The organism is Streptomyces sp. NPDC057963, assembly GCF_042887155.1.
In the GTDB taxonomy this organism is placed as follows: Bacteria; Actinomycetota; Actinomycetes; order Streptomycetales; family Streptomycetaceae; genus Streptomyces.
Window position 1 is genome coordinate 409,714 of sequence record NZ_JBHVPX010000003.1, and the last position, 43,769, is coordinate 453,482.

General features: G+C 71.6%; 33 protein-coding genes (1 of these 33 running past the window's edge). 18 read left to right on the plus strand and 15 right to left on the minus strand.

What is annotated here, in order from left to right; genetic code table 11:
• Together ACFVT1_RS08855 and ACFVT1_RS08860 are read right to left on the minus strand one after the other, a co-directional pair.
• Positions 1-680: the 5' portion of an amidohydrolase gene (locus ACFVT1_RS08855; RefSeq protein WP_389793681.1), read on the minus strand. The gene continues 517 nt to the left of window position 1, outside the view; 680 of the gene's 1,197 nt are visible here — the first part of the coding sequence; the start codon lies at positions 678-680; the stop codon falls past the left edge of the window.
• Positions 677-2,131 carry an MFS transporter gene (locus ACFVT1_RS08860; RefSeq protein WP_389793682.1) on the minus strand — a complete coding sequence of 485 codons (1,455 nt, stop codon included), beginning with the start codon at positions 2,129-2,131 and terminating at the stop codon, positions 677-679. Before ACFVT1_RS08860 ends, ACFVT1_RS08855 begins: the two co-directional genes overlap by 4 nt.
• Positions 2,132-2,314: 183 nt before the next feature.
• On the opposite strand from ACFVT1_RS08860, the gene ACFVT1_RS08865 reads away from it, so the two are divergent.
• From ACFVT1_RS08865 to ACFVT1_RS08880, 4 genes are all read left to right on the plus strand, one after another.
• Positions 2,315-3,334, plus strand: a complete 1,020-nt coding sequence (locus ACFVT1_RS08865; RefSeq protein ID WP_389793683.1) for an Lrp/AsnC family transcriptional regulator — start codon at positions 2,315-2,317, stop codon at positions 3,332-3,334.
• 525 nt (positions 3,335-3,859) lie between these two features.
• A complete protein-coding gene (locus tag ACFVT1_RS08870; RefSeq protein WP_389793684.1) occupies positions 3,860-6,031 on the plus strand; it encodes a histidine kinase in 2,172 nt (723 codons plus the stop codon).
• Positions 6,028-6,672 carry a response regulator gene (locus ACFVT1_RS08875; RefSeq protein ID WP_389793685.1) on the plus strand — a complete coding sequence of 215 codons (645 nt, stop codon included), beginning with the start codon at positions 6,028-6,030 and terminating at the stop codon, positions 6,670-6,672. The genes ACFVT1_RS08870 and ACFVT1_RS08875 overlap by 4 nt, the downstream gene beginning before the upstream one ends.
• Before the next feature lie 172 nt (positions 6,673-6,844).
• Positions 6,845-8,098 carry an alpha/beta fold hydrolase gene (locus tag ACFVT1_RS08880; protein ID WP_389793686.1) on the plus strand — a complete coding sequence of 418 codons (1,254 nt, stop codon included), beginning with the start codon at positions 6,845-6,847 and terminating at the stop codon, positions 8,096-8,098.
• 463 nt (positions 8,099-8,561) lie between these two features.
• On the opposite strand, the gene ACFVT1_RS08885 is transcribed toward ACFVT1_RS08880, so the two are convergent.
• Positions 8,562-9,998, minus strand: coding sequence for a hypothetical protein (locus ACFVT1_RS08885; protein WP_389793687.1), 1,437 nt, complete (start codon positions 9,996-9,998; stop codon positions 8,562-8,564).
• A 220-nt stretch (positions 9,999-10,218) separates the two neighbouring features.
• Positions 10,219-10,545: a hypothetical protein gene (locus ACFVT1_RS08890; RefSeq protein ID WP_389793688.1), complete on the minus strand. Its 327-nt coding sequence runs from the start codon at positions 10,543-10,545 to the stop codon at positions 10,219-10,221.
• 144 nt (positions 10,546-10,689) lie between these two features.
• Between ACFVT1_RS08890 and ACFVT1_RS08895 the strand changes: the two genes are divergently transcribed.
• Positions 10,690-11,745: an iron-containing redox enzyme family protein gene (locus tag ACFVT1_RS08895; protein ID WP_389793689.1), complete on the plus strand. Its 1,056-nt coding sequence runs from the start codon at positions 10,690-10,692 to the stop codon at positions 11,743-11,745.
• 210 nt (positions 11,746-11,955) lie between these two features.
• On the opposite strand, the gene ACFVT1_RS08900 is transcribed toward ACFVT1_RS08895, so the two are convergent.
• Positions 11,956-12,555, minus strand: coding sequence for a TetR/AcrR family transcriptional regulator (locus ACFVT1_RS08900; RefSeq protein ID WP_389793690.1), 600 nt, complete (start codon positions 12,553-12,555; stop codon positions 11,956-11,958).
• Positions 12,556-12,625: 70 nt separating this feature from the next.
• Here ACFVT1_RS08900 and ACFVT1_RS08905 point away from each other — a divergent pair, with 70 nt between their 5' ends.
• Together ACFVT1_RS08905 and ACFVT1_RS08910 are read left to right on the plus strand one after the other, a co-directional pair.
• On the plus strand, positions 12,626-13,519 hold the full coding sequence (locus ACFVT1_RS08905; protein ID WP_389793691.1) for an NADP-dependent oxidoreductase: 894 nt from the start codon (positions 12,626-12,628) through the stop codon (positions 13,517-13,519).
• 556 nt (positions 13,520-14,075) lie between these two features.
• Complete coding sequence (locus ACFVT1_RS08910; RefSeq protein ID WP_389793692.1) at positions 14,076-14,834, plus strand: SDR family NAD(P)-dependent oxidoreductase; 759 nt, start codon at positions 14,076-14,078, stop codon at positions 14,832-14,834.
• A gap of 321 nt (positions 14,835-15,155) precedes the next feature.
• Here ACFVT1_RS08910 and ACFVT1_RS08915 read toward each other — a convergent pair whose 3' ends face one another.
• Complete coding sequence (locus ACFVT1_RS08915; protein WP_389794086.1) at positions 15,156-15,446, minus strand: hypothetical protein; 291 nt, start codon at positions 15,444-15,446, stop codon at positions 15,156-15,158.
• A 45-nt stretch (positions 15,447-15,491) separates the two neighbouring features.
• Here ACFVT1_RS08915 and ACFVT1_RS08920 point away from each other — a divergent pair, with 45 nt between their 5' ends.
• Positions 15,492-16,091 (plus strand): ArsR/SmtB family transcription factor, encoded by a 600-nt coding sequence (locus ACFVT1_RS08920; protein ID WP_389793693.1) that lies wholly within the window; start codon positions 15,492-15,494, stop codon positions 16,089-16,091.
• Positions 16,088-17,404 carry an MFS transporter gene (locus tag ACFVT1_RS08925; protein ID WP_389793694.1) on the plus strand — a complete coding sequence of 439 codons (1,317 nt, stop codon included), beginning with the start codon at positions 16,088-16,090 and terminating at the stop codon, positions 17,402-17,404. Before ACFVT1_RS08920 ends, ACFVT1_RS08925 begins: the two co-directional genes overlap by 4 nt.
• A 405-nt stretch (positions 17,405-17,809) precedes the next feature.
• Here the strand turns inward: ACFVT1_RS08925 and ACFVT1_RS08930 are convergent, their stop codons facing one another.
• From ACFVT1_RS08930 to ACFVT1_RS08940, 3 genes are all read right to left on the minus strand, one after another.
• Complete coding sequence (locus ACFVT1_RS08930) at positions 17,810-18,232, minus strand: hypothetical protein (protein ID WP_389793695.1); 423 nt, start codon at positions 18,230-18,232, stop codon at positions 17,810-17,812.
• A gap of 687 nt (positions 18,233-18,919) precedes the next feature.
• Positions 18,920-19,147: a CDGSH iron-sulfur domain-containing protein gene (locus ACFVT1_RS08935; RefSeq protein WP_362211201.1), complete on the minus strand. Its 228-nt coding sequence runs from the start codon at positions 19,145-19,147 to the stop codon at positions 18,920-18,922.
• A gap of 75 nt (positions 19,148-19,222) precedes the next feature.
• A complete protein-coding gene (locus tag ACFVT1_RS08940) occupies positions 19,223-20,392 on the minus strand; it encodes a glutamate--cysteine ligase (protein ID WP_389793696.1) in 1,170 nt (389 codons plus the stop codon).
• 1,035 nt (positions 20,393-21,427) lie between these two features.
• Between ACFVT1_RS08940 and ACFVT1_RS08945 the strand changes: the two genes are divergently transcribed.
• From ACFVT1_RS08945 to ACFVT1_RS08960, 4 genes are all read left to right on the plus strand, one after another.
• Positions 21,428-22,390, plus strand: coding sequence for an ornithine carbamoyltransferase (locus ACFVT1_RS08945; protein ID WP_389793697.1), 963 nt, complete (start codon positions 21,428-21,430; stop codon positions 22,388-22,390).
• A gap of 194 nt (positions 22,391-22,584) precedes the next feature.
• Positions 22,585-22,857 (plus strand): hypothetical protein, encoded by a 273-nt coding sequence (locus tag ACFVT1_RS08950; RefSeq protein WP_389793698.1) that lies wholly within the window; start codon positions 22,585-22,587, stop codon positions 22,855-22,857.
• 137 nt (positions 22,858-22,994) lie between these two features.
• The gene (locus tag ACFVT1_RS08955; protein ID WP_389793699.1) at positions 22,995-23,777 is read left to right on the plus strand and encodes an SAM-dependent methyltransferase; all 783 of its coding nucleotides are present in this window, start codon (positions 22,995-22,997) and stop codon (positions 23,775-23,777) included.
• Positions 23,778-23,981: 204 nt separating this feature from the next.
• A complete protein-coding gene (locus ACFVT1_RS08960) occupies positions 23,982-24,836 on the plus strand; it encodes an SDR family oxidoreductase (protein ID WP_389793700.1) in 855 nt (284 codons plus the stop codon).
• A 380-nt stretch (positions 24,837-25,216) separates the two neighbouring features.
• On the opposite strand, the gene ACFVT1_RS08965 is transcribed toward ACFVT1_RS08960, so the two are convergent.
• From ACFVT1_RS08965 to ACFVT1_RS08975, 3 genes are all read right to left on the minus strand, one after another.
• On the minus strand, positions 25,217-25,672 hold the full coding sequence (locus ACFVT1_RS08965; RefSeq protein ID WP_389793701.1) for a hypothetical protein: 456 nt from the start codon (positions 25,670-25,672) through the stop codon (positions 25,217-25,219).
• 275 nt (positions 25,673-25,947) lie between these two features.
• Positions 25,948-27,387: a carboxylesterase/lipase family protein gene (locus tag ACFVT1_RS08970; protein WP_389793702.1), complete on the minus strand. Its 1,440-nt coding sequence runs from the start codon at positions 27,385-27,387 to the stop codon at positions 25,948-25,950.
• Positions 27,388-27,416: 29 nt separating this feature from the next.
• Entirely contained in the window at positions 27,417-28,334 is a 918-nt protein-coding gene (locus ACFVT1_RS08975) for an MBL fold metallo-hydrolase (RefSeq protein ID WP_389793703.1), read from the minus strand.
• A 138-nt stretch (positions 28,335-28,472) separates the two neighbouring features.
• On the opposite strand from ACFVT1_RS08975, the gene ACFVT1_RS08980 reads away from it, so the two are divergent.
• Entirely contained in the window at positions 28,473-29,381 is a 909-nt protein-coding gene (locus ACFVT1_RS08980; protein WP_389793704.1) for a helix-turn-helix domain-containing protein, read from the plus strand.
• A gap of 167 nt (positions 29,382-29,548) precedes the next feature.
• Here the strand turns inward: ACFVT1_RS08980 and ACFVT1_RS08985 are convergent, their stop codons facing one another.
• The 3 genes from ACFVT1_RS08985 to ACFVT1_RS08995 all read right to left on the minus strand — a co-directional run bounded on the left by ACFVT1_RS08985 (position 29,549) and on the right by ACFVT1_RS08995 (position 40,717).
• The gene (locus ACFVT1_RS08985) at positions 29,549-37,711 is read right to left on the minus strand and encodes a type I polyketide synthase (protein ID WP_389793705.1); all 8,163 of its coding nucleotides are present in this window, start codon (positions 37,709-37,711) and stop codon (positions 29,549-29,551) included.
• A 384-nt stretch (positions 37,712-38,095) separates the two neighbouring features.
• Positions 38,096-38,860, minus strand: coding sequence for a GNAT family N-acetyltransferase (locus ACFVT1_RS08990; RefSeq protein WP_389794072.1), 765 nt, complete (start codon positions 38,858-38,860; stop codon positions 38,096-38,098).
• 651 nt (positions 38,861-39,511) lie between these two features.
• The gene (locus ACFVT1_RS08995; protein ID WP_389793706.1) at positions 39,512-40,717 is read right to left on the minus strand and encodes an esterase/lipase family protein; all 1,206 of its coding nucleotides are present in this window, start codon (positions 40,715-40,717) and stop codon (positions 39,512-39,514) included.
• 507 nt (positions 40,718-41,224) lie between these two features.
• Between ACFVT1_RS08995 and ACFVT1_RS09000 the strand changes: the two genes are divergently transcribed.
• The 4 genes from ACFVT1_RS09000 to ACFVT1_RS09015 all read left to right on the plus strand — a co-directional run bounded on the left by ACFVT1_RS09000 (position 41,225) and on the right by ACFVT1_RS09015 (position 43,641).
• Positions 41,225-41,887 carry a transposase gene (locus tag ACFVT1_RS09000; protein WP_389793707.1) on the plus strand — a complete coding sequence of 221 codons (663 nt, stop codon included), beginning with the start codon at positions 41,225-41,227 and terminating at the stop codon, positions 41,885-41,887.
• Between the two features lie 676 nt (positions 41,888-42,563).
• Positions 42,564-42,929: a DUF2089 domain-containing protein gene (locus ACFVT1_RS09005; RefSeq protein WP_389793708.1), complete on the plus strand. Its 366-nt coding sequence runs from the start codon at positions 42,564-42,566 to the stop codon at positions 42,927-42,929.
• A complete protein-coding gene (locus ACFVT1_RS09010) occupies positions 42,926-43,186 on the plus strand; it encodes a hypothetical protein (protein ID WP_389793709.1) in 261 nt (86 codons plus the stop codon). Before ACFVT1_RS09005 ends, ACFVT1_RS09010 begins: the two co-directional genes overlap by 4 nt.
• A gap of 23 nt (positions 43,187-43,209) precedes the next feature.
• Entirely contained in the window at positions 43,210-43,641 is a 432-nt protein-coding gene (locus tag ACFVT1_RS09015) for a hypothetical protein (protein ID WP_389793710.1), read from the plus strand.
• The last annotated feature ends 128 nt before the right edge of the window (positions 43,642-43,769 follow it).

The window sequence follows — 43,769 nt, forward strand, 5'->3', positions numbered from 1 at the left end:
GTGACGATGCCGTGCACCAGAGCGCCGGGCGGCAGTTGCTGGCGCAGCAGCCCGATCGCGGTGTGGGCGAGGGCCATCGCATCGAGGGCGTTGACACCTTCCCATGGGGCGACCGCAGCGTGCGCGGGCGTACCGGTGTACGTGAGATCCCAGGCGCCGATGGCCAGTGAGGAGGCGCCGACGCTGTCGTCCGGGGCGGCGTGCACCATCATCGCCGCGGCGACGTCGTCGAAGACCCCCGCCTTCAGGAGCAGTGCCTTGCCGCCGATGTCCTCCTCGGCCGGGGTGCCGATCAGCTTGACGGTCAGGCCGAGTTCGTCCGCGGCGGCGGCGAGCCCGAGGGCGGCGCCGACCGCCGCCGCGCCGTTGACGTTGTGCCCGCAGGCGTGCCCGATGCCCGGCAGTGCGTCGTACTCGGCGCAGAGCCCGAGCACGAGCTCCCCGGTGCCGTGGGAGGCGACCAGTGCCGTGGGCAGCTCGCCGACTCCCCGCGAGACCTCGAACCCGGCCTCCACGAGGAGTTCCGCGATCTTCGCGGCCGAGCGGTGCTCGTGGAGGGCGGTCTCGGGCTCGTCGTGCAGGCTGTGGCTCAGACCGACGAGCCGGTCGCCCCAGAAACGTACGGTGGAGGCCACCGCGTGCCGCGCCTCGTCGAGGTCGCCGTGTGCGCCGCCGGTCATGCCGGTCCTCCGCTCTCCGTCACGTGCTCGGACGGTCGTACGAGTGGTGTGCCCGCCGCTCGGGGCTCGCGGTAACGGAGGGCGAGGACCGTGCCCGACAGCGCGACGCACGCACACGCGCCCCAGCTCCACAGAAAGCCGGACTCCCCGATGAGCCCGGTGCCGCGCGACGCGTGCGCGGCGAAGAACGCGCCGATCACGGCGGCGCCGATGGCCGCGCCCAGTGACAGGGCCAGTTCGTTGAGGCCGACGGCGAGCGCGGTCTCGTCCTCCACGACGGCCTCGGCGGACAGGGTGCGCGTGATCGACTCGAAGAGCCCGGTCGCGAACCCGACGACGAGCGCGGAGGCCAGGTACTGCGCGAGGGTGTCGTGGAAGAGTGCCATCCCGGCGAAGCCGAGCGCGATGAGGCAGCCTCCGGAGGCAAGCACCGCGCGGTCGCCCACCCGGTGGGTGAGCCGGGGCGTCAGCGTCGACCCCGCGAACCCGGCGATCACCATGGCCAGGGAGATGGTGGCGATCGTCTGCGGTCCCATCCCCATTCCGTAGCCCGTCTCCGTCGGGGAGGCGCCCAGGAAGAGGGCGTTGGCGCCGAGGAAACCGATCGTGCCGAAGGCGGCGCAGAAGGTGTAGCCGCTGATCACCGCGAGTCGCGGATTGCTCAGCATCCGCACACTCACCAGCGGATGCGTGGATCTCCGCTCGACCGCTACCCAGGCCGCGAGCAGGACGGGGACCGCCGCCGCCACGCCGAGCGTCCGGGGTGAGGCCCATCCCCAGGAGCTGCCCTGCGCGAGGACCAGGACCAACGCCACGAGGCCCGCGGTCAGCAGGGCCGCCGCCCCGAAGTGGAAGCGCCCGCCCCGCGGCACGTCGCTGTCGGGCAGCACAGCTCCGGCGGCCACGGCGAGGACCGCGACCGGCACGGCCGTCCACAGCCCCGCCGCCGCGTGGCGCTCGCTGAGCACGCCCGCGACCAGGCCGCCCACCCCGATGGAGATCAGAAGCACGCCGACCAGGAGCGAGATACCGGCGCGGTTCCGCTCGGGCGCCCGGGACCGCAGGATCCCGACGAGCAACGGGAAGAACCCGACCAGTGCACCCTGCAGCACCACCCCGACGGCGAGCGTCACCGCCGTCGGCCACGCGGCCATCAGCAGCGAGCCGCCCGCCACCATCGCCAGTGCCGCACGGAGCAGCCTGCGGTGTCCGTAGAGGTCGCCGAGCCTCGACAGCAGCGGGGTCATCACGGCGAAGGCCAGCTGGGAGAGCAGATAGATGTTGTTCTGGCCGACGCCACCGATGTGCAGCTGCCGCCCCAGCTCGGGCAGCAGCGGCGTCAGATAGCCCTGCACGATGCCGCTGAACAGCACGACGACCGCCATCGCCGGGAGCATGCCGGGGCCTGAACTCTCCGCTCGTAGCCGGAGTTCCGCTGTGCGCGTGGACAAAGCCTCACCTCATCCGGTGGCCGAAGCCCGGTGGCCGGAACCGGAAGTGGTGGCTACTGTGCGGGTCCGGGCGCGAATGACCGCGCAGATCGAAGGATTCGTGCGCTCAGAGCGCGCCGATGCGAGAAACGGTCACGATGCGACCGGGAATCGGTCACGGCATGATCCGAGAGGCAACCCGGCATGGCACAAGAAACGGTCACCGCCAGCGAGCTCGACCTCGCTCTCGTGAACGCCCTGCAGCTGCGCCCCCGCGCGTCCTGGTCCGAGCTGGCTCCTCTCCTCGGCGTCACCGCGAGCACACTGGCGCGCCGCTGGGAGCGGCTTTCCGATGCCGGGCTCGCCTGGGTGTACGCGGTGCCGGGCCGGGAGTTCACGCACAGCCGGTGCACCGCCTTCGTGCTGCTGCGCTGCCGGCCCGGAGCGCGGTCCCGGCTGATCGCCGAGCTCAGCGTGCTCCCGGAGGCCGCCACGATCGAGGTGACCGCGCCCGGCAGCGCCGACCTGCTCCTCGACGTCCTCGCCCCGGACCTCGCCTCGCTCGGTCACTTCGTGACGGAGACGCTGGACCGACTGCCCGGAATCGCCTCGGTCGGGTGTCTTGTCGCCACCTCCCTGTACGTCGAGGGGAGCCGCTGGCGGCTGCGTTCCCTGGATCCCGCCCAGCTCTCCGCGCTCGTCAACTCCGTCTCCGCGGCGGCCGATCAGGTCCGCACCCTCGAACTCGACACCGTCGACCGTGCTCTGCTCGACGAGCTGGTCCACGACGGCCGCCTCGCCCTGGCCGAGCTGGCCGAACGCACCGGCAGCAGCCCCGCCACCGTCCGCCGCAGACTGCGCCGCCTCACGGACGCGGGAGTGCTCGCCTTCCGCTGCGACCTCGCCACCCCGCTGGCCGGCCACCCGGTCCCGGTCACGCTGCTCGCCCACGCACCGGCCCGTGACATGGGCGCCGTACACCGAAACCTGGCCGCCCTCACCGAGTGCCGCCTCGTCGCAGGCGTCACCGGTCCGGCCAATGTCCTGGCCACCCTTTGGGTCCACGACGTCGCCGACATCCAGCGCCGTGAGACCGCGCTCTGCGCCCGCCTTCCCACGCTGACCGTCACCGACCGTATCGTCGGCCTGCGCACCGTCAAGCGTATGGGCCACCTCTTGGGCACCGACGGCCACCGGACCGGCGTACAGCCGATCTCTCCTTAGTAAGGGCTGTCCCGTAATCCTTGGTGGATCAGCGTGCGGCGTCAGATGCGGTGCATCGCAAGGCGGAGGGACGCCCTCCTACTGGATGTATTCGGGCGTTCCGACAACGCGGCGAGGTGCCGTAGCTGTCGTCGCACGCCCGCCAGGGATTACGGGACAGCCTTTAGGGGCGCCTGATCCGCCCGCGGCCGGCGCGGCCAGCACCCGTATACGTCCCACGACGACGGGACGAGCCGTGCGAAGGCCGACGCCTGCCGCCGGACGATGCCCGGCCGACCCGGCATCCCGCGCTGCGCCGGAACCTGCTCCGCCGGGACGACGGACCCGGCAGGCGGTCCGCGGGACCTTCATCGGTTCACCCGTCCGTCCGACGCTCCGACCTGCTTGCTTCTCCCCCTCGATGAACGGATGCACCCTCACCGGATTCCCCTCGCGGAGAAGGACGAGCGACCTCGCTGCCGGTCGGGAGAGCCATGGGCTCGTCACCGCTACCGAGAGGCGGCGTGCAGGAGGTACGTTCCGGCGATGAGCCGGTTCACGGAGGCAGTGGCGGACGGTCCGCCTGCGGGGGCGGTGACGGACCGTCGGTCCGGATGGCGCGAGTTGGCGCTTCCGGTGCTCGTCCTGGCCTCGACGCTGGTGGCCCTGCCCTTCGGCAAGGCCGCGATGGCGGCCGCGGTGGCCGCGCCGGTCGCCGTGCTCATCGCGCTCCACTCATTGGCCGTGCACCGGACCGCCGGGCCCGCACTCGCGGGAGCGCTCACCGTCACCGTGGTCGCCGCCGGTGCCGCCGCTGCGCTCGGCGAGCCGCCGCACTACGTGGCGGGCGTCGCACTGCTGACGGGCGGGGGCGCGGCGGTCGCTTGGGCGACGGGACGCTCCCGCCGACGCACGCGGGCCTACCGGTCCGCCCTGGTCGCGTACCGGGCCGGCGCCTCCGCGGTGCCCCGGTTCGCGGCGCTCGCCGAGCGAGACCGGCTGGCAGCGGAGCTGCACGACGTGGCCGCGCACCGGCTGACCGGGATCGTGGTGTCCGCCGGCGCCGCGCTCCGGCTCCCCGACCGGGAGCGGACCGCCGAGGCGCTCCGGCACGCGATCGACGCGGGTCGGCAGGCCATGCACGAACTGGACCGCCTCACGGGACTGGGCGAGCGCTCCGCAGTGGCCGCCCTCGCCGACATCGACGCGCTGGCCGCCGAACAGGGGGCGGACTACCGGCGCACGGTGGACGCGGCACCCGGGAGCAGCACAGAGGCGGCCTACCGCGTGGTCCGCGAGGCCCTGACCAACGCGGCCCGGTACGCCCACGGGGCGGCGGTGCGCGTACGCGTGGAGGGGGCCGACCAGTGCGGCGGGACCGACAGGTCCGAGAGATCCGAGAAGCCCGTGAGGTCCGACGGACCCGACCGGTCCACCGGAGGGTCCGGGCTGACCGTCACCATCACCGACGACGGCGGTACGGTCGCCGTGTCCGGCCTCGGGACCGGGCACGGCCTCGCGGGACTGCGAACCGTGGTCGACGCGGCGGGCGGAACGCTGTGGTCGGGGCCGGAAGGCTCCGGCTGGACCGTACGGGCACGGCTGCCGTCGGCCGCGTCACCTGTCGCACGCCGGTGGCCCCGCTGGCGCGGACCCACCGCCCTCGACTGGGCGTTGGTGGTCCTCGCGATCGCCCTCTCACTCGGCGCGAGCCTGCTGTCGGCCGACGTACCGGCCTCCTTCCGCGGCTTGCTGCCCGCGGTGCCGACGGTCCTGCTGTCGGGGCTGCACGCCGTGCCACTGGGGTGGCGTTCACGTCTGCCCGGACGCGCACTGGCGGCGGTGCTGCTGGCCCTCGTGCTGTGGCTGGCCTGCGATCCGGCCGACTGGACACAGCCACCGGTCAGCGACATCTTCCTGGTGTACTGGTGGGTCGAGTTGACGCTCGCGTACAGCGCCGGAGCGTATCTGCCCGGCCGTCGCAGCCGGCTCGCGCCCCTCGCGGTGGCCTCCGTGGGCGGTCTCGTGCTCGCCGGCGGCAGCGGCATCACCGGCAACCGGGCGGCGGCCTGGGCGGTACTGACCGGCATGCTGTCCCTCCCCGCGTTCGCCGTCTGGTCGCTCGGGCGGTTCACGGCCCGTCGCCGGGACCGGCTGCGGGCCGCCGGCGCCCGGCGACGGGAACGGCTCGACCGGGACGCCGACGCCGCGGTGCGCGACCAGCGCCGACGGATCGCCGAAGGGCTGCGGCGCACGGCGCAGCGGCACGCGCGGGCTGTGGTCGCCGCCGCCGAGGCCGGCCAGTTGGAGTCTGTACGGGACGAGGCCCGGGCCGGCCTCACGGCGTTGCGGGAACTGCTCACCGGACTGCGGGGCCGGGACAGCGGGGACACCCCGCCGCCCACCGTGGCCGGGATCGCGGCGCTGGCCACCCGGTACGGCACCGCCGTCCGCTACACCGGCTCGCGCCGTCCGGCACCCGCCGTCGTGGAGGTCTCCGCGTACCGGATAGCCGCGGCGCTGATGACCCCGGGGGTGACACTCACCGTGCGCAGCCTCGACAACGGGGTCGAGCTCTCCGGTCCCGCCCCCGCCGACCCGGGCGTGCTGCGGCGGTTGCGCGCGATGGCCGATGCCACCGGCGGTACCCTGTCGACGACCGGCCGCGGTGCGGTACGGGTGTGGCTGCCGGAGGTGTTCCCATCGCGATCAGGGTGACCATCGCGGACGACCAGGCCGTCGTACGTGCCGGGATCGCGGCGATCATCGACGCGGAACCCGACCTCTGCGTCGTCGGGCAGGCAGCGGACGGTGAGGCCGCCGTCGAACTCGCGCTGTCGCTGCGGCCGGACGTCGCGCTGATGGACATCCGGATGCCGGGCGCCGGCGGCCTGGCGGCGACCGCCGCGATCACCGCGCGCAATCCGGGTACCCGTGTCCTCGTGCTCACCACGTTCGACCTCGACGAGTACCTGTTCGCCGCCCTGCGCGCCGGAGCCGCCGGTTTCCTGCTGAAGGACGCCGAACCGGAGCGGGTCATCGACGCGGTACGGGTGGTCGAGGCCGGGGCCGCGCTGCTCGACCCGGCAGTGACCAGAAGGCTGATCGACCGGTTCGCCCAGGCGCCCGACCCGTCCGGCACAACCCGGCTCGGCCGGCTCACCCCACGCGAGACCGAGGTGCTCCGGCAGGTCGCGCGCGGGCTGTCCAACGCGGAGGTCGCGGCGGCGCTGGACATCAGCGCGCCCACGGTGAAGGACCACGTCTCCGTGATCCTCGGCAAACTCGGCGTACGGGACCGGGTCCAGGCGACGATCGCGGCGTACGAGACCGGTCTGATCCGGCCCGGCACACGCTGAACCGCGGGCACGGGCACCCGTGGCCTGTCCGCCGTCCCCGACCCCGTCGTACGCCGTTCCCGACCCCGCCGTGCGGCGGGGTGAGGGCCCCGCCGCACGGCGGTGACCTCCCGCTCCGGGATCGTCCCGCAGCGGGAAGGAACGCGCAGAGCGCGTTCCTAGCCTTGTCCGTATGGCGCACACACTTCCCCGCCGCGTCTTCGGCGGCGCTCTTCTCCTGCTCTCACTGCCCTTGGCGTCCGTCGCCGCGGCGGCCGGATTCCTCATCACGGCGTTCGTCACCACGAGCGTTCCGGTGTTCGCTTTCGCCTGTCTCGCATCCGGAGCCGTCGTCGGCTGGTTGCTCGGTCGCGCCGGGTTCGCCCTGCTCGGCGCGGGACGGCGGGCAGCTGTCCTCTTCGCGGGCGGGCTGACCGTCGCCGTGGCGGTACTCGCCGCCGTCACCGTGTTCCGTCCCCTGCCGACCTCCGCGGCGGCGCCCGCCCCACCGGGCGTCAGATTCTGGAAGCTGCCGACCGGCTCGCGCATCGCATACGTCCACGCCCCCGCCGTCGGCACGGCCAGGCCGACGCCGGTGATCTTCCTGCACGGCGGCCCCGGCACACCCTCCGAGGGCATTCCGACCGGCGGCCGGGAACTCGCGGCGGACGGCTTCGACGTCTACGCCTACGACCAACTCGGATCGGGGCGCTCCACCAGGCTGCGGGACGTCACCGGATACACGGTCGCCCGCCAGGTGGCCGACCTCGACGCGATCCGCCGTACGCTGGGCGCGGACCGGATCGTCATCGTCGGCCAGTCGTGGGGAGGGTCGCTCACGGCCCAGTATCTGGCGGCCCACAGTCGGCACGTGGCCAAGGCGGTGTTCACCTCGCCGGGCGCGCTCTGGGGCCACGAGTACCCCGGCGCCACGGCAGGCGAACCCTGGGGCCGGCTCACGAAGTCCCAGGAGGCCCGGCTCGAAAAGCTGAACAGCGCGCCCCGGATGGCAGCCGCGAGCCTGCTGCTGGATGTCAACCCCGGTGCCGCGCACGCCCTGGTCGGCGACCGCGAGGTCGATCAGTGGATGCACGAGGTCGCCCTGACGGGCAAGGACAGCACCTCGTGCCAGGGCACACCGCCCGCCGCGGCGCACCACAACCCTCAGGGCTTCTACAGCAACCAGCTCCTCCGCAAGGACTTCGAACGGATCCCCGACCCCCGGCCGAACCTGCGTACGGCGCACGTCCCCTCTCTCGTCCTGCGGGGCGAGTGCGACTTCATCAAACCCGCGGTCACCGATGAGTACCGGCGCACCCTCCCGGACTCCCGGCTCGTGACCGTCGAAGGTGCCGGTCACGCCATCTCCCGCGGCCGGCCGCGCCTCTACACCGCACTGCTGCGCGCCTTCCTGCTGGGCAGACCACTGCCCGCGAACGCATCCTGACCAAGCGGGCAACGAGCGACGGCCGGCTACAGGAAACTCCCACGCCCCGCACTGGTCCCGCCGACGGCGGCGACGCCGGATCGTCGCCGCCACTGCCACCACCTCAAACGAACCCGCACACACCAGGAACCAGCCGACACCGCCCTCGTCCCGGCTCACCGCCCGCCGGCCCGGATCGACGACGATGGCGAACTCCCCTTGATCGTCGGCAGGTTGATCCGCCCGAAGGCCGGCCGTCCGCCCTGCGGCGGCGACCCGCTCCGCGTGCGGCTGTGGGCCGGCAGCCCCGGCTGACGGCACCTCGCGCAGCAGAAACCACCGTGAGGGGCGGGACAACGCCGTCACACTGCGGGCGCCGCGCCGACTCGGAGTTCCTGTGGCACGGGAGCGGAACGAACCACCCGGACTCAGCCCTCAACACCCCACGCATGCCATCGAAATGCCCGGATCACAGCCTTCTGCATCACGTGTTGGGCCCGACCGCTTTCATCTCCGTCTTTCCGCCCCGCACCACTTCCATCAGTGTCCCCGCCACCGCGCTCATCCGGCGCTGGCGGAGGTCCAGGACAGGGGCCGGGTTCGAGAGGGCGTGGGAGGCCAGCAGGTTCATCAAGGACCAGATGACGTCGGGGCAGCCGGTCACGGGGAGTTCCTGGCCGTCGGGGGCGATGACCGTGGCCGCGGTGACGCCCGCGAGCAGGTTGGTGCGGGCCCAGTCGATCACGTACGACCTGCCGCTCGGGCTGACACTGAAGACCACCTCCCTGGTGCGGTGCAGAACCGTCAGGTAGTTCATCGGCACCGTCAGCCGCCGGGCGGCGTCGAACGGGGGCATGGCGTCCGCCGGATGGATGCGCAGCACCGTGTCCAGTACCGGGCCGTGGTCCTGAAAGGTGTTCGTGCCACGCATCTCCAGGAACCGGGCACGCACCAGATGACCACCGCGGCGCGACCACCCTCGGCCGACCGAGCCGAACCCTCCTGGCTCACCCGGCAGGTGGTCCACGATCCACCGGGCCTCTTCGCCCTGCTCGGTCACCGGCGCCCGCTCCTCGGGGAGGGCGCGGTCCCGGTCGGCCAACACGGTGTACCGCGCCGCCGTGTGCCCGTCCAGGCGCCGGAGGTCGATCGTGTCGCCGACCATCTCGACGCCTCCGACCTCCCGCGAGATCCGCATCTGCCGCAACTGGCGACCGCACCGCCGGGTCACATCGGTCGTCCGACCGTCGAGGCCGATCACCCGGCAGGTTCTCGTGCCCGCCAGCAGGGCACTGCGCGGCCACTGGGGGGTGACTTTTCCGGGGACCTCCGGATCGCCCGGACTGGCGGGAGCCGCCGGGGCGACCAGGACGACCAGGCGGCCCGCCGTGACCGCCGACAGGCACAGGGACGGCACCCGCCACTCGTCCGTGATCTCGAACCCGGCAGCCCCATCGGCCCCGTCGGCCTCCTCGACGTCGTGCACCCGCAGTCTCATCCTGATCAACGGTGTGAACTCGTCAGGGGCGTAGTTGCCGTAGTAGGCCGTGAACGTCGCCTCGCCATCGGGGTCGTACCGCACGAATGACGCCTCAAGGACGTCCGCCCGTACCAAACGGGCCTCCGCCGGGCCTGTTCCGGACCGCGGCGCACACACCACGAAGGAGTCGTCCCCGTAGGAGACACGCGTGTCCGTGACCCGGTCCCTGCGCGTGACCCGGGGAAATTCCCTCCGTGCGGTCGTGAAGGCCACGACAGGGATGACGGCCGAGTAGACCACTCCGCCGACGAGCGCGAGCCAGGCCCAGTCCTCCCCCTCACGCCAGGCGATGTATCCCAGGAGGAGCGCAAACGGGCCCGGAAAACAGCAGATCGTGGCGAAGACAAGATTGCCGACAAGCACACTGGTATACGTGCGCATGGTTCCTCCTCCGCTCGTTCCCCGTACCCCGCGCACGGATCGCGGCCTGGGAATACCATCCGCTGCCCCATGGTCCCGTCGCCCTCGCCCCAGCACCACCCTTCCGGAAGAACAGGCCCGCTTCCCGGCCCGGCGATGCGTCAGAGGGCGGCCGAACAGCCGGCGGGGAGGAGGGCGGCATCACCCTCCTGCCACCGGGCGGGGCAGGACTGATTCCACGTCAGACCACGCGCCGGTCGGCGAGCGCGGCCACTTCGGTGAAGTACCCCCGGAACAAGGGCTCGTCGCCGGGCGGCACCTGGACCGCGGGCGAACTGGCAAACCTGAAGGCGAGCCGGTCGGTGCCGTACAGTGCGGCGTTCGGATCGCGCACGACACCGAAGAACAACTGGCCGGGTTTGCCCGGCTTCTTGTAGTGCACCAAAGCCCCGAGCCAGCGCAACGGAACCCGGAACGTGTGTTCGGCGGTGCCTAGGTTGAACAGCTCGAACACCCCCCGGTCCACGCGCAGGTGCAAATCCTCGTAGTCGAATGCGAGCGGCTCCATACCGGAGAAGATAGCCCGGCGGCGATGCCCGGCGCTCAGGCCCCGGGTACGCAACGAACGGGCTCGGTAGCGGGAGGTATTGATGGGCAGGGGGCTCCACTCTACCGTCGATGGAGACAGAGACGGCGGAACGTGGAGGCTGAAATGGCTGCTGACGCACGGGATTCGGAGACGTCGGAGCACGGGGTCGCGGCGCTCCCGGAGCCTCGGGGACCGGTCACGGAGACGCTCTTCCAGGCGCTGATGGACGAGCCGGGCCCCTTCCCGATTCCCCCCGTCGTCGGCGGCGGCGACCCGGTGGCCGATGACGATCTCCACCTCGCCCTGTACGTGTGCTACGAGCTGCACTACCGCGGGTTCTCGGGGGTGGACGACCGCTGGGAGTGGCAGCCCTCGTTACTCGACCTACGGGGCCGACTGGAGCAGAAGTTCGAGACTGCGCTACGTGACCGATTCAGCGTTCCGGGAGGGCGGGACGACCTGGATGCCGTGGCCGCTCTGACACGGATCGCCAACCAGCCCGGCCCGCCGTTGTCGCGCTACCTGCGTGAGGACGCCACCCTGGAGGAACTGCGGGACTACCTCGTCCATCGGTCCGCATACCAGCTGAAGGAGGCCGACCCCCACGCCTGGGCCATCCCGCGCATGACAGGGAAGGCCAAGGCCGCTCTTCTGGAGGTCGAGTTCGACGAGTTCGGCAGCGGACGGGCCGAGCGGATTCACGCAGTGCTGTACCGGAACACCATGGACGCGCTGGGCCTGGACAGCCGCTACGGAGCACATCTGAACGCGATTCCCGGGCCGATCCTGGCGACGGTCAACATCGTCTCGATGTTCGGGCTGCACCGTCGGTTGCGGGCAGCCGTCGCGGGCCAACTCGCGATCTCGGAGATGACCTCGGCGCTTGCCAACAAGAACGTCGCAGACGGAATGCGCAGGCTCGGCCTCGGCGATTCGGCCACCGACTTCTTCGACGAGCACGTGATAGCCGACTCCGTGCACGACATGATTGCGCTGCACGACCTGGTGGGGGGTCTGTTGCAGCAGGACCCCGCAGCCTCGGAGGAAGTGCTTTTCGGCGCCACGGCGTGGACCGGCATCGACGCGATGTCCGCCGCATACCTGCTCGGTTGCTGGCAGAACGGCGAGCCGTCGTTGCGGCCGGCCGACCGCGACAACGGGCACCTGCGCGCAGGTTGACGGCGCTTCCTCTCCTCTGCTGATGTCGGCCGGTCAGGCACACGGCCTTGTACTGGTGGGTTCGTCCGTTCATCTGTCGCCAATTCCCCGTGGAACCCGCCCTGCTGGCGACCGAGTGTGGTCGCCGGAGGCGTACCGGCTCCCGATGCTTTCGCTCTGCCGTTGGGGTTCGGCGGGACGGCGCCGGGCGAGGCCGAGTCCTGGCCAGGGTCAGGCCGTGCCGGCGGGATTTCCGGAGGGGCAGGTGACGGCCCAGGCGGCCTCGATCATCTGGAAGATCTCGTCCACCGCGGCCTGCGGATCGGCCGCGCCACGGGCCAGGGAGTAGGCGTCGATCACGAACCTCGCGATCGTCCGGCAGGACGTTGTGGTCTGTGACAGGTCGGGATCGGCGGCGATGGCCGTCGCCAGCGACTCCGCATGGCGCAGTCCCATCGACTCCTCGTACTCGCGCAGGGCGGATGATTCGTCGATCATGCGCCGGATCGGGGCGGCGCTGTCCGCCGCGCAATGTCGCACCAGGGCCTGGATCTCCCGGCACAGCGCGGGGATGAGCGGCTCGTGCGGTGCCCGACTGGTGACCGCCTGCGTGAGGCGTTGCTCGAAGTCTTGGTCCTGCTCGAACACCAGGGCCTCTTTCGAGGCAAAGTGGGAGAAGACCGTGGTGACGGCGACATCGGCCTCGGCGGCCACGTCGCGGATGCCCACCGTGTCGTACCCGCGTTCCAGGAAGAGCCGCAGGGCGGTGTCGGCGATCTTCTGGCGGGTCGCGGCCTTCTTGCGTTCGCGTCGCCCGGTTGGCACGGTCATGCCCTAACACTACCAGGCCCAAATACGCAACCGTTGTTAAACACTAACCGTTAGGGTTATGGTCGACGGCATGAAGAGAGTGAGCTTCGCCGAGTTCGGCGGTCCGGACGTCCTGCGACTCGTCGACGCCGAGGAGCCCCACGCGGGCCCCGGCCAGGTACGCATCGCCGTGCGGGCGGCGGGCGTGAACCCCGTCGACTGGAGGATCCGCGAAGGCCAGATCCTGAAGGCCCATCCACTCGAATTGCCCTCCGGAGTCGGGCTGGACGCCTCGGGGGTGGTGGACGAGGTCGGCCAGGGCGTCGAAGGGGTCGAGGTCGGCGACCACGTGTTCGGCGAAGGCTCGAGCACCTATGCCGAGTTCGCCGTGCTGTCGGCCTGGGCCCGCATGCCCGAGGGACTGACCTTCGAAGAGGCGGCCGGGTACCCCTCCGTGGTGGAGACCGCGCTGCGGGTCATCCGCGAGGTCGGTGTGCAGGCCGGGCAGACGCTGCTGGTCAGCGGTGCGTCCGGAGGGGTCGGATCGGCGGTGCTGCAGATCGCCCGCGACCGCGGCATCGGGGTGATCGGCACGGCCGGAGCCGCGAACCAGGACTACCTGCGCGGCCTGGGTGCCCTCGCCACGACGTACGGCGAAGGCTGGGTCGAGCGGGTGCGGCGGCTCGGCCATGTCGACGCAGCTCTCGATCTGGCCGGCTCGGGCGTGATCCGCGAGCTCGTCGAGCTGACCGGGGATCCGCAGAAGGTGATCTCCATCGCCGACCTCGCCGCGCCGGAGTGCGGTGTCCGATTCTCCGGCGTGGCCGGGAGCGTGCCGGAAGCGCTCGCCGAGGCCGTCGGTCTCATCTCGCGGGGAAAGCTCCGCATCCCGGTCGAGAAGTCGTACACGCTCGCCGAGGCCGTGGCGGCGCACATCGACAGCCAGACCGGTCACACGCGCGGGCGCCGGGTCCTGGTCGTCTGAAAACCGGCTGCGCGTCGTTCCCAAGCGGAAATTGAGGACGACGCCGGCCTTGGGACTGGTCAGCCCGCATCGAGCGGCGGCGGCCGGCGCGGAGCCGCGGTGCATGGGTCCTGCGTCAGGGAGGCGACTTGTGAACCCGTATCTCCAGGTGCCGCGCTACAGCCGAGCCGTGATGACCTATTGCTCCGAGTCGTCATGGAGACCCCGGCGGGCATCAACGACCGGGCATATCGTGGCGGCGGTTTACTGGTGGGTCGTATTCAACTGTCACGACTTGCCCGGGTTGCCGCCCCCTCCCGTTGGCTGCAGAGAGTGACGTTTGTTCTTGGCCGGCGAATGCACCGGCGATGGTTGAACATGCGAGCTCACCAGTGTCAGGCCCCTCATCGTGGCCTCGTCGTCCTGGCGCCCAGCCTGCTTCCGCGGGTGACCGGGCGCAACGTGAGGTCCGATACCCGCCAGACTCGGCTGCCGTCGTACTGCAGTCTGACGGAGGTGGTCGTGCTCCGGGCCCAGCCGACCCCACTGGTACCGCCTCTCCCCGAAAGGTCTCTCCATGTCTTCCCGTCTGAACTCCAAGGTCTTCGTCGTCACCGGCGGCTCCTCCGGCATCGGCCTCGCCGTCGCGCGGCAACTCGCGTCAGAAGGCGCCGCCGTCGTCATCGGCGCCCGCCGCAAGGACATCGGTGAAGGGGCTGCCGAGAGCATCCGGGCCACGGGTGGCCGGGCGCTCTTCGTTCCCGCCGATGTCTCCGTCGAGGCCGACGCCGCCGCACTGGTCACGGCGGCGCTCTCCGAATTCGGCAGCCTGGACGGGGCGTTCAACAACGCCGGCTCTGTCAACGCCTCCGGCCCGGTGTCCAGTATCGACGGCGCCGCCTGGAACGCCGAGATCACACAGAACGTCACCAGCGTCTTCAACTGCCTCAAGCACCAGATACCGGAGGTACTCAAGACCCGTGGGGCGATCGTCAACAATGCCTCCAACATGGGGGTCGTCGCGCTGCCCGGCGTCGCCCCATACGTCGCCGCCAAGCACGCGGTCGTGGGCCTGACCCGGGCCACCGCGCTCGAAGTGGCCGAACAGGGCGTGCGTATCAACGCCATCACCACCGGCGGCGTCGACACGCCGCTGGCCCGCACCTCGATGCTGACCAGCGACGAGGCCGTCGCGCAGATCTCGGCAATGCACCCGGTGAACCGCATCGCCCGGCCCGAGGAGATCGCCCCGTTCGTGGCGTTCCTGCTGAGCGACGACGCCTCGTTCATCACCGGCGCAGCCCTCGCGATCGACGGTGGATTCACCACCCGCTGACCGCCGGTAGAAGCGCGGCCTCTCCGGCGTGGAGCACGTCGCCGACCGCCAGTTGGACGATCCGAGTCAGGGGCTGCGCGTAGAGCCCTTCGGAAGAAGTGGTAGTCCAGCCCGTCATCCAGCCCCAGAGCCTTGTGGTAGGCGATGAAGCGGCAAGCTGGTTGTCACCACCGCCCACGACGATTCGCGAATCGTCGCGAGTTCGCATCGGATGCGATGGGCGGCGCCTGGAACACCGGCACAGCCGTTGACGCTGAGAACGATCACGGTTGGTCAGCACAGTGATCGCCCCAGAGCCGGGGTTCACTGGAAGACCGTCGGTCACAGCCGGGGGCCGCCTACGGTCCGCCCGATACCGGTGGAGTTCTTGGCTGGTGATCGGGCCGAGACGTACGGGAAGTCCGCCGAGGAACCGACCGGACCTGGGCTGGAGCGGCTGCGCCGTCCGCCGACACGGACGACGAGTACCCCGTTCACGCGGTCGTTGGAGAGGGCCGATGAGATCGGCACATTCCAGCTGGGGCGGTTGAAGCTGTCGCGAATCCCGCCGAACCGGCTCGCGGCGCCGGCCCGGTACGGGCTGGGGTCGAAGGCGAGTGTGAGCACATTCAATGTGAGAGTTGACTCTCACATAATGTGAGAGGACACTCTCACGTTATGGATTCCGGAAATCGGCTGGGCGACATCGAGATCACCGATCCGCATGCGATGCGGGCGTTGGCACATCCGGTGAGACTGGCGATCCTCGACCGCCTCCAACGGCACGGGCCGGCGACAGCCACGCAACTCGCGCCCCATGTGGGAGCAACTCCCTCGGTGACCAGTTGGCATCTGCGGCACCTGGCGGGTTTCGGGCTGGTCCGGGATGCCGAGGCCGGGGCGGACCGTCGGCAACGGCGGTGGGAGGCGGCAGCGCGTGGATTCCGATTCGGGGCACGGCAGGACGAGGAGGGCAGGTCGGCTGCGCGGGCACTGTCCCGGGAAATGTTTGTGCGCTATGGAGATCTGCCGAGCAGGTGGGTGGCCGAAGTCGAGCCCAACCTGGACCCGTTGTGGCAGGGGGCTGCTGGTCTGGCCAACACCCGTGTGGTCGTTTCAGCGGAAGAACTTGCGGCGATCCAGGACGGGATCGAGCGGGTGCTTGCGCCTTACGTGACACGCGAACCTGCCGAGCGTCCGGCCGGCAGCCGCGGCGTCCGGCTGATGCGCTATGTCCTACCGGAGCAGGACGACGAGCAGGCCGGCGGGACCCGGTGAGCACCTCGGAGGTGGGCGGCCCGATATCTCTGTGGCGCGACCGGCGCTTCCGCCGGTTCTGGGCGGGGCAGTCGATTTCGGAGTTCGGCGACCGGATCACCGAACTGGCGCTGCCGCTGATCGCCGTAACTGCGCTGAGTGCCTCGGCCAACCAGGTGGCATGGCTGACCGCGCTCATCTGGACTCCGAATCTGCTCGCGATCATTCTGGGGGCTTGGGTTGACCGTCGGGTCCACAAACGCCGCCTGATGGTTCTCGCCGATCTGGTGCGCGGTGCGGTGTTACTCAGCCTCCCCGTGGCGCACCTGCTCGATGTGGTGAACCTCGGTCAGTTGTATGCCGTGGCGTTGTTGACCGGCGCCGCGGCGGTGCTCTTCAGCACCGCCTATCCGCCCTTCTTCGTTCACCTCGTGCCCCGCTCGTCCTACGTCGAGGCGAACAGCAAGCTCAGTGCCAGTCGGTCGGTGTCGCACGTGGCCGGACCGGCGGTCGGCGGTGCTCTCGTTCAAGCGTTGACCGCGCCCGTCGCTGTCGTTGTCGATGCCTTGTCGTACATGGCGTCCGCAGTCCTGATAGGGCGGATCCCGCTCGGTGAATCGCCAACTGGCGTGGACGGAGCAGCGGTTCCTTCACTGCTTCGACGCGCCCGGGAGGGGATGGCCTTCGTCTGGCGGCACCCGGTACTGCGTGCCGGGCTCTGCTGCGCGGTCACTGTCAACTTTTTCACCTTCGTCGCAGGCAGCGGGCTGATGGTGCTGTTCGCCACCCGCGTCCTGGGGCTGTCCGCCGGAGTTATCGGACTGGCTCTGGGCGTCGGTTCAACCGGCGCTCTCCTCGGTGCCATCCTTGCTCCGAGAATCTCGCGACGTATCGGTGTGGGGCGCAGCATCGCCGTGGGAGCCGTACTGTTTCCGGCGCCCATCGCGATTGCAGCCGGCGCGGGAGGCCCGCTCTGGGCCCGAGCCGGAGTACTGGCCGCGGCGGAATTCCTCTCCGGAGTCGGCGTCATGCTCTTCGATGTCAACCTCAACTCCCTGCAGACCAGCGTCATCCCCGATGGCATGCGCAGTCGCGTGGCGGGCGCGTTCAGTACCGTCAACTACGGCATACGCCCCATCGGGGCCGTCGTTGGCGGCCTGCTCGCCACTGCCTTCGGCCTGCGGGCAACACTGCTCATGGGCGCCGCAGGGGGAATGCTGTCACTGCTCTGGCTCCTGGCTTCGCCGATCCCCCGCATCCACTCCCTTGCTCAGGATGACATGGCCACTCCATGCGGCGATGCCGATCCGGATATCCACTCGGCGCCTTGCTGACCTGGTGACGAATTCGGCTGTCGAGCGCGGGCAGAACTCTCACCAACGGAACATCTGCGTGAGTTCTGCGAGAGCCCCCGGAGCGATCACGATTCCGCAGGTCGTCGATTGCGAGAGTCCTCTCGAAACTGACGTGTTGTGCGAGGAACTTCCGAGAGTGCGGTACACGGCTCCATGCCCGGCCCGTCGCCGGCCGATGGGGTGATGTTGCGGCATCGCTGCCGGTCAAGCGTTCGTGGCAGCAGCGCCACCATGCGGAACAGCTGCCTGCGACTTCCCGCAAAGAGGAACGATCCGAGTCCGAAGGACGGCATCGCAGAACAGGCGCTGCACCGCGCGGCCGTGGGCAGTGGTCGTGCCGGCTGTCCGCGGCCACGCTGCTGCTGGTGCTGCTGGTGCTGCTGGTCAGCGGACGTGCACCGTCACCACGTCAGAGGCGTGCAAGCGCACGGGATTCTGGTCGTGCGTGCTGGTCAAGCCGTACAGCACCGCACGGAATCGCAGGTTGCCGCGGCGCGCGGACGTGCCATGTGCGGTGACCCGCGCCTCGCCCTTGACCGCAGCGCTGCACGTCTCCTGGTGCCATCCCTCGCCGAAGCCGTTCTCCTCCAGGCACAGCTGATGCAGGTAGCCGGCGCTGTCGTCGTCGCCGTGCGCCTTGACCGTGATGGTCTTGCCGACCTGGGCAGTGGGCGGCGCCGTGATCTCCACAGCGCCCTTGGCGAACGCCGGCGCTGCGGCCAGAGCCACCGAGGCCAGACCCAGCGCACCGATCACAGCCACCCGGCCGCCCCGCGCCTTCATCCCGGTCTTCTTCGTCCTGGTCATGGACTTCCCTTCCATGGATCTCCCCCACATGGTGAGACCCAACCCCTTTGCGAGGCACCCGGTGCGCCTTGCTGATTACCCAGATGAGCCGGCCGCCCCGCCCGTTGCACCCCGCTCGCTCCGTTACAGATCCACGACAAAACCCACCGACCATGCCCGATCCCGCCAACAGTCACCAAAACGCTTCTCGGGAGCGGCAGCCCGTTGACCTGCGCGGTCCGATATCGCAAACAGGTACTTCGTGAACACCTCGACTACCTGCGGTTTCCCGGAGCGGGAACGATGTATCGCCTGCCGTCCCGGCCGTTCCCCCTTCCAGGGGAACGATCAGCGTCCCGAAATACGACGGGCCGGGATGCCGCGAAGACGGTGCCTGGGAGGACACTCCTGCCATCGAGCCGGCCGTCCGGCCCGCCGAACCGTGCATCGGCTCCGGCTCGCGGGCGGCACGCCCCATCCCGGAACGCGACCGGACGGCGGGCGCATCCTGCGTCAACTACCGCCAGCGACAAGCACATTGACCGCCTTCGACGCCGACGCCGTCACCACACCTGCGGTCGCCGCAGCCCGTTCCGTGCCAGGGAACACACCACTGCTGCGAGGGCGTGGCGGAACTCGGGCCTGCCCCGGACCGGTCGGCGTGACGGTGCTCCGCGACGGCGCCTACATCAACACCGGCCCACGACCCTAGTCCGACTCGCGCCGACGGTGTCGTGCCGGGTCGCGGAAGCGAATCAGTTTGTGGGTGCTGTCGCACCACGGCTTCTGGCCGGACAGCCCGCAGCGGCACAGCGCGATCACCGGCCGAGTCACCTCGATCTCGTTGCCGTCGGCGTCGACGACGCGGTGCGCGCCGCGTACCAGGTAGGGCCCGTCGGGGTAGGCGGTGACCACACATTCGGTTGCGTGTCGCACGGCCTTCTCCTCTTCGCTCGGAGTCATCGCTTCTCCACCTCGCTCGGAGTCATCGCTTCTCCACCTCGCTCGGAGTCATCGGCGGGGCTCGGTGGTCATCGATTCGGTGACCAGTTGCTTGACCACGTCGGCGAGGCTGCCGCTGTCGGCAAAGGCCCGCTGTTGTCGGCCGGCGGAGTTCCCCCGGTGGAGCGTTCCGCGTACCAGGCCGGTCACCTCCGCCCAGTCCCCGGCCTCCTCGAGGGGCCCGCGGACATGGTCGAGAAGCCGATTCACGAGCACGGCTGCCGGGACGAGTTCGGCTGTCACGGGATCGACCAGCTTTTCGGTGAGCCCGAAGCGGGCAGCGCGCCACTTGGCGGCATGCAGCAGTTCGGAAGGCGCTTCGGGAGCGGGGGCGCCCTGGGCGATCTCGATCAGGCACTGGTGGACCAGAGCACGGGACAGCCCGGCCTGAAGGACGGCTTCGTCGATGGTGGTACAGGAATCGGCGATGCGGAACTCCACCGTGCGGTACCGCGTGCCCGGTCGGACGTCCCAGAACACCTGCCCCGCGTCGGCGCTGGTTCCGGTGCTGATGAGCCGGCGCACACGATCACGGTGATCGGCGTAGGAGGACAGCGTGGGCGGCATACCCGCCATGGGCCAGCGGGCCCAGATGGTGCTTCGGTAGCTCGCGTATCCGGTGGCCTCCCCCGCCCAGAACGGCGAACTCGCCGACAGCGCCGACAGGACGGGCAGCCACGAGCGTACGCGGTTCATCACCTCCACAGCCGTGTCGCGATCGTCGACACCGACATGCACGTGGCAGGCACAGATCAGATGCTCGTCGGCGAGCCGCGCATAGGCGGTGGCGATGTGGTCGAATCGGGGCTGGGGTGTGAACCCGACCTGGCGCCAGTCGGCGGAGGGGTAGGTGCCCGAGGCGACGATCACGGTTCCCGCCTCGACCGCGGCGCTGATCAGGGCGTCCCGCCGGGCTCGGAGCTCGGTCCGCAACTCGGCCAGGCTCCAGCAGATCCCGGTGCGGCTTTCGATCATGCACGGGCGCAGCTCCGCGCTGTAGTACTCGGCGCCGTCCCGGCTCACCGTTTCGAGCAGGGGCCCGCTGTCGGCAAGGTGATGGGTCTGCGCGTCGGCCACGAAGAATTCCTCTTCGACCCCCATCGACAACGGCCCGCTCACGGGCGACTGCCCGGGGTTGTCCCCGGGCGCCGGGTCGGACGTGACGGCATCGGTACTCATCGGGCGGACTCACCATCCGAAGTGGGATACGGGTCGGAGGGACACCACTCATTCCATCGGCGTCCGGAACCGAGCAGCCGGCTGAAGCGGTCGAAGAACACGTGCGGCCGATGGGGTGGAACCCGGCCCTCGGGGCGCAGGTGTTGACAGGTGCAGACCCGGGGCGCCGTAGGCCCTGGATCTTTGGCCGGGGTGTCGACGGTACGGGTGTCGGGCTCACGGCAATCGGTGGTCGGCTTGGCAGAGCGATGTGTCGCGTCGTTCGATAGCGGAGCGCCCACCCGATCCCTCCCGCTGCGGAGAAGTGGCCAGGACCAAACGCCCCATGTTAACTCGGGCCCGGCCCCGGCCCGCGAACAAACCCAGGGGACGGCGAGATTGGCCGGATCGATCGAACTGAACTCGACCGCACGACGGATGGCCTCGCCCGCGGCACCCGGCCGTGGCGACGGGACTGCCGCTACGGGCCGGCTGCGCCGGACCGGGCCTGGCCGGTTCTCGCTCGTGACCGCCCGGCGAGGTGCTGACATCCTCGACGTGGCTCGCAGAGTCGTTTGATCACACAGCCCAGTGTCGACTGGCCCCGGCAGCATGGAAAGGGCACGGCTATGCATGGCGTACCTCCCCCCGTCGGCCGCGTCCGCCCCCTGGCCGACAACACACCCCGCACCGTGTGGCCGAAGCCTGAGGCGTACGACGTGTACGGATCGCTCAAGGGCCGCATTGCTCCGGCGCCGCGGCGGCGTGTCGCATCCCGTACCGGCCGGCCCACCGAAGTTCCCCACGAACCCGGAGCGGGCCTCCGTGGCGTGTCCCTGGCAGGACGGCGCCGAACGGCACCCTCGGGCAGGTCGTCGCGGGGCGGGTACCGGCCGTCCGGACTCGTCGCGGCCACGTGATCGGCAACCCCTTCGGCAGGGCGATTCCCGACGTCGCCCTATTGGAGGCCGTACACCAGGTCGCCCCGCGCCACGGGGTCGGACAGCGACCGCGCCTGTGCTGAGCGATATGCCTTCACCGAGGGAAGGATCTTCAATGACCAACCTCTACGGCCGGCCGGACAGCGTCCGGGACCACGGGCTGTTCTCGCTCTCGGAGCTGAAGCCCGCCGCACTGTGGAAGCTTGTCGAAAGGTCGGTCGAGCTGTTCCACGACCGAGAGGCCCACGGCCTGCCCCTGCGCGGCCGGGTCGCCGGCGTGCTCTTCACCCGTACGTCCACGCGGACACGCACCGCGTTCCAGACAGGCATCGTACGGCTCGGAGGCACCCCGATTTCCTATGGACCGCACGATCTCCAGCTCAACACCGGTGAATCCATGGCCGATACCGCCCGGGTCCTCGGTTCCATGCTCGACCTGCTCGTCGCCCGGACCGCCGGTCCACTCGACGAACTCCGCGAGCTGTCCAGCGAAGGCGGGCTGCCCGTGATCAACGCGATGGCGGCAGAGGAGCACCCGACCCAGGGCGTATGCGACCTGGCCACGCTCGCCCTCGCACACGGTGGCCTGGACGGTCTCAGCCTGCTGTACGTCGGTGAAGGCAACAACACCGCCGTCGCGTTGGCATACGGCATGGCCATGGTGCCCGGAGCCCGAGGCACCTTCGTCACTCCTCCCGGGTACGGGCTGCCGGCAGAGGTGCTCCGCACCGCCCGGCAGATCGCCGGAGCCGCCGGTGCCGAGCTGGTCGAGACGCACGACCTGGCCGAGGTGCCGGAACAGGTGGATGTCGTCTACACCACCCGCTGGCAGACCACAGGAACAAGCAAGGCCGATCCGGCGTGGCGAGATACGTTCCGGCCGTTCCACGTCGACGCGGCGCTGATGCGCCGATGGCCCCATGCGTCGTTTCTGCACGACCTGCCGGCCCACCGCGGCGACGAGGTCGCAGGCGAGGTGCTCGACGGCCCGCGCTCCCTCGCCTGGACCCAGGCCACGATGAAGCTGTGCAGCGCGATGGCCGTGCTGGAGGCCACCGTGGGCCCCGCCACCGGCTGAACGGTGCCGTGGCGCGGCAGGGCGAAGCAAGGCGTTCCGCTTGTCACCGTATGCCTCGACGGCGCGCTGCTGAAGCCGCCCTCGATCAGGCCACTCGTGCAAGCCGGTGCCGGCCCGTGCGGCTCCGTCCCCGTGGGCCTCTCGTGCAGCTGAGCCGGGCCACTCGCCGGTACCGGGCATCACCCGGCACCGCCTTGCGCCGGATCGCCGACCTGGCCGTCACCACGCTCGACGACCGGACCGTCGCCGTCACCTGCGGCGACGACGCCACCGTGCGCGCCTGGGACCTGCACACCCACACGCGGATTCGCCGCGCCCTGCGCTTCCCCTACCGGGTACACAGCGTGGCACCCGTCGACGGCGGCGCACTGCTGGTCGGCTTCGCCGACGAACTGGCCCTGCTGCCCCGGACAGAGCTCTCGGACGGGCCCCATGAGTCCGTGCGGTGGCCGGGTTGCCGCCGGTGAACCCCCGCACCCCGGTGAGTCCGCCCGCGCCTTCCTTTCCGCGGTCGACCCGGCCCTGCCGAAGCCGGCCGCACTCGCCGCCTGACGGGCCACCTCAACGGTCCACGGCGTTAACAGCCGTGATAGAAGAGGGCGTTATGAACCACGAGACACACAGAGCAGACCGACTTCACAGTGCGGTTCCCCACTCGGCCCGAGTCTGGAACTACTGGATCGGCGGCAAGGACCACTACCCGGTGGACCAGGAACTGGGAGACCAGGTCATCGCCAGCTACCCCCAGACCCGTGAACTCGCCCTGGCGTCTCGGGCCTTTCAGGCGCGTGCGGTGCGGTATCTGGCCGAAGCGGGGATAACCCAGTTCCTGGACATCGGAACCGGACTCCCCGTCCAGAACAGCACCCATGAGGTCGCACAGAGCGTCGAGCCGAAGTCCCGCATCGTGTACGTCGACAACGATCCGCTGGTTCTGACGCACGCGCGTGCCCTGCTGACGAGTTCGCCGGACGGAATGACGGACTATGTGCACGCGAACATGCTGGAAGCCGAGCGGGTACTCCAGGAAGCGGCGCGCACCCTGGACATGACACAACCCGTGGCCGTCATGGTGCTGTCCACGCTGGGGCACGTCGAGCCCCGGGCCGGCATCGAACTCATGCGTCGGTACATGGCCGGCACGGTCGCAGGGAGCTATTTGGTCCTCTGCGACACGATCGCCACGCCGCAGACACTTGCCGCACAGGAGGCCTACGCGGCGGGCGACACTCCGCCGTACCTGGTGCGTCGGCCGGAGGAGATCCTCGCGAGTGCCGAGGGCATGGAGTTGATCGAGCCCGGGTTCGGGTCGATCACCCTCTGGCGGGCGGACGAAGAGAATCTCGAGCCCGTCGACCAGTGGGGATTCGTCGCCCGCACGTTGTAGGAAGCGACCATCGCGGTCGGCAAACTCGGCCGCGGTCGTCCGCGCATCCCGCCGTCGTGGAACGGGAGCCCTTGTCCAGGTGTGACGGGCACGACGGGTGTGGTGGCCGGGCTGCGAACGCGGTCTCGGAGTCGGCGGGGCCGGGCAACGAGGCCGCACGCTGATCCACCAGGGACTACGGGACAGCCCTTAGCGTATGACGTCATGACGGTCCTGATTATCGGCGGCAGCGGGTTCCTGGGAGTCGAGCTGGTGCGCCGGGCGACGGCTGCGGGGTGGGACACGGCCGCAACGTTCCACTCCCGCCCCGCGGGCGTTCCCGGAGTCGCATGGCACCCACTCGACCTGCGCAACTCCAGCCGCATCGAAGAGGTGCTGGCCGAGGTCTCACCGAGCGTTGTCATCAACACCGCGAGCAGCAGGGCCGACTGGGCGGTCACCGCCGAGGGCCCGATCCGCGTGGCGACGGCCGCGGTGAAACTCGGCTTCCGACTGGTCCACGTCTCCAGCGACGCCGTGTTCTCCGGCAAGGACATCCGCTACGACGAGACCTGCCTTCCCGACCCGGTCACGCCGTACGGCGCCGCGAAGGCGGCCGCCGAGACCGCCGTTCGGCTTCTCGCGCCCGGGGCCGTCGTTGCCCGCACCTCACTGATCCTCGGACACGGCCGCTCCGAGCATGAAAGAAAAATCCACGCTCTGGCCGCCGGGGTGGTCGACGGGATCTTGTTCACCGACGACATCCGCTGCCCGGTGCACGTCGAGGATCTCGCCTCCGCGCTGTGGGAGCTCGCGACGTCCGACACAGCCGGAGTGTTCCACCTCGCCGGACCCGACTCCCTCAGCCGTCACGACCTCGGCCTCCTCGTCGCTCGGCGTGACGGGCTCGACTCCTCCCGGCTGCCCGCCGGACGACGAGCCGACACGTCCTTGCTCGGGGCCCTCGACGTACGCCTCGACGCCCAAGCCACGCAGCGGCGTCTGCGGACCAGGCTTCGCGGCGCCCGCGCGTTCCTTCTCGGGCAAGGTGACAACGGACTAGCGGCCCGGGAAGGTTAGGGCGTTTCCGCCATCCCGCCCGTGAGCCGGCGGGCCGCATTCCTCCACCCGCTCCGACCTGGCGATCTGCACATCGGACAGCCGGAGCAGACCACAACCCCTTCGGGGCCGCTCCGGCGTGGCCGCTCTCGCGACACCGGCGCCGCCGACGGTCCGTCGACCGCTCCGGGACGCGCAACGCACCAACGTTCTCCCGGCTCTTGTCACCGCCCTCGAAGCGGTGCACGGCCTGGAGCCGGACCCGCTCCCGCGCGGCCCTGCGGCGGTGGCCACACCACCGCCGTGCGGGCGTCCCGCCGCGCCAGGAGTACTGAAGCCACCTGTGCGTTCTCCGGCGGGCAGCCCGACATCACGTCTTCAAGTTCGGTAGCCGCGTTACGTCACGCGTTCAGGTTTCTGTAGTCGCGTTCCGCCTCGTAGTGCATGCCCGCGCACAGCGCCCAGGCGATCAAGAGGTTGATGGCGATGAGCACGATTGCCCACAAGGGGTAGTAGGGCATCCACAGAAAGTTGGCGATCGCGCCCAGCCCAGCGATGGCGACACCGAAGAAGCGCGCCCACACGGCACCGCTGAGCACCGCGAAGCCGGCGAGGACGAGGATGATGCCCAGGATCAGATGGACCCAGCCCCAGCCCGTCAGGTTGAACTCGAATACGTAGTGGCGCGTCGCGAGGAACAGACCGCCCTTTGCGACAGCGGCGATCCCCTCGAAGATCGCCATCGCCCCACCGACGATCATCAGAGCGGCTGCAAGAACGGTCAAACCGGACCGGAACGCATCCCGCGAGTTCGTGCCCGCGGTGCCTGTTTCGGGTCTGTTGATGTCACTGGCCATCTCGGCCTCCTTGGCGGCTGAACCATCCGGCCGGGCGAACCGGCCCGGTCGAAGTTCTCCCACGCCCAAGGGTGTCATGACGGTAACCCGACGGCACTTCGTGGCCGGCCTGAGAGTGCCCTGGTCGGGCTGAATCCGTCGGGGCGCACCGGTCGGCCGTGCCCGGTCGTCGGCCCTTTCGCGCGGGCGGACGAGCGTTGCCGGTGAACGTGTTCGGGGCGACCGGCCGCCCCGGACTTCGGTGACCGGCGGCGCCCCGTCCGGTGCGAGGACGCTCAGCCGCCGAGGATCTCCACCACGGGGCGCTGCGGGTCGTAGGGAGCCCAGCCCGGGTTCCCGGTGCCGGCGAACGCGACCCAGGCGCCGTGTACCCGGGCTGCGAGTCCTGCTGGGGCGGGGTCGGGGCCGAGTAGGCGGGTGTCCCCGTGCAGCCAGGGTTTGTCGGCGATGTCGAACACAAAGGGCAGTTCGACGGTGTGGGCTGCGCCGAGTCGCCCGTCCAGGGCCGTCGAGCGGTACCCGAACGAGTAGAGGTGCGTGCGGCCGCCCGAGATCCGCGCGTGGGCCTGCGCCATGCGCGTCGTACCGGCTCCGAACAGGGCCTGCCCGAGCACGGCGGAGCGCAACTCGCCCGGTGTTTCGTCCGGCCGTGCCGCGCGGTGCGCGGCGAGGGCGGTCTCCGGGTCTGCGTGCAGCCGGGTGGCGAGGGCGAGCGCGTCGGCTTCCGTGGTGGACTCCAGGTCGCCCTTCGGTACGAGGTAGAGGCGCCCCTCTTCGGTGTTGGTGCCGATGAGCAGGTCGACGTCGCCGGCCGGGCCGTCGGCGAGACCGTCGGCGGGCTGGACCGGCAGGACCAGGCTGAACGGGCTGAGCCCGGCCAGCGGGTCCGTGGCGGTGCTGGTGCGGAGGTCGAGGCCGGCCAGTGCGGGCAGGATCGCCAGGAAGCGTTCGTCCGGGATCGGGGCGAACGCCTCGGCGGTCGGTTCGACGCCCAGCGCGGCGGCCGCCGCGGCGGTGACCCGTTGCGCCTGCTCCGGGGTGAACGCGCCGGTGCCGTTGCCACTTTGGATGATCGCCCGCCGGAACAGGCCGTTGGCCTCCGGTGTCGCGAGCAGCGCGCCGGTGAGCGTGGCGCCCGCGGACTGGCCGAAGAGCGTGACGTTCTCGGGGTCGCCGCCGAATGTCGCCACTGTGTCGTGCACCCAGCCGAGTGCGGCGAGCACGTCGAGCAGTCCGCGGTTGGCCGGAGCACCCGCCAGATCGAGAAACCCGGGGATGCCGAGGCGGTAGTTCACCGTCACGAGGACGACGTCGTCGCGGGTGAACGCGCTGCCGTCGTAGAGCGCGGCGCGGCTCGAACCGGTGACGAACCCGCCGCCGTGCACGAAGACCATGACGGGGCGCCTGCCGCCGTCGGCGGCTGGCGTGTGGACATCGACGGTCAGGTACTCCTCGCCGGGCGCCCAGCCCGGCCCGAAGTAGGGGGCCATGTCGAGTCGGCCGAAGTCTCGGGCCGGCTGGGGAGCCGTGGGCGAGGGCTGCGTGCCGTCGCGGACTCCGGACCAGCCCGGATGCGGTGCGGGCGGGGCGAAACGGCCGGCGCCGGTCGGCGTCGCCGCGTAGGGGAGGGCGCGGTAGCGTTCGCCGGATCCGTCACGGACGCCGCGTACGGCACCCGCCCGGGTTTCGACGACCGGATCTGCCTGTTGGGTCACGGAACACACTTCCTCTCTGGAGGGGGACATCAGGAGATGCGGGAGAAGCCCGCCCACTCCTTGATCGCGAACTTCGACCCGGTGCGCGCGACCTCCGCAGCGCCTCGGCCGCCGAAGTGCGCCGGGAATACGAGCGCGTTGTTCTCGGCGGCGCGGCCGAGCAGCTTGTGCCGGGTGGCGCGGGACTCCGCCGGGTCCTCGCAGAAGCAGGAGTTGGTCTCCGGCTCCGCGATCTGCAGCGCGGTGTGTATGAGGTCCCCGACGAACAAGGCCTGATCGCCGCCGGATTCCAGGGTGAGCACGGACGAGCCGGGGGTGTGCCCGGGAGCGAGATCGAGGCGCAGGTTCTTGTCGATCCGGTACGTCCCCTCCCACAGGCGTGTCAGTCCCGCCTGGTGAACCGGTGTGACGCTGTCCTCGAAGACGTTCTGGTTCCCGCGGCCGAGCACGGTCCTGTTCTCGTTGGCCGGGTCCCAGAACTCGAAGTCCCGCCGGGTCATCAGGTACGTGGCGTTCGGGAAGGCCGGCACCCAGGTCCGGCCGTCGAGGCGGGTGTTCCAGCCGACGTGATCGATGTGCAGGTGGGTGTTGACCACGATGTCGACGTCCTCGGGCCGCACCCCGGCGGCGGCGAGGGTGTCGAGGTAGTTCGTGTCCAGGCGGCTCCACACCGGCGCGTAGGGCCGGTCCTTGTGGTTGCCCACGCCGGTGTCGACGAGGATCGTGCGGCCCTCGCTGCGCAGCAGCCAGGACTGGATCGCCGTATGGCACTCGTCCGTCTCCGGGTTCCAGAAGTCGGGCGCCAGCCAGTCGCGGTGCTCGTCCCACGAGCCGTCCGGGCTGTCCGGGAAGAACTGGCCCGGGGCCATCCCGACCGGGCCGTAGAACTCTTTGATCCGGGTGACGGTGACGTCGCCAAGGGTGATCTGCTCGGGGTTCTGATCCATGTGGTCCGTCCTCGGGTTCGGGGTAGGTGGCCGAATGAGACCGAGCCTGGACGCGCGGACGGGCACGAACCAGTCCCGGGTTGTCCTACCCCTCGCAGGGGGTGGCTGGGATCGGGCCGCGCACCGAATACTGGGGCAATGAACGGACCCGGCCCCCTCGGCGCCTTCCTCCAAGCACGACGGGCGCGGCTGCGGCCCGAGGACGTCGGCCTGCGCGACTTCGGGCCCCGCAGGCGGGTGGCCGGGCTCCGGCGCGAGGAACTGGCCCAGCTGGCGGGCGTCAGCGTCTCGTACTACACGCGGCTGGAACAGGGCCTGTCCCGCGGGGCCTCGGCCGAGGTGCTCGACGCGATCGCCCGCGCTCTCCTGCTCGACGACCACGAGCGCGAGCACCTCGACCGGCTCGCCGGCGCCGCCCGTCACGCGCCCCGGGTGCGCCGCCCGCGGCCCGAGAAGCTCGCCGACGAAACACGCGACCTCCTCCGCACCGTCGACGGCGTCCCGGCGATAGTGCTCGGCCGCCGTACGGACGTGCTGGCCTGGAACACCCTTGGGCACGCCCTGCTGGCCGGCCACCTGGACTTCCGCGGCCCGGACGACCCGGCGCGGCGCCCGAACATGACCCGGATGCTGTTCCTGGACCTGCACTGTCAGGAGCTGTACGCGGACTGGAAGCGCAAGGTGCGCGCGGTGGTCGGCAACCTGCGCGTCGCCGTCGGCAGGCACCCGGAGGACCCGCTGCTCGCGGAGCTGATCGGCGAGCTGACGATGAAGAGCCCGGAGTTCGTCGCGCTGTGGAGGGACCACCGGGTGGCGCCGTGCGATGCCGCGTCCTACGAGCTGCACCATCCCGTCGTCGGTACGGTGACGGTGACACAGCAGACGCTGTCGATCGCCCGTTCACCGGACCAGATGCTCGTCGTGTGCACCACCCCCGCCGGCTCCCCTTCCGAGGAGGCCCTCGCGCTCCTCCGGCAGGCGGGCGGCAGCCGGGCGCCGCACGCGGACAGCGCCGGCGTTCCCGGGAAGTCACCCCGACAGGTGTAGGCGGCCAGGCCCCTGCGGCCCGACCGGGTTCCCTGCGGCAACCAGCGCGTCACCGCGGGCGCGGTCGGCGAAGACCCGGAGCGCTTGCTGATCACCATCCCCAGCGGCGACACGCGGCCATCGGCATCCACCGGTCCACGCCGCCGATCCGGGTGGTGGCCGTTGGCTCAGCCGGTGCGCCCTGCGAGCCCGTCGGCCCAGGCGCGGACCGCCCGGGCCGTGGTGACGGCGTGTTCCTCCACCATCGTCCAGTGATCGCCCGGGACCTCCATGGTGTCGCACGGACCGGGCCAGGAGGCCTGCCCCTCGCGCCCGGCCGGGGTGCCGCCGTGGGTGTCCGCCTCCGGCGGCCGGTCGGCGGCGCGGACCATCAGGACGGGCACGCCCGGGGGTTCGGGGCGCCACCCCCGGAGCATCCGGGTGTAGGCGCCGAACGCGGCCAGGGCCATGTCGTCCACCGCCGTGTCGAACTCCGTTCCCATGGCCAGGGCCGCGCGGGCGGGCATGGCGAGCAGCCACGGCTCGGCCTCCCGTTCGGGAGTCACGTGGTAGGTGTCGAGGAGGACCAGGCCGGCGGGCGGAGTGCCGGTGGCCGCGAGCCGCGCGGCGACCGCGTGGGCCGGGCACCCGCCCATCGACCACCCCAGCAGGACGGGGCGGCGCCCGCCCAGCCGCTCGCGCAGGGTGGCCGTGTGCAGGTCCACCAGTGTCGGCCAGTCGCGCGGCAACACGTCGCCCGAGGTGACCCCCGGGTGCCGCATCTCCAGCACGTCCCGGTCCTCCTCGAAATGGCGGGAGAGCGTGGCGTACCAGGGCCTGCCGAGGGCCGGGGAGAAGCCGGGGAAGCACACCAGCGGGGGCCTGCCGGCCTCGCCCTTGGCCAGGTGGAGCGGGTCCAGGGCGTGCGCGTCGGTGTCCTCGGGGCCGAAGCCGGGGACCGCCAGTGAGGCGGTCACGAGCAGGTGCATCGCCGAGACGACGTCACCCGTCGCGCACACGCGGCGGTAGAGGGAGGCGAGGGTCTGGGGGGACCGGGCCTTCGCGGGGCGCACCGGCCCGGCGGCGGCCGCCTCCCCGTGGGGCGGCGCCTCGGAAAGCCCGGCGAGCAGATGCTCCGTCAGCTGCTCGCAGGTGGGCAGGTCGAAGGTGAGGGTGGGGGGCAGCTCCAGACCGGTGAGCAGGCCCAGCCGGTTGCGCAGCTGAACGGCGGCCAGGGAGTCGAGGCCGAGTTCGCTGAGGGCGCGGTCGGCCGCGACGGCGGCCGCGCCGGTGTGCCCGAGCACGTCGGCGACCGCCTCGCGGACCAGTGCGAGCAGAGCGGGGGCACGGTCGGCTGCGGGCAGCCGCGCCAGCCGTTCGCGCCACGCACCCGCCGTCTCGTCCGGCACCCGGCCGGTGCCGGAGGCGGGTCCCCCGCCGTCACCGGGCTCCCCGGCCGCGGCCGGCGGAGGGCCGGGCGGACCGGACAGGTCCCGCAGGGGCGGCGGGAGGGGCCGTCGGGCCCGGGAGGCCGCCGGGTCCAGCGGCAGCGGCGCAAGGACGGGCTCGCCCGCCGCCAGGGCGGCATCGAACAGCGCCAGGCCCTCGGCCGCTGTGACGGCCCGGACCACGCCGTCACCCGTCCGGCCGGTACGGGCGGCCATCCCCTCGCCTCCCGCCCACGGTCCCCACACCAGCGAGAGCGCGGGCAGTCCCCGGGCCGTCCGGTGGAGCGCGAGGGCGTCGAGGAAGGCGTTCGCGGCGGCGTAGCCGGCCTGGCCGGGGTTTCCGAGCAGGCCGGCCGCCGAGGAGAAGAGCACGAACCGCGACAGGGGCAGATCCTCCGTCAGCTCGTGCAGGTGCCAGGCCGCGTCCGCCTTCGGCCGCAGGACGGCCGCGACACGCTCGGGTGTCTGGCCCTCCAGCACACCGTCGTCGAGGACCCCCGCCGCGTGCACCACGGCGGTCAGGTCGGCCGAGTTCGCGGCGATCACGCCGGCCAGCGCGGAGCGGTCGGCGGCGTCGCAGGCGACCACGTCGACCCGGCCGCCGGCGCGCTCGATCCGCTCCCGCAGCCGCCGCGCGCCGGGCGCGTCCGGGCCGCTACGGCTGGTGAGCAGCAACCGGCGTACGCCGTGCCGTTCCGCCAGATGACCGGCCAGCAGGGCGCCGAGCGCCCCCGTCCCACCGGTGACCAGCACCGTGCCGTCCGCCTCGAACCCGGCCGCCCGAACGGGCTCGGCGGCCGTCGGCCGGGTCAGCCGGGGCACGTGCACCCTGCCCGCGTGCACGGCGAGCTGGGGTTCGCCCGTCGCCAGGACGGCCGGCAGCCGGTGCACCGACTCCGGGTGGCCGTCGACGTCGACGAGGATGAGGCGGCCGGGGTACTCGGACTGGGCGCTGCGCGCCAGCCCCCAGACCGCGGCGGCGGCCAGGTCGGGGTCCGCGCCGGTGGCACCCCGGGTCACCAGGACCAGACGCGTTCCCGGGGCCAGCGCGGGCAGCCGTCCGCGCAGCAGCTCCAGGGCCCGGGTGACCAGGTTGTGCGTGCCGGCCACCGGGCCCGCGGACGGGCCGGACGGGGCCAGGGAGACGACGAGGGCCGACCCGGCGGAGGGCACCCCGGGCCCCGGCCGCCCGGGGACGGACGCGCCGCCGCCCGGGGCCGTTTCCGTGGCCGACGGGGGCCGCCCGGCGCCGGACAGCGCTGCGGCCAGGCCGAGGTCGTCCGGCGTGCCCACCTCCCAGGCGGGCGGGGCCGAGCCGGCCGGGTCGGCGGGCGTCCAGTGCGGCCGGTACAGCGGTTCGGGCCGCGGGATCCCGCCGGTGCCGTCGGGGCCGGGTACCGCGCGGGTGGTCAGTTCCGCCACCCGCAGCACCGGCCGCCCGGCCGGGTCGGTGAGGTCCGCCGCGACGGTGTGGTCCCCGGTGTGGCGGAGCCGGACCCGCAGGGCGGTGACACCGGCGGCGTGGCGGCTGACGCCCCGCCAGGCGAACGGCAGCCGGCCGGTCCCGCCGGGCTGTCCCGGATCCGCGGAGAGCAGCAGCGACGCGTGCAGGGCGGCGTCGAACAGCGCGGGATGGAGGACGTAGCGCTGCGCCTCGGCCACGGTCTCGTCGGGAAGCCGTACGTCGGCCAGCAGGTCGTCGCCCTGCCGCCACATCGCCCGCACGCAGCGGAACGCCGGGCCGTACGCGTGACCCGCCTCTGCCAGGCGCTCGTAGGCTCCGGTCAGGTCGACGGGCACCGCGTCCGGGGGCGGCCAGGACTCCTCGTCGCCGTGCGCCGGGCCGGGACCGCCGGCCGGCGGTCCCAGACGGCCGGTGGCGTGGTGGGTCCATGCCCCGAGGGGGCCGCCGTCCCCGGGGCGTGCGTGCAGGTCGACGGTCCTGCGGCCGGACGGGTCCGGCGCGCCGAGCACCACCTGCACCTCGACGCGCTCGCCGGAGCCGGGCAGGTGCAGCGGGAGGAGCAGCGTCAGCTCGTCCAGTTCCGCCAGGCCGCAGGCCGCGCCGGTGTGGAGCGCCAGGTCGGCGAGAACGGTGGCGGGCACCAGCACCCGGCCGTGCACGACGTGGTCGCGCAGCCAGGGCTGCCCGGTCTCCGACAGGTGGCCGGTGCTCAGCAGGCGGTCGGTGTCCGGGAGGCTCGTCGTCGCGGTCAGCACCGGGTGGCCGGTGGCGTGCGCGGTCGGGTCCGCGGGGCCTGCCGCGGTGGCGGTGGGCTCGGCCAGCCAGTGGCGCTCGCGCTGGAAGGGGTAGGTGGGCAGGCCGATGTGCCGGGCGGGCGGGCCCGAGTGTCCCTGCCGGACCGCCTCCCAGTCGACCGGGAGGCCGTGCGCATGCAGCCGGGCGAGTGCCGCCAGCAGCGTGCCGGGCTCCGGGTGGCCGGGCCTGGTCGTCGCGGTGAACACGCGGCCCCCGGGCTCCCCGACGGTGCTCAGCGCGGCCGAGGTGAGGTGGGCGCCGGGACCGGCCTCGGCGAAGGCGGTCACCCCCGCTTCGTCCGCGAGGTGGCGCACGGCGTCGGCGAAGCGCACCGTCTCACGGGCGTGGCGGACCCAGTAGGCCGGTGAGCGCAGGTCGTCCCCGGTGGCCGGGCGCCCTGTGAGGGCCGAGACGACCGGGATGCGGGGCTCGTGGAACGCGGCCCGCGACGCGGCCCGGGCGAACTCCGCCAGCGCCGGTTCGACCAGCGGAGAGTGGAAGGCGTGACTGGTCCGCAGGCGTTCGGTGCGGCGCCCGCGGGCCTCGAAGCGTGCCGCCACCGCCACCACCGCCCGTTCCGCCCCGGAGACGACGACCGACCGGGGGCCGTTCACCGCCGCGACCGCCACCGGCCCGGCCGCGGCCGGGGTCCTCGCGAGTTCCGCCGTCGCCTCCTCCTCGGTGGCATCCAGGACGACCATGGCGCCGCCGGCCGGAAGGCGCTGCATCAGCCGGCCCCGGGCGGCGACCAGGCCGACGGCGTCGTCCTCGGTGAGGATCCCGGCGGCGTGCGCCGCGGCCAGCTCCCCGACGGAGTGTCCGGCCAGGACGTCGGGCCGCACCCCCCAGGAGGCGAGCAGCCTGAACAGGGCGACCTCGAACGCGAACAGGCCGGCCTGGACGACATCGGTCCGGCCGAGGGCGTCGGCGGCCTTGCCCGGCTCGGGCCACAGGCTCTCGCGCAGCGGCCGGTCCCCCGCGCCGACGGCGTCGAACCGGCCGCACAGCGCGTCGAAGGCATCGGCGAAGACCGGGTAGGCGGCGTGCAGTTCCCTGCCGAGGCCCGGCCGTGCGGCGCCCTGGCCGGTGAAGAGCAGGGCCAGCCGTGGGCTTGTGCGCACCGGTACGGGCGCCGTCGTCCCGGCGGCGAGCCTGTCCAGTGCGCTCAGCAGGCCGGCGCGGTCGGCCGCAGGTACCGCCGCCCGGTACCGGAGCGCGGCGCGTGTGGTGGCGGCGGAGAACACCACGTCCCCGAGGGGCTGTTCGGGCCGTTCCCGGAGGAACGCGGCCGTACGCCGCGCCTGGGCCCGCAGGGCGCCCGCGTCGGCGCCGGACAGCAGGAGCGGCGGGTGCGGAGCGGCCGGGGTGCCGCCGTCCTCCCCCGCGTCCCGCTCCGCGACGGCCTCCTCCAGGATCACATGGGCGTTGGTGCCGCCGATGCCGAAGGCCGACACCGCGGCGCGGCGGGGCTGCCCGGGGGCGGGCCGCCACGGCTGCTCCCGGGTCAGTGGCCGTACGGCGCCCGAGGACCAGTCGACGCCGGGGGACGGCTCGTCGAGGTGCAGCGTGCGCGGCAGCACGCCGTGCCGCATCGCCAGCACGGTCTTGATGACCCCGGCGACACCGGCCGCGGCCTGGGTGTGTCCGAGGTTGGACTTGAGGGATCCGAGCCACAGGGGCCGGTCGGCCGGGCGGTCGTGCCCGTAGGCGGCGAGGAGCGCACGGGCCTCGATGGGATCGCCGAGCGGGGTGCCGGTGCCGTGCGCCTCCACGGCGTCGATCTCGGCCGGGGTGAGCCCGGCGGCGGCCAGGGCGTCGCCGATCAGCCGCTCCTGGGCGGGTCCGCTGGGCGCGGTCAGGCCGTTGGACGCGCCGTCCGAGTTGACGGCGGAGCCGCGGAGCACGGCGAGCACCGGATGGTTGTTGCGCCGTGCGTCGGCGAGCCGTTCCAGCAGGATCAGCCCGACGCCCTCGCCCCAGGCGGTTCCGTCGGCCGCGGCGGAGAACGGCTTGCAGCGGCCGTCCGGGGAGAGTGCGCGCAGCCTGCTGAACGCGGCGAACGGCACCGGGCTGGCCATGACGGTGGCGCCGCCGGCCACGGCGAGGGAGCACTGTCCCGAGCGCAGCGCCCGCGCCGCCCAGTCCATGGCCACCAGCGACGAGGAGCAGGCCGTGTCCAGGGTCACCGCGGGCCCCTCCAGGCCGAGGGTGTAGGCGATGCGCCCGGAGGCCACGCTGCCGGCGGATCCGAGCGCGAGGTGGGCCTCGTACGCGTGGCCCCCTCGGTGCAGCAGACGGCCGCCGTAGTCGCCGTGCATCACTCCGACGAAGACACCGGTGTCGCTGCCGCGCAGGGCGGTGGGGGCGAGGCCCGCCCGTTCCACGACCTCCCAGGCGGTCTCCAGCAGCAGCCGCTGCTGGGGGTCGGTGGCCAGCGCCTCCCGGGGCGACATGCCGAAGAAGGCCGCGTCGAAGTCGGCGGCCCGGCGCAGGAACCCACCGCGCCGGGTGACCGAGGTGCCCGGTCGGTCGGGGTCGGGGTCGTAGAGGGCGGCCAGGTCCCAGCCTCGGTCGGCGGGGAACGCGGAGGTGGCGTCCGCTCCGTCGGCGAGCAGCCGCCACAGCTCCTCCGGCGTGCGGACGTCGTCCACGGGTCCCGGGAAGCGGCAGGCCATCGCGACGACGGCCACCGGCTCGTCGGGCGGCGGGGTGTCACCGCGGGTGCCGGGCCCGGCCGGGCGCGCCGCCGGGCGCGGGGGGCCGAACAGCGCGTCGTACAGGAAGCCGGCCACCGCGTCCGGTGTCGGACGGTCGAAGACCAGGGTCGAGGGCAGGCCGAGGCCGGTGGCCGCCCCGAGCCGGTCGCGCAGCAGCACGCCCTGGAGGGAGCCGAGTCCCAGGTCGGCGAAGGTCTGTTCGGGGTCGGGTCGGGTCCCCCGTGCTTCGTCCGCCTCGGCCGTGGCGTCGAGGACGAGGCGCAGCACGGTGCGGCGCCGCTCCGGGGCGGGCAGTGCGAGCAGCCTTGCGCGCAGCCCGGCGCGGGTGTTCGCGCCGTCGTGTGCGAGGGCCTCGGTCAACCGGGCGGCCAGGACGGTCCGTCGGATCTTGCCGGAGGAGGTGCGGGGCAGGGAGGCGCTCGGCCGGATCTCGTCCGGCACCTTGAACGCGGACAGCCGCTTGCGGCACGCGGCCCGCAGCCCGGCGAGGTCGATGCCCTGCGGGCCGGGGACGACGAACGCCACCGGGACCTCTCCCAGCACGTCGTGGGAGCGGCCGACGACCGCCGCGTCCGCGACTCCGGGGCAGGACAGCAGCACCTGTTCCACTTCCACCGGGTTGACGTTCTGCCCACCGCGGATGATCAGGTCGCCCACGCGGCCGGTGACCCGCAGGCCGCCGCCCGGTGTGCGGTGGCCGAGGTCACCGGTGCGGTACCAGCCGTCCCGCAGGACCTGCGCCGTGCTGTCGGGGCGGTTGTGGTAGCCGGTCATCAGACCGGGGCCACGCACCCAGATCTCGCCCTCGTCGCCGTCCGCGACGGTGTCCGCGGAGACCGGGTGGGCGATCCGGACGTCGACGCCGGGCAGCGGCTGCGGCACGCGGTCCGGGCCCGGCGTGCCGGGCCGGGCGAGCGCGATCTTGCCGCTGATCTCGGTGGCGCCGTAGCCGTCCAGCAGCGGTGCGCCGAGCAACTCCTCTGTCGAGTCGCGCAGTTCCGCGGGGCAGGGTGCTCCGGCGGTGACGCACACCCGCAACGCCCCGGTGACCGGCCGGGCCCCCCGCAGTGCGCTCACCAGCAGGTGGTAGGTGGCCGGGACCCCGGCCAGCATCGTGAAGGGCTCGTCGGGCGGCTGTCGCCGCAGAGCCTCCACGACGTCCACGCCCCGGTCCAGGAGCCAGGCGCTCGCGCCGGTCGCGACCACCGCGACGACGCACAGCGAATGCGCGTAGGTGTGGTGCAGCGGCAGCGGCCACAGCAGCCGGTCCCGCTCGGACATGCCGAGGAGCGGTGCGTAGGCGGCGGCGGTCGACCACAGCGCCGCCCGCTGGCTCGTCACCGCGCCCTTGCGCGTGCCGGTGGTGCCGGAGGTGTAGAGGATCCACGCCGGCTCGTCCAGGCCGAGGTCGTCGCGCGGCGGTCCCGGCGCGTCGGTCCCGGCGAGTTCCTCGTACGGCACCACGTCGTACGGCACCACGTCCGCGGGTGGCCCGGACGGCGGTGCCACCGGGCCCACTACCACGCGCGCCCGCAGCGGGGGCCGCCCGGCCGCCACCCGTGTCAGCCGTTCGAGGAGCGGCGCCTCGGCCACGGCTGCCACCGCACCGCTGTCGCCGAGGACGTGGGCCAGTTCGTCGTCGGCCGCTCCCGGGTCCAGTGGCACTCCGACGGCGCCGGCCCGCAGGGCAGCCAGGCAGCTCTCCACCATTTCCACCCGGCTGGGCAGGCAGAGCAGCACCCGGTCCCCGCGGCGTACGCCCAGCCGTGCCAGATGCCCTGCGACGCGGGCCGTCCGTCGTTCCAACTGTGCCCAGGTCACCTCGCGTTGCCCGTCCCGGAAGGCGGTCCTCTCGCCCGCGCGTGCACCGTGTGCCCTCAGCGCCTCGGCCAACGGGCGGACCAGTTCCGCGCGAACATCCGCCATGCGTACCCCTCTTGTGCTCTTGTGCCCCCGACGCCCAACAACTATAGGGTCAGCGGGGGTTCGGCTCCGCAGGCACTCCGGGCACGGCCCGTCGCGCGGATTGGGACGGAGGCGGCCGAGCCGGGGGCCGGCCCGGCCCGGACGTGGCACCTCACCAGGGCGCAGGCCGGCGCGGCGGTCCCGGGGAAGTCCGGGTCGGCGAAGAGCACGATGCCGCGCATTTCACCGGCGAGTTCGGTTTCGACATCCACGCGGTCGGCGCCCGATGGGGGTTCGCCGGACACTCCGGCTTCACCCGGACCTTCCGGGCCGCCATGGGGATATCGGTTGGCCGTGGCCAACAAAGGTCTGATGCGAAAGTGGCTCAGGGATGCTGATGGGTTTTCAGAGGCTGATGGCGTGTTCGACGAACTGGCCGCAGTCGCGGAAGCCCAGGCGATGGTAGACGGGTCGGCCGTCCGCAGATGCTTGTAGGACGGCGGTCCGACAGCCGTGGTCGCGGGCGGCGTGCAAGGCGGCGAGAGTGATGGCGCCGCCGTAGCCGCGTCGGCGGTGGGTGGCCAGGGTGGCGATGCTGTAGATCCCTGCGACCCCCGCGTGGAGAAAGATCTCCGCCGAGCACACCGGTCGGCCGTCCACGTAGCCGACCAGGTAGCGGGCCGGGCAGTCGGCGGCGAGTGCATGCTCCGCGGCCAGGGCGAAGAAGCGTCGGACGGTGGCGGCGGGCGGCTCCCAGTTCGCGGCCAGGACCGTGGCGAAATCGGCGAGTTCCCCGGGCGTCGTCACGAGGCGGATGTCGAGCCCCTCGGCGTTCCGCGGTGGCGGGACCTCGTCCAGGGGCGCCCACATGGCCGCTTCCCGTTCGGATGCCTCGAAGCCCGAGGCGGCCAGACGGGTGGACAGATCCGCCGGGGTCGAGGCCGGGCCCACCCACCACGAGAACGGGCGGCCGCCGACGGCCAGTCTCCGAGTGGTGTCGGCGATGCGTGCATCGGCACCGGCCCGGCTGAAACGGGCCAGGGCGACGATGTTGAAGGTGTCGTCGTCCAACCCACTGTCCGCGACCAGAAGGTCGTCTGCGTCGGCAACGGCCATACCCGCTATGTGCCGATGCAGGTGACACGCGTGCTCGGCCAGGTTCTGCTCCATCCTGACCAGCAGATCGCCATCGTCCGAAACCGGGTACTCCACCTCGCTCATAGCGCTTGATTCCACCACACGGAGGCCGGAACCACCTCTGATTTGGCGGTCGGCCTGCATCCCGTGACGGCGGCTGCAGCCACTCGTCGACGGCGGCGACCAACACGGCCGCCTCGTAGCGGACGGCAAGCCTGTCATGTCGGGTCGCGACGGCCCGGTGCCTCTTGAGGCGGTTGATCCCCCACTCGACGGCGTGGCGCTCCTTGTGGTCGTCTTTGCCGGACTTCGGTGGACGGCCGCCTCCGGAGCCGAGCTCCTTGCGGTTGCGGACCTGGTCGGCCTTCTCCGGGATGGCGCACTCGATCCTGCGTCTGCGCAGGTAGGAGCGATTCGCGCGAGATCCGTCGGCCTGGTCGGCGCGGGCTCTGTCGGGTGCGGCCCGTGGCCGTCCCGGCCCCGTGCGGGGGGACGCGGATGCGTTCGAGGACGGGCTGGAACTGCGGCCTGTCGTGCCGGTGTCCGGCGGTGATCCGCAGTGACAGCGCCTTCTGCCCCTGCTCGGTCGCGAGGTGCGGGCTGGTCAGAGCGCGTATCGATGAAAGGGCCGCGGTCCGCCTGGTGTGAGCGGACGACGGCCCCGGTCGGTGTGTGCGGCGAGGATCAGTCGGGGAGCCGGTCCATCAGCCAGGTGCACAGTTCCTCGGTGATGGCTGTGTGCGCGCTGGTAGTGGACGAACAGAGGAAGTCGTCCAACTCGCTCTCGTCCGGGCTCAGTCCGTCGATGTTCGCGTACAGGTCGTCCTGCGTCTCGATGTCGCGGATCGCGACCGCGCTGACCGAGGGAACGAAGCAGACATCTTCGTGCCGAAGGTCAGCCTTGCCGCCGAGCTTCTCCATCGTGTCGGCCAGGATCTTGTACGTGTGCAGGGTTCCGCCCGGTGCGCCGTCAAGTTCCGGGAAGCCGCTGGTCGTGACGGTTTTCTCGGCCTTGGGGAACCTGCGGTTCAGATGGGCGGCGGTCACATCGTCGCCCTGGGCCTGGGTGTAGAAGGTGGTGCCCGGGTAGATCTGGTCGATCCGCAGCGCGACTCCACCGGGATTCACGTCCGGCAGGCCGACACCGTCGGCGCGGCCGTTGGCCACGGCGATCTTCATCGGGATCTGCGGCCAGCTGCCGACCCGGTCCAAGGCGGCCAGGAACTCCGTGCGCTCCGGGGCGGTGCCGACCTTGTCGGTGTCCTTGTCGTAGTGCGACCACAGCATCTGGCGCGCGGCCGGGCTGTTCATCTGCTTCGCGAAGTCGTTCGGGAACGGGATGAAGTGCGAGAACGCCTGCACACCCACCGGGATGGAGGCGCCGCGGTGCGGACTGTCGTAGGAGAAGTACAGCCCGGTCCGGTGGTCCATCCGCCGCGTCTCCAGCTTGGCGAGTGCGTAGCGGGTGACGATGCCGCCCATGCTGAAGCCGCCGACGACCAGGCGGGTGTCGCCCATCTGCTCGGCGATGGCCCGCATAATGACGGCCTCCGCCGCCTGCGCGTTCTCCAGGATCGACGCGCTGCGCTCCTCGAAGCCGAGGAGGATCACATCCCTGCCGCGCCGGCGCAGCTCGCTGATGAACGGGAAATTGCCGCCCTCAAGCCCTTGGTAGAGCGAGTCGAGCTTGCTCCGGCCGAGGTTGAAGCCGTCGGCCATGATGACGGGCCGGACGAGACCGTGGTTGCCCTCGCCGGGGAAGACCCAGGCGAAGCCGTTCGGCAGGGTCCATTCGTCGTGCTCCGGTACCTCGATCGGCCCGGCGGGTTCGGCGGTCAGCGGACCGCCGAGGGTGAACGAACCGACGTTGGGCTCGGTCGTCGCGGACATGGTCGTACTCCTTGCGGGAGGGGTGGGCGAGACGACGTCATCATGGAGGGCGATCCGGACGCATCACTCTTCCGAGCTGCGGGGTTCACCGCATCTGATGAAGCATGCGCAGGAAGGGTTTAACGTGCCCGGTATGTGCCGTTGGCCTGTTCTCGTCGCTCGCCTGTTCCCTACCGATTCCGCGCCGAGAAAGCACGACAGCACCCCGGAGACCACTCGTGACGGCCACCCCGCCAACGTTCGGACCGACCGCGTCGTCGGCGTCGCGGGACCGAGCCACAAGCCGGGACGTCCACCGCCACACCCTGGCACGCTTCCGTGTCCTCACCGAGACGGACGCTCGCCCAGTGATGGCGCACCACCTTCGGTGAGAACGCTCAGCCTTCGCTACGACAAGGCCGCTACGCAGAGCGCGTGGGACCGCACGTACCGAGAACCCGTCGATGCGGCTCAGCGGGAGCGAACGACCGCCTTGCGCAGGCGGCCGCTGAAACTGCCGGTCCGTCAGTGGTGGGACTCGTACGGGGGATCCTGGACAACTACGCGACGCACAAGACTCCGGCGATCAAGCAGCGGCTGGTGGCACATCCCCGCTGTCAGCTGCTTCTGACACCGGCAGGATCCTCGTGGCTGAACCTGGTGGAGCGTTGGTTCGGCGAGCTCACGCAGAAGAAGATCCGCCGCGGTGTCCACCGCTCCGCCCAGGCCCTCGAACGTGACATCCGCACCCGGCTCGCCGACCGGAACGACAACCCACGCCCCTTCGTCTGGACGAAGACAGCCGACGAGATCCCCGACAGAGTCGCCGTCTACTGCCGACGTATCTCCGACTCAGGTAACCGGCTCTCAGCGGAGTGCGAACGCCTGCGTCGCCGCAGCGATGCTGTCACCCACATCGTCAGCCCAACAAGGGAAAGGAGCAACGCCCCTCCGACGACGATGGGAACGGCCGCCGCGAGAGCAAAGGACAGCAGGAGCTCTGCCCATGTCGGCTCCTCACCCATCGTGCTCCCACCCTGCACCATAGACGTCACGACGCCGGCGGAGATCGATCGGTTCCAGAAACTCGCGCGGGAAACCCGGACGATGCCCGTTTCACGCTCCGCCGCCCCTCGCCCTGTCCACCAATTCGGCATACTCGGCAACGACCTCGTGAAGCCCAGTAGGTGACCCCTCCCACGACGAGAAGCAAGCCGGACGAGCCGAGCAGCCACCCGGTGGCGCCGGAGCCGGTGCGAGGCGAGGCTGCCGGACACCGGTGGGCCGTGCGGCGTTCCTGGTGCGGGCAGCGGGTTGGCTCGCGGAGTCGTCGGGGGTGTGGTCCACGACGCCGAGCATCAGCGCTTCCTTGGCCGGAAGTGGTACGGACTCTGGATCTGGGACCGATCGGGCTCGGTGCTGTCCGGTTGCCGCTGTTCGACGGCGCGGTCGGTCCGGAACCGCTGGTGACGCGGAACGTGCTCACGCCCCGGACGTCATGAGACCGGCCGATACCGCCCGAGCCGCGCACCCGGTGGCGTCCGGCATGGACCCCACCGATGACCCGCCGGGGCGGGCGGACACCGGGCCTTCAGCGAACGCGCGGCCCGAGATGGTGGGCTCCGCCCGGAGGCTTCCGGCTCGACGGACCGTGGACACGTCGACGACATGCCGACTGGGGCGACGGCAGCACCGACCACCACGGAGATGCGGGGATGCGGGGATGCGGGGATGACGAACGGTGGGAGTCGACTACCCGAAACATCGAAATCAGAATAAGAAAACTCAATGTTTGTGCGTTGACACCTTAATAATCTCAAGGTACAAATGAGTGGTGAGCTTGTCACCGAGAGCAAGGGAGCCGAGGGTGGACTGGCAGGAGCTGACGGACCTGACGCGCGGACAGCCGTTCGTGGTCGAGCGGGTGCGCCTCGCGGGCAGCGGCATCGCGATCGAGGGACAGTTCGAGCCGCCGCAGTTGGCTCAGCTCAGCGTCGACGACCAGGTGTTCGTTGCCGCCTTCGTACGGTCGCACGGTTCGATCAAGGAGATGGAGCGGATCTTCGGGGTGAGCTACCCGACGGTCAAATCCCGGCTGAAACGGATCGCCGAGCACCTCGACTTCGTCGACACCGACCCGGCACCCACCGGCGCCGCCGACGTCGTTGACCGCCTGCGGCGGGGAGAGATCAGCGCCCAGGAGGCGCTGGCCGAGCTGGAGGGGTCCCGGTGATCCCGCACCTGGTGACGGTGCGCTATCGCCGTTCCGACGGGCGCCGGCGGCGGCTGTACGTCCCCGTGTCGGCCGTCCTGCTGGTGCTGTCACCCCTCTTGCTGCTCGCCGCGCTGGCCGGAGTGGTCGCTTGCCTCGCCACCCGGGTGAGCCCGGTGGGCGCGCTGCGCGGTGCCGGGCAACTCCTGTGGGCGCTGCCCGGCACCCGGTTCGAGATTGAGCAGGGCCGGACGGCCGTGCTGGTAAGTGTCAGATGAGTCAGAAGAGCAAGGAGCTTCCCATGAACGAGCAGCGCCGTCAGGTCCTGCAGATGCTGGCCGAGGGCAAGATCACCGCGGACGAGGCCGAGCGGCTGATCACCGCCCTCGAACGAGAACAGCCCGAGTCGCCGCCGGGAGCCGCATCCCGCCCGAAATCGCGGCCCAAGTACTTGCGCGTGGTGGTGGACGCGGCGGACGACTCCGGCGGCGACGGGGCGAGCCGGGTCAACATCCGGGTCCCGCTCCAGCTGCTGCGCGCCGGGGTCCGGCTCACCAGCCTTCTCCCTCCGCAGGCGCTCACCAAGGTCAACGCGGAGCTGGGCAGGTCAGGGGTACCGATCGACCTCACCGAGCTCAAGCCACAGCACCTCGAGGAGCTCATCGAGCACCTCGACGACGTCATCGTCGACGTGGAGGACCCCGACGCCAAGGTGCAGGTTTTCTGCGAGTGACACCGCCATGGCGCCGGTCGCCCCCCCGGACCACGGGGCCGGGCGGGCGGCCCGCGCGTTGGGGGCCGCGGGCGGTCGACCCCCCGCAGCGGGTGGCCGCGAAACCCCACACCCTAAAGGTGCGGCCG

What these genes read in the sequence shown, in the direction of transcription:
- ACFVT1_RS08945 (WP_389793697.1), top strand. Translation starts at nt 21,428, where the DNA reads ATGACCAACCTCTACGGCCGGCCGGACAGCGTCCGGGACCACGGGCTG.
- ACFVT1_RS08895 (WP_389793689.1), top strand. Translation starts at nt 10,690, where the DNA reads ATGGCTGCTGACGCACGGGATTCGGAGACGTCGGAGCACGGGGTCGCG.
- ACFVT1_RS08900 (WP_389793690.1), bottom strand. Translation starts at nt 12,555, where the DNA reads ATGACCGTGCCAACCGGGCGACGCGAACGCAAGAAGGCCGCGACCCGC.
- ACFVT1_RS08920 (WP_389793693.1), top strand. Translation starts at nt 15,492, where the DNA reads ATGGATTCCGGAAATCGGCTGGGCGACATCGAGATCACCGATCCGCAT.
- ACFVT1_RS08990 (WP_389794072.1), bottom strand. Translation starts at nt 38,860, where the DNA reads ATGGAGCAGAACCTGGCCGAGCACGCGTGTCACCTGCATCGGCACATA.
- ACFVT1_RS08885 (WP_389793687.1), bottom strand. Translation starts at nt 9,998, where the DNA reads ATGCGCACGTATACCAGTGTGCTTGTCGGCAATCTTGTCTTCGCCACG.
- ACFVT1_RS08980 (WP_389793704.1), top strand. Translation starts at nt 28,473, where the DNA reads ATGAACGGACCCGGCCCCCTCGGCGCCTTCCTCCAAGCACGACGGGCG.
- ACFVT1_RS08880 (WP_389793686.1), top strand. Translation starts at nt 6,845, where the DNA reads ATGGCGCACACACTTCCCCGCCGCGTCTTCGGCGGCGCTCTTCTCCTG.
- ACFVT1_RS08890 (WP_389793688.1), bottom strand. Translation starts at nt 10,545, where the DNA reads ATGGAGCCGCTCGCATTCGACTACGAGGATTTGCACCTGCGCGTGGAC.
- ACFVT1_RS08955 (WP_389793699.1), top strand. Translation starts at nt 22,995, where the DNA reads ATGAACCACGAGACACACAGAGCAGACCGACTTCACAGTGCGGTTCCC.
- ACFVT1_RS08940 (WP_389793696.1), bottom strand. Translation starts at nt 20,392, where the DNA reads ATGAGTACCGATGCCGTCACGTCCGACCCGGCGCCCGGGGACAACCCC.
- ACFVT1_RS08960 (WP_389793700.1), top strand. Translation starts at nt 23,982, where the DNA reads ATGACGGTCCTGATTATCGGCGGCAGCGGGTTCCTGGGAGTCGAGCTG.
- ACFVT1_RS09015 (WP_389793710.1), top strand. Translation starts at nt 43,210, where the DNA reads ATGAACGAGCAGCGCCGTCAGGTCCTGCAGATGCTGGCCGAGGGCAAG.
- ACFVT1_RS08870 (WP_389793684.1), top strand. Translation starts at nt 3,860, where the DNA reads ATGAGCCGGTTCACGGAGGCAGTGGCGGACGGTCCGCCTGCGGGGGCG.
- ACFVT1_RS08985 (WP_389793705.1), bottom strand. Translation starts at nt 37,711, where the DNA reads ATGGCGGATGTTCGCGCGGAACTGGTCCGCCCGTTGGCCGAGGCGCTG.
- ACFVT1_RS08975 (WP_389793703.1), bottom strand. Translation starts at nt 28,334, where the DNA reads ATGGATCAGAACCCCGAGCAGATCACCCTTGGCGACGTCACCGTCACC.
- ACFVT1_RS08965 (WP_389793701.1), bottom strand. Translation starts at nt 25,672, where the DNA reads ATGGCCAGTGACATCAACAGACCCGAAACAGGCACCGCGGGCACGAAC.
- ACFVT1_RS08995 (WP_389793706.1), bottom strand. Translation starts at nt 40,717, where the DNA reads ATGTCCGCGACGACCGAGCCCAACGTCGGTTCGTTCACCCTCGGCGGT.
- ACFVT1_RS08930 (WP_389793695.1), bottom strand. Translation starts at nt 18,232, where the DNA reads ATGACCAGGACGAAGAAGACCGGGATGAAGGCGCGGGGCGGCCGGGTG.
- ACFVT1_RS08865 (WP_389793683.1), top strand. Translation starts at nt 2,315, where the DNA reads ATGGCACAAGAAACGGTCACCGCCAGCGAGCTCGACCTCGCTCTCGTG.
- ACFVT1_RS08905 (WP_389793691.1), top strand. Translation starts at nt 12,626, where the DNA reads ATGAAGAGAGTGAGCTTCGCCGAGTTCGGCGGTCCGGACGTCCTGCGA.
- ACFVT1_RS08910 (WP_389793692.1), top strand. Translation starts at nt 14,076, where the DNA reads ATGTCTTCCCGTCTGAACTCCAAGGTCTTCGTCGTCACCGGCGGCTCC.